The sequence below is a fragment of the Exilispira thermophila genome (assembly GCF_055389015.1).
Genome location: NZ_AP042476.1, coordinates 2364528 through 2422198, shown reverse-complemented (window position 1 = coordinate 2422198; position 57671 = coordinate 2364528). Strand labels below are relative to the sequence as shown.

The following is a 57671-nucleotide window of genomic DNA, read 5'->3' as shown; positions in this document are numbered from 1 at the left end:
ATTAAAAGAGATTTTTGAAATAAAAAATCAATTAAAATCAAAAAAATCAGATTTAAAATTAGAAACTTTTGTTCATGGTGCAATGTGTATCTCTTACTCTGGAAGATGCTTGCTTTCACTGTATATGACATCCCCTGAAACTTCCACTCCAGATAAAAATAAAACTTATAGAGATGCAAATAGAGGGATGTGTACTCATCCATGTAGATGGGAATATAAAATAATAGAGAAAAAGAGAGATGATGAAGTTTTTGAAGCTATTGAGGATAATGGATATACATATATTATGTCTTCAAAAGACCTCAATCTTCTAAAATATATCCCATTATTAATTTTATCAGGAATTGACTCATTTAAAGTTGAAGGTAGAATGAAATCTAACCATTATATTTCTGCAACAACTTTAGCATATAGATATGCAATTGATGAAGCATTTTCTTTATTAAAATATAAATTTAATAAAATTCAAAATCTTAAAAAATATAATATTAAAAACAACAATAAGAATGATATTAATAATGATAAATACAATTATGATAATTTAAATATTCAAGTAAATAGAAATTCTGATACAATTGATAATAAGTTATTTGTTGAAGATGAAATTATAAAAAGATATATCAATGAACCAGAAGAATTTTTCAATGATTTTCCTGAATGGAATAAATTTTACAATAATATCTATGAATTAGTAGATAATTTCTCCCATAGACCTTACACTACTGGTTTTTATTTTATTAAATCAAGAAAAGACAAAGCACTTTCTGCTTCTTCGAATAAATATATTGAAAAAATGAAGTATATTGGATTTTCAGTTAAAAACCTCTATCCTGAAATAATTGCAAAAGATTCTAAAATTAACTCAATTTCTAACAGGTTAAGTGATCTGAAATTAAATTTATCTTCTAAAGAAAGGGAAAAATTAATCAAAATTATTCAAAATTTAAATTTTTATAATATGGAACAAAGTAATGAGGATTATGAAAAAAGATTAAACAACTCTTTTGAAAAAAATGATTTTTTAGAAAACTTAACTTTATTTAAAAAAGAAATTTTTAAATTTTATGAAACTCACAATAAAAAAATTTATATAATCTTATTTTTTGCTAAAAATAAATTTTTAACTACAAACAATTTAATTATTTTAGAACCAGATAATTCTAATAAAAACCCTTACAAAAAACTTCTACCTGAAAATTTTCTTATTTATGATTTAAACCTTGAAAAAGTAGAATTTACTAAACATTCAAATTACTATTTGCTCATTACAGATAAAATAATTAATGAACTATCAGTTCTTTTACATAATAAATAAATTTTAAAAAATAAATCCATATTAATATTTTTTTTTAAAAGCATTAAAAAATCTCAATTATTATTTGTTGAATTCATTATTTTAAACATTCTTTTGAATATTTTTTTCCATTTTATATATTTAAATTTAAACATTATCCATATAATTAAATTACGAGATACATTTTGTTATATATTAAAATCCAATTAATCAAATATAAATTTAGAAAATTTACCATTTTTTATATACCATATTGTTTTAAATCCTAAATTTTTAACCTGTTCAATAGCTTCTTTATTAGAAGCTAGCAACATTTCTTTCCAATGGGAATCTGAATTTATCATGATTTTAATATCCATTTCCTTTAGTAATTTTATTATCCAAAATGAAGGATAAAAACTTCTAACTTTCCCTCTGTAAAAACCACCAGTATTTATCTCAACAATTAAATTTTTTTTCTTTATTTTTTCCAATGTTTCAACAACAATATCTTTATACCATACTTCTTCTTCATTAAATAAAACTTCATTTTTATTATGCAATTTTATTAAGTCAAAGTGACCAACAATATCTGGCTTTAAATATTCTATCATTTCCATTATACTTTTATAATAAGTTGTAACCATCTTTTTTGCATCGCTATTAAATTTATCATTTAACAAAGTATTAAAATTGCTTATGTCTCCATCAATTGTATAAAAGTTATTATTATATACAAAACCATGTATTGAACCTATTATATAATCAAGGTTATATTTTTTCTTTATATCTAAATTACCTTTATATTCTTTTATATAATCAACCTCTAAACCTTTATAAACTTCTATTTTTTCTTTGTAACTTTTTTTTAGATTATCAATAGTTTCAATATAATCTATTAATCTTTGATCTTTCATTGTCCATACTTTATTGAATGGCAAAGGTGCATGGTCCGAAAAACCAACTCTTTTTATACTGTTATTTGATGCATAATCTAAAATTTCTTTTATAGTATTTTTTCCATCACTAAATTTAGAATGTAAATGGAATGTTCCAAGTTCTTTTGAAATTGTTTCAAGATTTTCCATTAAAAACTCCATTAAAATATAGTATTTTTTGCAATCAAGAATTTTTATTTCTTAATATCTTTATTTTATCTCATTATTAAAACAATAAAAATTAAATTAATTTATAAAATTCTTTTGATTATAAGATAAAAAATATAAATTAAAGAAACAACTATTTCTTTATAAATTTTATCTAACTTTTAATATTTGACTTTAAAACTAATTTATATTATATGTATTTATACCATATTGAACAGGAGAATTAAATGAAAACTATTATAGAAATGCTAAATTATAGTGTAGAAAAATTCAAATTTAGACCTTATTTAACTGACAAAACAGATGAAGGTTGGGTATCTAAATCTTTTTTAGATGCTAAAGAAGAAACCTATATCATCGCTGCAGGATTAGATGATTATGGAATAAAAAGAAATGACAAAATTGCAATATTATCAGAAGGTAGAAGTCAATGGGTTATAGCTGAACTTGCTATTATTCATTTAAATTCAATTTCTGTTCCATTATCAATTAAGCTATTACCTGAAGAATTGCTTTTTAGACTTAATCATTCTGAAGCAAAAGGTATTTTTATTTCAAAAAATAATATTGAAAAACTTTTTCAAATCTATAATCAAATTGAAAATAAAAACTTTAAAATATTTTACCTGGATGATAATGATGAAATACTTGATTATTTAATAAATAAATATGAAGTAAATGTAAATCAAAATAATATCATTTTTTACAAAGAACTTTATAAAAAAGGGAAAAAGAGATTAGAAACTGAACCAGATCTAATTGATAATATAGTTAAAACAATTAAAGAAGATGATGTTGTTAGTATTTTATATACTTCAGGTACAACTGGCAATCCTAAAGGAATAATGTTAACTCATAAAAATTATTATGCTAATGTTGAAGATTCTGTTGATATATTCAAAATTCCAGAAAATTACAAAACTCTAATTATTTTACCAATAGACCATTCATTTGCTCATACTGTTGCTTTATATGGTGCTCTTTTTAAAGCTATTAATTTGTTTTTCGTTGATGCAAGAGGTGGAAATCTTTCTATGCTTAAAAATATTCCTTCCAATTTAAAAGAAACCAATCCTGATTTCCTTTTAACTGTGCCTGCAATTACTGGTAATTTTATGAAAAAAATTAAAGAAGGTGTAGCTCAAAAAGGGAAATTAATTAATTTTTTGTTCACTTCTGGATTAAATGCTGGTATAAAATACAATGGAAATGGTTTCAACAAAACTGGCCTTTTTACAAAACTTATAAATTATTTACCTTACAAATTTGCAAAGAAAGTTATTTTTCCAAAAATAACTTCTATTTTTGGAAATAATTTAAAATTTTGTGTTGGTGGTGGTGCTTTATTGGATATAAAGCAACAAGAGTTTTTTTATACTTTAGGAATTCCTGTATTTCAGGGATATGGTTTATCCGAAGCTTCACCTGTTATATCTACAAATACACCAAAAAAACATAAATTAGGTTCTTCAGGTTGTGTATTAAAATCTATTGATTGTAAAATAATTAAAGACAATGGTGAAGAAGCTAAAATTTGGGAAAAGGGTCAAATTGTTATAAAAGGTGATAATGTTATGAAAGGTTATTTTAAAAATCAGGAAGCTACTACCAAAACTATTAACGATGGTTGGCTTTATACTGGAGATTTAGGTTATTTTGATAAAGATGGTTTTTTAGTAGTTACTGGAAGAGAAAAGGCATTATTAATTTCTGAAGATGGAGAAAAATATTCTCCTGAAGAAATTGAAGAAGCAATTGTTAACTCATCTGATTTGATTTACCAGGTTATGTTATATAATGACCATAAAAAATATACTGTCTCTTTAATTACTCTTGATTTAAATAATTTCAAAAATTTTATAAAATATAAAAATTTAGAAGATACTGAAAAAATATTAAGAGAAATAAACAAAGAATTTTATAATTTTAATAGATTACCTGAATATAAAGATAAATTTCAGAAAAAATGGATCCCTTCTACTTTTATAATTATTGAAGAAGCTTTTTCTGAAAAAAATAAAATAATAAATTCAACTATGAAAATGGTAAGATATAAAATAACTGAAAATTACAAAGATCTTATCAATTTTATGTACACATCTAATGGAAAAAATTATCTAAATGAAAAGAATATAAATGCTATTAAAAATATTATAAATAACTTTTAATAATAATTCTTAATTATACAAAATTTTAAAATTTTAACCAGTCAAAATTTTTTAGAACAAAATATTAAAATCAACTTTTCGTTTTTATAATAATATTATATTAACTTTACTTTATATTTTTTTAATAGATTAATATTACTATTTTTTTTATATCTTTTTATTAAAGTTTCTTTTTGATATTACCTTACATTTTTTTACAATATTTTCTTATTGCCATTGTTTTAGATTTTATTTATATTAATTTCAGATATTTTTAATTAAAAATAAAACAGGATTTAGTTATGAATGAAAATAAAAAAATAAATAACTTTAAATATTTAAATATCAAAATTATAATTATTATTTTTCTTCTATTTTTTGCTATTTTATTCAATTCAAAATATTCTACATTTGCAAATAATCCTAAAACAATTGTAACAACTATTTATCCTTATTATTTACTTACAAAAGAAATTGTTAAAGATAAGTTTGATGTTGTATTATTTATCCCACCAAATAGTTCTCCTCACACTTTTTCACCTAAACCAAACGATATTATAAAACTAAATCAATCCAATTTAATAATAGCAAATGGATTATCATTAGAAGAAAATTTAAAATCTAAATTAAAATATTACAAAGATAAAGTTATCTATTGTTCCAATTTCCTTATTGAAGCAAATTTACTTTCTCCTGTAAATGATAAAAATCCACATATATGGTTGGACCCAATTTTTATTACAGAAATTGCAAAAGGAATTACAAGCAAAATAATTGAAATCGACCCTAAAAATAAGCAATATTATTTGAAAAATTTAGAACTTGTTACAAAAAACATTTTAAATACTTTTAATTATATTGAAAATCAGCGTAAAAAAATTAATAAAAAGATTTATATTATTACCCTTCATAATTCTTTTAAATATTTTGCAAAAAGATTTAATATTGTAATTGCAGGAGTTGTTGAATCTTCACCAGGTAAAGAACCAGGAATAAAAGAGTTAATTGCTTTAGGAGATATAATAAAAAAGTATCAAATAAAAACTATATTTTCTGAACCACAACTAAATCCAAAACCTGTCAAGGTTTTATCAAAAGAATACAATTTAAAAATATACAATTTAGACCCTATTGGATATTCATTAAATATTAAGAAAATTGAACAACTTTATTTATATAATTGGGATATAATATTTAAATCATTAAATAATCTTTAATTCTTTTTCCATATTAGAAAGAATTTCTTCAGTTAAATGCAATCTTTCTTCAAGAATTGGTTTAGAACTTTCAAGACAAATATTATCTTTAACTTTTTCAACATAATTTTTAATAGTAATGTATACTGTTTTCATTTTTTGAGCTTTCTGCCAGAAAAAAGAAGATATTGATAATCTTGAAAACCCGATAGCTCCTAAATTATCAATAATAATAGCATCATGCAAAAGTTTAGCTTCATATAATTCAGGTTTATCTTCTAATTCACTTCCCATAATAGCTTCTTTAACTTTAAAAATCTTTTTTATATTAAATCCTGCTTCAGCTAATATTTGCTCAGCTCTTTCAGCAGAATCTTCTTTAGAATTTTTTCCTAAAATTATTTTATATAAAAAGCATGCTGCATGTAAAATTTCATCATCATAACTTTCACCTATTTTTTTTGCATAAAAATAGACTCTACTAAAATGATCATATGCATAAGCTAACCTTCCAAATGTTAAATCTTTTGAATATTGTTCAATAATAGACCTCATTAAAACCTCCTATTTTTGTTTTATAGCATTAACTGGACATACTTCAATACATTTTCCACACTCAGTACATTTAGATTCTATAATAATATATATAGGATCACCATCTTTTATTGCATCCTCTGGACATACAACTGCACAAGCATTGCATCTTAAACACTCTTTATCGATGTATAACATAGTGCACCTCTTAGTTTTTATTTTTAATTCTGAATAATAATTCTCATATATTTCTTTTTTCCTGCTCTTAATAGAATATCTTCTTTATTAATATACTTTTCATTTATAACATCATCAAATTTTGTAATTTTTTCATTTTCAATATATGCACCACCACCTTTAATTAACCTTTTAGCTTCACTTTTAGATTTAGTTAATCCTACTTCAAAAAATAGATCTGCATAAGTCATTTGTTTTAAAATAGAATGCCTCAATTCAATTGAAGGTAAATGATCTTTTGCACTTTCATCAATCTCACCTCTAAAAACCTTTGATGCTGATTCAGCATTTTTTGCAGCTTCTTCACCATGACATAGTTTTGTTGTTTCAAATGCTAAAACTTTCTTTGCTTCATTTAAATATTCACCCTCTTTTTTAGTTAAATCATCAATATAATCTTCATCTAAAAATGTATATAATAATAAAAATCTTTTTACATCTCTGTCATCTGTATTAATCCAGAATTGATAATAGTTATATGGATCCAATTTATCTTTTGAAAGCCATACAGCATTGTTTTCTGTTTTTCCCATTTTTTGGCCACTAGCAGTAACCATTAACGGAACTGTAATAGCATAAGCATCTTTTTGATGAACTCTTCTTATAAGGTCAATACCTGCAACAATATTTCCCCATTGATCATTACCACCCATTTGTAAAACGCAATTTTCCTCTTCATATAATTTTAAAAAATCATATGCCTGTAAAATTTGATAATTAAATTCTATAAATGATAAACCTTTTTCCAATCTCTGTTTATAAGCTTCAGCTGCTAACATTCTATTTACAGAAAAATAAACTCCTATTTCTCTTAAGAATTTTATATAATTAAGATTTCCAAGCCAATCATAATTATTTCTTACTGATGTATATTTTGGAATGTCTAAAAATTGTTTTAAATTTAATTCAATTCCTTTAGCATTTTGATCTATTTTTTCTTTAGAAATCATTTTTCTCATTTCAGTTTTACCAGAAGGATCCCCAATCATAGCAGTACCACCACCAATTAAGGCAATTGGCCTATGACCAGATAATTCAAACCATTTTAATAGCATAATAGGAACTAAACTTCCAACATGTAAAGAATCTGCAGTAGGGTCAAACCCAATATAACAGGTTACTTTTTGCTCTTCCAATAATTTTTCAATATATGGATCGCTAATTTGCTCAATAAATCCTCTTCTTTTCAATTTCTCTAAAAATGTCATATTCCCCTCTTTCAAATAATAGTTTAAAACATTGAATAATCAAGTATTTCTTCTTCTTTATTTAATGCTCTATAAGCACCTTCAGCTAATGCGTTCATCTCATTTTCTCCTGGAATAACTAAATAATCAATCTTACCATTAAACCATGAAGTTATCCATTCAATCATTTTATTAGAATGTGCAATACCGCCAGTAAAGATTACTTTTTCTACATCCATATTCATTGTTGCAAACAATGAAAGAATAGATTTCGCTATTCTTAAACACATAGCTTGTAATACTTCTTTAATTTTAGGATCAGTTTCAGATTTTTCTATTAATTCTTTAACATTATCAGTACCAAAATATAAAGTTAAACCACCTTCTTTGTTAAAAAGATTTGGTATATAATCTAAATCAATATTGTTTTTCTTTACCCATTTAATAAATTGTTTAATTGGAAGGTCTCCACATGAAGTTGGAGCAAATGGGCCTGTTTGTCTTGATTCTAAGACATCTATAATCTTTCCCCCAACAAGTGCATTAACAGATATTCCACCTCCTAGATGAACAATAACAAACCTTGTATCTGCTAATTTCTTCTTTAACATTTCTGCTGCTTTTCTTGCAGAAGCTCTTACATTTAAAGCATGAGTTAAAGCTTGCATTTTAATTTCAGGATGACCTGTTATCTTTGCTATTGGCAACATCTCATCAGTTGAAATTGGATCTACAATAAAAGCTGGTTTTTTAACTTCAATAGAAAAGTCATAAACAATTAATGCTCCTAACAAAGATGCATGCATGGTTTGATATTTACCATTATAAATATCATCAACCATTGTTTTATCAACTTTATATATACCTGCTTTTAAAGGTTTTAAAGGACCACCTCTTCCTGCAAAAGCATCAAAATCTGTTAGAGAAAACTGTTTTTCTTTTAAAACATTTAATATTTCTTCTTTTCTGTAAGGTAATTCTTCAAATATGTTTTTGAATGTTTTTAATTTTTCCTGTTTATGCTTAATATTTAAAGAAAAAACTTCATCTTTATCTTCAAAAACAGCTATCTTAGTTGAAGTTGAACCTGGATTAACTACTAATATTTTCATTTTACCCCCTTAATAAATTAACTTATTACTCATACATCTTTCATTAATCAATACCCAATTTATAACAATGTATCAAAAATCTATTGAAAATTTATTTTTTTTCAATATAAAAATATTAATTATAAATATTTTATCATTGCTTATGTCAATAAAATTGTTTTTAAACAAAGCATAAATTATATAATAAACCATTTAAGAGAGTGATTATGGATAAAATAAAAATGCTAAGTGAAAATATTTTAGAAAATGAAAACATTGTTGAACTTATACCTGAAAGTGAAGCATCACAATATATTTCTTTTCTTGAAAATAAATTATTACCATTTATTATTTTAAAGTATAAAGATTATGATGAAAAGAGTTTATTAAAAAAATCTATTAAAATTTTTAAAATTATTTTGTCTCTTGATTCTAAAAACAAATTAGAAAAATTTGATTCTCTTTTAGATGAATTAAAATAATTTTGTACAAATAAATATTTCCGGTTCTATATGAGAAAAATTAAAATTAATTCTTTAATAAAAATAATATTTACTTTATTCATTTTTATTTCTATGTTTTTTATATTTATCTCATCTTCAAATGATATTGAATATCAACTTAACGTTAAAAATGATATTTTAATTTATTTTACACAACCCTTTAAATATAAATATGGAGAATCCCCTATTGAAAGAAAAATACTTCAACTTTTAGATCAAGCAAATAAAGAGGTTTATATTTTTGCATTTGATATTGATGATGCACCTATAATAAACAAGCTTATTGAAATACAAAAAAATGGAATTAAAATTAATATTATTGTTGATCCTGATAATACTCCAGAAAAAGTTGTATCAATTTTAAAACATTTTAATATGCTTATTCCATATGATCCACCTAAATTAATGCATCATAAAATTATCTTAATTGATGACAATATTTCAACCCTCGGATCAATGAATTTTACTTTTAATGGAATTTATTTTAATAATAATGACTTTATTGTTATTAAAAATCATAAGATAAATAGTTTTCTAAAAAAATACTTTTTATTTCTTGCTGGCAAAATTAGTAATTGCCAATCATCTATAGACCTCGTTATCAATAATATTCCTATCTCAATTCATCTAACAAGATGCAGAGATAAAGATGTAAATTCCATAATCAAAGAATATATAAAACAAGCAAAAAAATCATTATTTTTTGCATATTCAACTTTTACCAATGTTGAAATTGCAAAGCTAATTATTCAACAAATCCAGGATAAAAATCTTTATTTTTATGGAATTTTAGAAAAAAGAAACTCATATTCAAAATATTCTGTTTACAATTTGTTTGAAGCCAATAGATTAAAAATTTATAGAGATGAAAATGATGCTATAATGCACCTAAAACTTCTAATTATCGATGATTTTACAATAACTGGATCCTATGCAATTGCAAATAGATCCAATATGAAAGGATTCTTAAACAAATATAATGATGATTTAATTATTATTTTTAAATCTAAAGAAATTTCAAATTTTTATTCAAATTATATTAAACACATGATCTTCAAATAATTGTATATTTTAACTTAATAAAATTATATTCAAACTCTTATTTAACAATTATTATTTCAGATAATAAATTTTTACTTAATTATTATTCTAAAATTATATTCTAAATAAAATTATAAAAATCTATTTATTTTAAAATTTAATTTTACAATTATTATTATATATTCATTTTACATTTTTGCTGATTTAAAATATTTATTATAATAAATATTAAAAAGAGGTTACCCAAAATTCAGGGCAACCTCTTTTATTATGAAACTGAAACCAAAAATTAATTATTTTTTCTTCCAGTAAAGTCTTCTTAAGTCATAACCAATTACTGTATCATAATAAAAGTTACCAATATCTTTTTTAACAGCTATTAAACCTAAACCTTGAACTGTATAAATTAATGGTAATTCATCTACCAATACTTTTAAAATATTTGACCAGTAAACTTTTCTCTTTTCTTTATCTACTGTATATTTAAAAGGCATGAAATTTTTAACAATTTCTAATTCCCAATCATAATATGGATTGAAATTATCTTCCTGTCTTGGATACCACATATGTAAAGCACCTGATGGTAACCAAACATTTTCACCAGATTCAGGATATCTTGAACCTGTTAAACCTATTTCAATACAATCCCATTCATAAGTAGCAATCAATTTCTGTACTAATAAGTTGAAATCTAAAGGTCTTGCAGCAACTTTTAAACCAATTTTCTTAGCTTCATCAGCTACAAGATTTAAAATTTGTTCTCTAATGTTGTTACCAGCATTAGTGTTCATTTCGAATTCAATAATATTACCTTTTTCATCTTCTAAGAAACCATCGCCATCTCTATCTTTAATTCCAATTTCAGCAAGCAATGCTTTAGCTTTTTCAGGATCATATGTAAATTGATTTTTTACATTAGGATCATACATTGGAGACTGAACAGGTGTTGGTGACAATTGAGGAGCACCAATACCATCCATAACATTTGCAACTATTGTTTGTCTATCAATTAAACATGAAAATGCCTGTCTAAATTTTTTGTTTGAAAACCATGATAATTTTGGTTCAGGAACTTTTTGAGGATTCTGATTAAAAGTAAAGAAAGTAGTTCCTAAAGTTGGACCGCCTGACCATATATCTATACCTAATTCATCCATCTTAGGTTGTAATACTTTAAAATCTTCTCCTCTCATTCCATAAATGTCAGTTTGTCCACTCTGGAATTGTAATAATTCTGTATTTTGATCTTTTACTATTGTATAAACAACCTGATCAAAATAAGGTAATCTGTGGCCTTTAGAATCTTTCATATAATAGTTAGGATTTTTTTTGAAAACTACTAAACTGTTTGGTACATATTTTTCTAACATCCATGGACCATCACCAACTATCTCATTAGGGTTAACATCAACTGACCAGAAAGATTTAAATGATTTACCATTATCTTTTGAAATTATAGGTTCAATTATATGTTTTGGAAGAGGTGAGAATGATAATCTTAACAATGGGTTTGCAATAATTCTTGGGAAGTGAAATACTACTGTATAAGTATCAACTTTTTCAGCATGTATTGGTTCATCTTCACCATTTGGCATAGTTAAATAGTAAGAATTCATACCATTTACACCAATATTTTCATTTAAAATAACATTCTCTAAATAGTAAACAACATCATCAGCTGTAAAAGGTTTTCCATCCCACCATTTAACATCTTTTCTTAATTTACAAACAATGTCCATTTTACCAGCTGGTTTTTGTAAATCAGGATCAACATCACCAGCTTGTTCATCCAATTTAACTTCATAAGATTCAACTAATTGACCTTTGAAATCTTTTGTATTAGGGTCAGTTTCAAATAGGTAATCAAACATCATACCTATAAGTGTAGTTGAAGTATTATCAAAAGAAGCAGCATCGTTAAAAGTTTTAGGATCACCAATTAATGTATCATTAAAAGTACCACCATATACACCAGGTTCCCATTTAATTGGATATTTAATTACTTTTGTTCCTGGTAATTGATATTGAGTCATATCAATAGCTGAAACCATTTCTTCACCTTGTTTTCCACCACCTGCTTTACCAGCAAAAAAAATAGTGAAAACAAGTAGAGCAGCTAAAAGAATTACTAAAATTTTCTTTTTCATAAAAAACTTTCCTCCTACTTGTAGTTTAAATAATATTTAAAACATTTATATAAATTTGTCAACATACTTTTAACATTTTTTTGCAATTTTTGCATAATTTTGTTATTTATGTTAAAAAGTATGCCATATGTTTAATATTTTTTTAATTTTAAACCATTTTTTTATTTTAATCTTTTTTTCTAAATTTAGTCATTATTTTTATATTAGTTAATATTTTTATAAATATTATATTTATTTAACCTTTTTCAAAACAAAAAAAAATATGTCATTCCCCTTTAATAATGCTTTTTTATAATATCTAGTTTCAACAAATGGATAATATTTTTCAAATATTTTTCGGTCATTGGTATAAAAATGTTTATTGAAAAGGCTTTTTAAATCAAGCATATTTTGATTTTTCAATGAAATCAAATCATTTTCTATATTTAATGCATAATCATTATTATCTGTAATTATTATAAGTTGTCCTTTTTCTTTTATCAAATTTTGCAATTTTTTTATATTTTCTAATTTAATGAATCTTCTTTTTTTATGTCTTTTCTTTGGCCAGGGGTCAGGAAATGGGATAATTATTCTATCAAATTTTTTGTATACCTTTTCTTCATCTAATAAATTTAGTGCATCTAATGCTATAAATTTTATATTACTTATACCTTCATTACCAAAATCATATAAATTTTTAATAGCTCTAAATATCACTTGAATATCGTAATCCAATCCAATAAATAATTCATTTTTTTTAATTTTACTCATTTCTTTAATATAATCACCAACACCACATCCTATTTCAAGATTGATTTTTATAAAATTGTTTTCCATCTTAATTTTATTTATTGTTTCTATTAAGTTATTTAAATCTTTAAAATCATAATAATTATTTATTAAAGTATCATCTGCTATATATCTTTCATTTAATAAATATTTTAACTTTAAATCTTTTGAAATATTTATTTTTCTTAATCTTGAAGGCATATTTTTTCCTCTAAAATCAATTTTAAATCAATTTAATTTAAATATTAAATCAATCAAGCTTTAAATTTATTAAAAAATTTTGATAATTTAAATTTTTTTACATTATATTATCATAATAAAAATTGCTTAATCAAATAATATTATTTTTCCCTTATCTATTCAAATCATTGTTAATTTTTTATATACAATTTCAAAATAATATTAATTTTTATATTGTTATTTTTATTTTTTTTAGTAAATTTTGAATTGAATTAATTTTTATAAAAGGAGGATTTTGTGAATTTTAGATTATTAATTATAAACCCGGGATCAACTTCAACTAAAATTTCTGTATTTGATAATGAAAAAGAAATTTTAACCAAAACATTGAGACATTCAAATGATGAATTAAAAAATTTCAAATCAATTATTGAACAATATGATTTTAGAAAAAACATAATTGAAAAATTCCTTGAAGAAAATAATATACCTTTATCATCTTTATCTGCAATTGTTGGAAGAGGTGGATTATTACATCCAATTCCTTCTGGAACTTTTGAAGTTAATGATAAAATGGTTGAAGATCTTAAATCATGTAAATATGGGGAACATGCTTCTAATCTTGGTGGAATTATTGCAAAATCAATAGCTGATCAATTAAACATTAAAGCTTATATAGTGGATCCTGTTGTAGTTGATGAGTTAATGGATATTGCTAGAATTGCTGGACATCCAAAATTTGAAAGATTATCCATTTTTCATGCATTAAATCAAAAAGCTGTTGCAAGAGTTGCTGCAGAAAAAATAGGTAAAAAATATGAAGATTCTAACATAATTGTAGCTCATCTTGGTGGAGGAATCTCAGTTGGTTTACATAGAAAAGGGAAAGTTGTTGATGTTAATAATGCTTTAGATGGAGAAGGGCCATTTACACCCGAGAGATCCGGAACTTTGCCTGCTGGTCAACTTGTAAAACTTTGTTTTTCTGGAGAATATACCTACCAGGAAATTAGAAAAATGTTAAAGGGTAAAGGTGGTCTTGTTGCTTATTTAGGAACAAATGATGCATTAAAAGTTCAACAAATGGTTGAGCAGGGTGATGAAAAAGCAATTCTTATTTATAAAGCTCTAGCTTATCAAATTGCTAAAGAGATAATGAGCTTATTTCCTGGAGCTAACAGCAAAATTGATGCTGTTGCAATTACAGGTGGAATTGCATATGATGAACATAATTTAATGAAATGGATAAAAGAAATGATTGGGGATATTGTTAAAATAATAATAATCCCTGGTGAAAAAGAGATGGACGCTTTAGCATTAGGAGCATTAAGAGTATTAAAGAAAGAAGAAGAAGCTAAAATTTATGATTAAAAAAAGGGGGTTAACTCCCCCTTTTTTTTCTAAATCTCTTCCTCAAAAATCTGAGGGTTTGGTTTGTCTTTATCAAATTTAGTTACTTTTTTAATATTTGAATTAACTTTTTCAATTTTTTCTAAAAGTTTTTCTTTTTCACTATTTAATTCTTTCATTTTCAAATTTGTTTTTCTTTGAATCAAATTAGCAAGTTTTTCATGTTCAGAAAATTTACTTTTTAAAATCTTATTAAAACCCTCTTTTTCAATATGGTTTTTAAAACTATTTTCAATTTTAAAAAATGTTTCATCAACTAATCTTAAATCATTAAATTTTGCATTTAATTCAGAATTTAAATTATTTAATAAATCTGGTGCAATATCAGGATTAATTTTATCAAGAATTATTAAAATCTCATTTAATAAAACTGATTTTTTATCCATTAGAGATAATAAATCTTTTAAAATTTTACTCATTTTTTATCCTGTTTTTTTACTTTTATCTAATAGTTTAATTTTATCTTTATTTACTTTTATATTCATATAGATTTTTGCATGCTATAAATAAAAGTGTGTAAAAGAGAGAATAAGTTTGCTTAAAGCAAATAAATAAAAAATATTGCCTCCCGATGAAAAAAATATGTACAAAAAAACAAACCATCAGGAGGCAAAAAAATGAACAATTTAGGTAAAGAATTAGCTAAATTTTTAGAAAGTCAAGGGGTTTTAGAAGATTTTATTAAAAATCCTGACAAAACAAAAGAATTAATGTTATCAATATTAAAATATAGATATGAAAGTTTAATGACAAATGAAATGGAAACTGTTTTAGGTTTTAAAAAATATGATAGAGAAACAGAAAAAGAAAATTACAGAAATGGTAAAAGGTACAGAGATTTAGACACGAGTCATGGAAAAATTATAAACTTAGAAGTGCCAAGAGCAAGGAATGGGTTTTATCCAGCAATATTGGAAAGATATAAGAGAAGGCTTGAAAATATAGATGATACAATAATAAAATTGTATGCAAAAGGATTATCTACAGCAGATATATCAGAGCATATAGAACATTTATATGGGATGAAGTACAGTAAAGAAACGATATCTAATATAACAGAGAAAGTAAAAAAAGATATAGAAGCATTTAAAAACAGGAAATTAGAAGAAAGTTATTATGTAATATTTATAGATGCAATGCATGTAAACATAAGGAGGGATACGGTATCTAAAGAAGCGATATATTTTTTATTAGGAGTAAATGTAAAAGGGAAAAGAGAGATATTAGGATATTACATAAATCCAACAGAGAGTTCAAGTTTTTACAATGAAATATTTGAAGATATAAAGTCAAGAGGAGTAAAAAGGGTATTATTGTTTGTAACAGATGGATTAAGAGGGATAGAAGAAGTAATAAGCAACAATTTCCCAAAATCAAAAATACAAAGATGTATATATCATTTAAGCAGGAACATATCAACAAGAGTAAGGATAAGAGATAGAGGAGAAATATTATTGGATTTTAAAAAAGTCTATAGTCAAACTAGGAAAGAAGAAGCACTAGTTTATTTTGAACAATTTAAAATAAAATGGGGAAGGAAGTATAAGAAGTTAGTTAATGATTTAGAAGAAGTATTGGATTATATGTTAACATTTTATGAATTTCCGGAAAGTATAAGGAAACAGATCTATACAACAAACTGGATAGAAAGGCTGAATGAAGAGGTAAGGAAAAGAATAAAAGGGAAGAATAGTTTTCCAACAGTTGAATCAGCAGAAAAACTTTTATTTTTAATATTAAAAGATTATGAAAATAGATGGGAAGAAAGAATATTAAGGGGGTTTGGTCAAGCAAAATATGAGCTTGACTTAATGCTAAAAAAAATTTATGGTTAATGTCAATATTTTCATTGGGAGGCGAAATTAGTTATAATTCTAGAATTATAACTAATTTACACATTTTTATTGACATAACCGATTTTTGAATATACATATATATATATATATATATATATTTATTTATTTATACAATTTATTTATACATTTATATTAATTTATATCATTGTTATTCTATTCAACTTTATTTTTAAAATTAAAAAACACTTTAGCTATTTTTTTAAGATTAGTTTCAGAATATTTTTCAATAAACAATTTTCTTTGTTCTAAAACTTTATTAGAAGCACCTTTTTTAAAATCAATCTTATATTTATTTCTTATTTTATTTAATTCCTCAATATAAACAGCTTTTGCTAAAATTGATGCAACTAAAACTGATAAATATTTTTCAGCTTTAGGTTCAACTTTTAAATTTATATTTGAAAAATCATTTTTTAATAGATTAATCTTCTTAACTTTACCAAATTTATCAATTATAACTGTTTTTATTTTATTATCTTTATAAGAACTTATATTTTTTTCAATCAATTTTGTAATTATTTCATAGTAACTTTCATCTAATATATTATTTAAATTTTCCCCTATATTTTTCTTTTCTTTAATTAAATCATTTAAATCCTCTGGAAAAATAATTTTTATTTCATAATTGTTTTTATCTTTTCTAATTTTATTATAAAATTTTAAGAGTAAATTATCATTAGATAATTTGCTTTCTTTCAATCTTAAACTATAAATTTTATCTAAAAACTTATCATCGATATAAACAGCAGAAATTACAAGAGGGCCAAAAAAATCCCCCTTACCAGCTTCATCTGCTCCTATAGTAAAAAGGACATCATCTTTAAAATAAACAAATTCATTAAATATTTTTTGAATTTTTTCAACAAAAGAACTATTTTTATATTTATTTTGAAAAACTATTGAATACCCTTTTTTGCTAGAATAATAAATATTAAAAAATAATGATTCACTTTTATTAATATTTTCAGAAGAAATATAATCTTTACCTTTTTCTACTAAAAATCTTTTCCCATAATTAATATCATCTATTTTTATTATTTTTATATTATTAGTTTCTAATTTTTTTACAAAGTTATTTAAAAAAGAATCAGGAATCATTTTAAATTAACCTTTAACTTAAATTATATTATAGTTCATAAATTCTTATTCAATTATCTTTAAATTATATATTTTAATCATTTCAAAGATTTCTGAATTAATAAAAATTATAGAAAATAATATTAATTATTCTTATTTTTACTCAAAAGAGTAAACTCAATACCATTAGTGTTTTTATTATAATTTACAAAACAACTTTTATTACTGCAACTTGAACAAACAGGTATATTTTTATATTTTTTAAATAAAATGGGTAAAAGCTTTCTTATATTATTCCATATAATATAAAGAACTGTAAATATGACAATTATATATACTATTAATTCTTGTGACATTTAACCTCTTTTCTCTAATTATATTATCTTTTAGTTATATTTCTAAAACATTCATCTATTATTTATAAACTTATTATATAATTTCTAAATCTTTAAATACTTTAATTTTATAAATTTATTTTTATAAAATGATTTCCATTTATAATTTATTTTTTTATTATATATTTTTTAATTTTGCTACTTATTTTTTTTTGCTATTTTTTTCCATTTATCTTTAAGACTAACAGTTTTGTTAAAAACTGGTAATTCCTCATTAGAATCAGGGTCTTTACAAAAATATCCTATTCTTAAAAATTGGAATGGTTTTCCAACTTCAACATCTTTTAACATAGGTTCCAGTTTACAATTTTTTAATACTTTTAAAGAATCTTTATTAATATAATCTACAAAACTTTTTCCTTCTTCAACTTCATCTGGATTCTCTTTTACAAATAATCTATCATAAAGTCTGATTTCTGCATCAATAGCATATTTTGCAGAAACCCAATGGAGTGTCCCTTTTACTTTCCTACCATCTTCAGACCACCCCCCTTTAGTTTCAGGATCATATGTTGCATAAATTTCTATTATTTCCCCATGCTCATCTAATTTATAATCAGTACATTTAATGTAATATGCATGTTTCAATCTAACTTCTTTACCTGGAGATAATCTAAAATACTTTTTAGGTGGATTTACCATAAAATCATCTTTCTCAATAAATAATTCTTTTGTAAATGGGATTTTTCTTTTTCCTGCTGATGGATCCTCTGGATTATTATCTGCTTCAAAATACTCTACTTTATCTTCTGGATAATTTTCAATAATGAGTTTAACTGGATTCAATACTGCCATTGCACGATTTGCTCTTTTATTCAAATCTTCCCTTAAAATGTGTTCAAGTAATGAAATATCTACTACACTTTTTACCTTTGATACCCCAATTCTATGCATAAATTCTTTAATCGCTTCAGGAGTATAACCTCTTCTCCTTAATCCAGATAATGTAGGCATCCTTGGATCATCCCATCCTTTTACATATCCTTCTTCAACAAGTTTTAACAATTTCCTTTTACTCATTACTGTATAATTTAGGTTCAATCTTGCAAATTCAATTTGCTGAGGATGATGTATTTCCAAATTTTCACAAAACCAATCATACAAAGGTCTATGATCTTCAAATTCCAGTGTACATAAAGAATAAGTAACACCTTCTATTGAATCTGATTGACCATGAGCAAAATCATATGTAGGATAAATCACCCATTTATTGCCAGTTCTATGATGTTCTTTTTTTATTATTCTATACATAACTGGATCTCTTAAATTTATATTAGGTGATTTCATATCTATTTTTGCTCTGAGAACACACTCCCCTTCTTCAAATTCTCCATTTTTCATCTTTTCAAAAAGTTCTAAATTTTCTTCAACTGTTCTATCCCTATATGGACTTTCTTTTCCTGGTTGTGTTAAAGTTCCTCTATATTCTCTTATTTCCTCTGCTGATAAATGATCAACATAAGCTTTTCCATCTTTAATTAATTTTATAGCATACTGATATAACTTATCAAAATAATCAGATGCATAATATTCTCTATCTTCCCAATCAAAACCAAGCCATTTAATATCTTTTTTAATTGATTCAATGTATTCTATATCTTCTTTTATTGGATTTGTATCATCAAATCTTAAATTACAATGCCCATTAAATTCTTTAGCTATTTCAAAATCCAGTACAATTGCTTTTGCATGTCCAATATGAAGATATCCATTTGGTTCAGGAGGAAATCTTGTTACAACTTTATCATATCTATTATTTTTTAAATCCTCAATAATTTTTGCTCTTATAAAATCTGTACCCATATTCTCTTTTTCCATACCTAACTCCATAAACATTTACTATTATTTTAATTTCTATCAAAGTAGATTATTTTATAGTTATTATACTATAAAATTAAGATAAACTATTTTAACAAATTAGTATAGTATTTTTAAAAATTATCAACACTTTTAAGTAAAGGATTCATCTAATAAAAAGAAATTTCAATTGTTTGATACTAACAACTTTATGTTATTGCCTTATTTAATTCATATGCTTAACTTTTGCAAATTCGACTTTATAAACACAGGAGTTTATATATGCTTGAAAAGGCTTTGATACTTATGGTTATTGGGTTAAGTCTTGTATTTTTTTTCCTCTTAATACTAATTTTTTCTTTAAAACTTTCTTTTAAAATTATTAATTTCATTAATCAAAAGAAATCTATTAAAAATATTAATAACATAGCTTATTCCAGGGAGGAATTAAAAAAAATTGCTATAAAAATGGCTATAGAAAAATATCTTTTAGAAAATCAATAAAATTAATATTAAAACTTTAATATTAAAATATAAGAAAAAAAAAATAAAAATACTTTTTTATGGAGTTAAAAAATTGGAAAAGAAAAGAAAAATTAATATAACAGATGTAACTTTAAGGGATGGACAACAATCTATTATTGCAACAAGAATGAAAACAGAAGATATTATCCCTGCGTGTGAAATGTTAGATAAAATTAATCTTTATTCAATTGAAGTTTGGGGAGGTGCAACTTACGATTCCTGTATTAGATTTTTAAATGAAGACCCATGGGAAAGGTTAAAAAAAATTAGAAACGCAATGCCTAACACCAAACTGCAAATGTTAGTTCGAGGTCAAAATATTTTAGGATATAAACATTATCCTGATAAATTAGTTAAAGTTTTTATTAAAAAAGCTGTGGATTATGGAATTGATATTTTTAGAGTTTTTGATGCATTGAATGATATAAGAAACCTTGAATCTTCAATTAATGAAATAAAAAAATTAAAAAAACATGTTCAAGGTGCTATTTGCTATACAATATCCCCTGTACATACCATTGATACCTATACTTCATTAGCAAAAACACTATATAATCTTGGAGTTGATTCTATTTGTATTAAAGATATGGCTGGTTTATTGACCCCTTATGAAGCTTTTCATTTAGTTTCATCTTTAAAAAAAGTAATTGATATCCCTATTTCAATACATTCTCATTCTACAACAGGATTTTCTGTTGCGACCTTAATTAAATCAATAGAAGCAGGTGCTGATATTATTGATACATGTTTCTCCCCTTTTTCCCTACAAACATCACATTCACCAATTGAAACAATGGTATATTCATTAAAAGATAATTTCAAAATTGATATAAATTTTTCAAATTTAAAAGAAATTCAGCAATATTTTGAAAAACTTAGAAAAAAATATAGTTCATATGCCACTAAGACCATAATTAATACAAAAATATTATATTCTCAAATTCCTGGAGGTATGCTTTCTAATCTAGAAAATCAATTAAAAAAACAAAATGTTTATGATAAGTTAGATGAAGTTTTAGAAGAAGTTCAAATTGTAAGAAAAGATTTCGGTTATCCCCCTTTAGTTACTCCAACATCCCAGATTATTGGAACTCAGGCTGTTATAAATGTACTTTCTAAAAAAAGATATTCTACCTTAACTTTAGAATCCAAAAATTTATTAGTTGGTAAATACGGGAAACTTCCATATAAAGTTGATCAAAATTTACTAAACAGAGCATTAAAAGAATTAGAGATGGAAAAACCCATTGAAAATAGGCCTGCAGATTATTTAACCTGTGATCTTGATAAATTAAAAAAAGAAACTAAATCTCTAACTCAAACAAAAAAAATTAAAATAGAAGATGTATTAACCTATGCTTTTTTCCCTAATGTTGCTAAAACTTTTTTTAAAAATAGAGAATTGAACAATATTCCAAAAGAAATAAATGAAATCGAATCTAATGGAGAAGAAAAAACATTTCTTGTTAAAATTGATAATGAAACTTTTACAGTAAAGGTAAAACCATCTACAACTATGGAAATTGAAAAGTTAAAAATAAATTCTTCTGAAGATAAAAATTCTAAAGATCAAATTTCTAATAATTTTTATTTAAAAAACAGAGATAACAATCTAATATCTGATAAAGAAGATATTTATCACAACGAGTCAATGAATAACAATTTGGATAGTTTTGAAAATAAACAAAATGCTATGTCTAAAAAACAATTAAACAATTCACTTGTATTATCCCCTGTATCAGGTGTAGTTCATAGAATAATCAAACCTCAAGGAGCTATTATTAGAAGTGAAGAAGTTGTATTAATTATTGAAGCAATGAAAGTTGAATTTGAAATTAAAGCTCCTAAATTTGGTAAACTTAATTTATATGTTAAAGAAGGGGACCAGATTAAAAGTGAAGACCAGCTGTTTTCAATTGAATAACTTGACATTAATTGATCATAATAATTAGTTACAAATATTAAATTATTACTATAAGAAATTAATTTATAAAAAAGGGTTTATTATGTTGAAAAATATTTTTAATATCAAATCTAATATCATAAAGTCTTGTAAAAATAAAATAAATAGAAATTTCTTTATTGGAAATAATTATAAAAATAATAGTTTAGATATATTAAAAAAAACAATTTTTATAATTTTAGTTTTTATCTTTCTTTTTAATATTTTACCCATTTTTTTAGGTGCCAAAGTAAATAATTCCAATAATAAAAACCAGACAACAAATCTCAATAAACTTCAGGATAATACTGATTTAGGATTTTATAAATTAATTAAAAATTTATATGAAAATACAGGTTTTTATTATTTTATATATGGGAAAAAACATCAATCAAAAAGCAATAAAACAGTTTATGGCTGGGAAAACTTTTTAATGATTATAATAAGTTGTATACTACTTTATTTAGGTATAGTTAAAGGATTTGAGCCTCTACTTTTAATACCAATTGGATTTGGTGGTATTCTTACAAACATCCCATTTGCTAATATTGGAGGAAGTACAGGATATTTGGGAATTATTTTTGATGCAGGAATAAAAACAGGCCTTTTCCCAATTTTAATATTTATGGGAATAGGATCAATGACAGATTTTGGCCCTTTAATTGCAAATCCAATAACTGCTCTTCTTGGAGCTGCAGCACAACTTGGAATTTTCGCAACTTTAATTGGTGCATCATTATTGAATGTTTTCCCAAATATTAGTTTTACATTTAAACAAGCTTGTGCAATATCTATTATTGGAGGGGCTGATGGTCCAACCTCAATATATGTGGCATCAAAATTATCCACTGACCTTTTAGGGGCAATAGCCGTTGCAGCCTATTCATATATGGCTTTAGTTCCTTTAATTCAACCACCAATTATGAAATTATTAACTACAAAAAAAGAAAGAATCATTAAAATGGAACAATTGAGAAAAGTATCAAAAACTGAAAAGATATTTTTCCCATTAATTGTACTTTTTATCACTATAATTTTTCTCCCTTCAGCTTCACCTTTAATTGGTGCTTTAACTTTTGGTAATTTAGTTAAAGAGTGTGGTGTTGTCGAAAGGATTTCAAAAACTTTACAAAATGAATTGACAAATATAGTAACAATTTTACTGGGACTTGGTGTTGGGACAAAGCTTGAAGCAACAAAATTTTTAAATTTAAATACTATAGGAATTTTAATTTTAGGACTATTTGCTTTTTCTTTTGGAACAGCTGGAGGTATCCTTTTCGGTAAATTGCTATCTAAATTATCTAAAAAACCTATAAACCCATTAATTGGAGCAGCTGGAGTTTCGGCTGTTCCTATGGCTGCAAGGGTTGTTAATAAAGAAGGGTTAAAAGCCAATCCACAAAATTTCCTTTTAATGCACGCTATGGGACCAAATGTTGCTGGAGTGATTGGCTCAGCTGTTGCTGCGGGAATTATTTTAGCACTTTTTTTATAAAAACAAATTTCCAATTTTTATCACTAAAAATGCTAAAGTATAAGCCAAAGTAATCTGATAACCTAATGAAAATAAAGTTAATGATGCTGATTTTGTTTCTTTATAAATTGTTACAATTGTTGCAAGACATGGTGTATAAACTAAAATAAATAGAAGAAAAGCAAATGCTGAAACTGGAGTCATACCTGAATATTTTTTAACAGCATCAGCAACAGATAAATTATCATCATCATAAAGTATATTAATAGAAGAAGCAACAACCTCTTTAGCTATAAATCCCGAAAGTATAGCAACAGTTTCTCTCCAGCTAAATGATAAAGGTTTAAAAACTGGAGCTATAAATTTACCAATTCTTTCTATTAGTTTTTCATCATTTTTAGTATCAAGCTCATTTATTTTATCATTTGTATTGTTATTTGCATTTTTATTAGCATCTAATAAATTATCATTTTTTTTGTTAATTTGATTATCACTATTTTGATTATTACTTATACTTTGTATATTTGTTTTATCAAGATTACTTAATCCTTTAGTTGATACATTATTACCACTATCAAAGGGGTAAGCAGAAAGAAACCATATTAAAATAGAACCTGCTAAAATAATTGTTCCCATTTTTTTAAGGAATTCAGAACCTTTTTCCCATGTATGTAACATCAAGGATCTTAATGTAGGCAATCTATATGGAGGAAGTTCCATAACAAAAGGTAAAGCAGGTGATTTAAAAATTGTACTTTTAAAAATTTTTGCAAAAGTTGCAGCTAATAAAATTGATATTAAATATATCGAGAAAAGAACTAAAGAAGCATTTTTTTTAAAAAAAATTGAAATTATTAGAATATAAATTGGTAATCTTGCAGAACATGAAATTAATGGATTAACAAGGATCGATACAAATCTGTCCTCTTTACTTTCTAAAGTTCTTGTGGACATTATCGCAGGTACATTACACCCAAAGCCCATAATCATTGGTATAAATGCTTTGCCATGCAAACCAATTTTTGCCATTATTTTATCTGCAACAAAAGCTCCTCTTGCCATATAACCAATATCTTCCAAAAATGAAAGCACAAAAAATAATATAAATATATTAGGGGTAAAAACTAAAACCCCACCAACTCCCCCAATAATTCCATCTGTAATAAGATCAGTCAACACACCTGGTCTCATAAAATTCTTTAACCAATCTGAAAGAAAACCTATCCCTAAATCAATTAAATCTGCAATATAATTACCAATAGAAAATGTTAAAACAAAAGTTATATACAAAATTAAAAGAAAAATTGGAATACCTAAAATTTTTGAAGTTACAATTTTATCTACATTTTCTGATATTGAAATTCTATCAGCTTTTTTCTTTCTAATAGTTGAATGGATAACACCAGAAATAAAACCATATATTCTTTCAGTTAAAATAATCTTTGGATCATCATGCATAATACTTTTTATTAATTCAATACTTTTTTTATATGTTGATTCAATCTCATTAAAATTGCTGGAAAATTTTTTTACTTTATCAATAATATTGTCATCTTCTTCAAGTAATTTCAAAGCAATAAATCTCGTTGAATACCTTTTAACAATCTCTTCCTCTCTTTTCAATAAAGCCTGGATTTTAAACATCTCGTTCATTATTGTATGACCATAATCTAAATGTATGTGTCTGTAATATTTACTTTTACCTTCATAAATGTTTATTGCTTCATCTAAAAGTTCATATAACCCATAATTTTTAACTGCAATGGTTTTAACAATTTTTGCACCTAATAAACCTGAAAGTTTTTCTGTATCAATTTCCAATCCTGACTTTTCTACTTCATCATACATATTAAAAGCAATAACTAATTTTGCTTTTAATTCAATTAACTGTGTTGTTAAATAAAGAGATCTATCTAATACTGTTGCATCTACAACATTTATTACAACATCTGGTTTCTCATCAAGGATAAAATCTCTAGCTACAATCTCTTCTATAGAATAAGTTGAAATCGAATATATCCCTGGAAGGTCTGTTATTATAAATTCATAATCTTTATAAAAAACTTTACCCTCTTTTTTTTCAACAGTTACTCCTGGCCAATTGCCAGTATGTTGTTTTTCTCTACAAAGAAAATTAAAAACCGATGTTTTTCCAGAATTTGGATTTCCAGCTAATGCAATTTTTATTATTTTCTTATCCATGTTTTTACCTTTAAATGTAAATAATTAAAATTTGTAATATAAAATAACTAAAGTTTAGTCACTCAATACAAAAATTTATAAAAATTATTGTTTACTTTTCTACTCAATAATTTTTTTTGCCTATTTATAATTTGTTTACCTATTAATGTAATGATAACATTCTCTTTATCTTTTCTTTAAATTGTTGAAATAAAGTTTTATTGTTTTCTCTTTTTTTTAAAATTTCAACATATATCTTACTTGCATCATTTTTCCTGATTGTTAAATTATACCCTTTTAGTTTTAATTCTATAGGATCTCCTAAAGGAGCAGGTTTAATAGTTTCTAAAATAGCATCTTTAACAAATCCCATTTCCATTAATCTAGCTTTAAATTTCCCATGACCCATTATTTTAACAATTTTTGCATCACTTCCCATTGGGACATTATCCAAAGTTACAATTGTTTTTTCACCCATAAGACCACCATTAAAAATGTTTTTATTTCACTATTAGTTATTTTTTCCAAATATTTAGAAACTGTAATATATACTTGACACACTCTTATTGATAACTATTATCAATAAAATATATTTTTCCTATTTTGTCAAATATAAAAGAATTTAAAATTTTATATTGTAAATATTTTTAAAGATTTTAAATATAAAGAAAACATTTATAATTGTAATTATAAACAAGGAATATTTTAGTGAAACTCCAATCTAATAAGAAACTTAAAATAATACGCTCTTATTTCCCAATTACTAAAAAAAAATTATACTTTGCTAATGCAAATTATTTCCCAGTTCCAAAACCTGTTTTAAAAGAAGTAATTAAAGAGTTGAAAAAGAAAAAATATGGGAAACTATATGAAAACCACTTTAATGAATATTTAGAAAAAACTAAAGGACAAATTGCTTCATTATATTATGGAGATAAAAATAAATTTATTTTTTATAGAAATTCCACTGAATTACTCTTATTCATTTTAATACTTTTAAAAAAAGAAAATATTCTAAGGGATAATAATGAAATTTTAACTTATAAAGAAAATTTTCCCTCTCATTTTAATTTAATAAATTCTTTATCAAAAGCATTAAATATTAAAATAAGAAAATTTGAACAAAACAATAATCCTATAGGAGAAAAAATTCTTTCTAAAAATATAAGCAAAAATACTAAAATATTTGTTTTTTCATCTGTAGATTTTATTTCCGGGACTAGAAATTATCTTGAAGAAATTGGTAAATTTCTAAAAAGAAAAAACATTATCTCTATAGCTGATATTACGCAACAAATTGGGCTTTACCCATTTTCTCTGGATAAATTTGATATTGATTTTTATATTGCATCATTTCATAAAGGGTTTATGGGATTAGATGGAGGTGCTTTTGGTTATTTTAAAACTTACCCCATACCACCTTTTATTGGTTGGCGAAATTTTTATAACTCAGATGAAAATCCTACTTTTACTGAAGAAGCATCTTTTGATATTTTACCTGTATCTTCAATTTCTGGTAGTATAAATTTTATAAAAAAACTCACTTTTAATAAAATTGTAAAATACAATGCCAGGAACTGGCATTATTTTTTATCATTTTTCAAAGAGTTAAAAAATTATGAAAACAAGAATTTTAAAATAATAACACCTATAGAGAATCAAATTTATATTAATCAATTTAATTTTGAAAATAAAGACTATTATTACAAATATCCTTCTTCTATCTTTTCACTTAAAATTCTAAATGAAAAAACAAAAAATTTATTAAAAGACTTTTTTTCTTTAAATAATATTGAGATAAATTTTTTTGGCAATATTTTAAGAATCTCTTTTTCATTCTATAATAGTAAAGAAGAAATAGAAATTTTAACAAGAGGATTAAAAAATATTTTACTAAAGTAAAAATGTTTAAAAAATTTAAATTTAATAAATTTAATAAAGTTAATAAAGTATTGATATAATTATAAAAATTATTAACTATAAATAATTTTAATTTAACAAAGTATTGAGAACATTATTAAAATTATAATCTTTAAATAATCTAAATTTAACTTTGTTTAGCAAAAATTATAAAAACTAAATAATCTAAAAAAAAATCTAAAATAAAAAAATATTGATAAAATTAGTAAAAAATAATTTGCTTTTATTTTGCTATTAAATTAATTAAAATTGTTTAACAGGGATACAAGAATTTTATTTAGTTTAATATTTTATATAAGGAGATTTCTTTTTGTATTTTATCTATTAAACATATACTACATTTATTATCCCTAATATTATTAGGTAGCAATAACAATTTTGTTTTTAATATGTTATACAAGGAGACACAATGAATTACAAAGTTAAAGAATTAATATCTGAAAAAAAAATTAAAGAAAAACTTATCGAATTAGGGGAAAAAATAACAAATGATTTTAAAAGTGAAGAAGAAATTGTTTTAATTGGTCTTCTAAGGGGTTCCGCTATATTCTTAGCTGATTTAGCAAGACAAATTCCACTTAATGTTAAGATTGATTTTATGACTGTTTCAAGTTATGGAAATTCAATGGAATCATCTCATGATATAAGAATCATAAAAGATATTGAAGATGATATCTATAATAAATCTGTTTTAATTGTTGAAGATATTATTGATACTGGTTATACATTAGAAAAGGTTTACGAAATTCTTTCCTTAAGAAATCCCAAAATATTAAAAATATGCACTTTACTTGATAAACCATCTAGAAGAGAGGTTGAAATCAATGTAGATTATGTTGGTTTTACAATAGAAGATGTTTTTGTGGTTGGATATGGCATTGATTATGCACAAAAACATAGAAATTTACCGTATATTGCTCAGGTAATTAAAAGAGATTAACCCTTGTGCAATAAATTTTTTTTTATCCCTTCTGTAAGAAGAAAATCTTTTATCAGTATAAGTATCAATATCTAAATTTACAATATTTTTAATTTTTTCTAATTGCAACATCCACAACAATAACTTTTTGTAATCAAAAAACATTTTCCCATTATTTGAAAATTTAAAAAATCTATTTAAAATAAATAATAATATTAAATATTCATTTTTTGAATAGATTCCCTTATCTTTTATTTTATTATAAACATTAATTAACTCAGAGTTTGAATTACTATAATATGGGAATGTTCTAATTTGCTCATTAAAGTCCGGTTTTTCGTTTTTATTATAGATTTCAGTAAGGAATTTAATTAAATATAAAAATTCATTTTGATAAAATATATTTTCTTTCACTTCATAGTTTTCACCTTTAATTGCTGGACCAATAACAATAACAAAATCATTCTTTTTAACATTAAATTTATTGGAAATCCATTTTATAATTTCTCCAGTTATGTTAATACAGGTACTTCTCCAACCACTATGAATTGAAAAAGTTATTGTTTTATCTTTACTTTCAACAAATAATGATAAAGGTGTGCAATCTGCATAAGTTATCATAGGGATAATTTTTTTACTATCTGTACCAGCTGCATCTGCTAATGGGTGAAAATTTAAAAAATTACCATTTTTATTTTCAAATGAATCTGTATTAACTTGTCTTTCTATAAAAAAAGAATTCTTATCATTATTAAAAAATTTATCAAAATCTTTTATTTTATAATAATTTTCAAATAAATTTTTCATTAATTTATTAAATGGAATTATCTCAATAACTTTATAACTTTCATCCTCCAATTCAGATGCAAAATAGAATCTATTAAAATGTTCCAATTCTGGATTAAAGATACATTTTTTATCGAATCCAAATGATTTAAAAAATTTATCCCTGTTAACCAATGTTTTTTTTAAATCATAACCTGGTAAAAACAGGGATAAATTAGATGCTTCATTTTTTGAAAAAACTGAACTATATTTTTTATTTATATCTATTTTGATATAATATTTATTTTCACTAAAAGTAATTTCCATTATCTTCTCAATAAATATTTAAAATAATTTTTTTAAAACCTAAAGATATTAAATTTAAATATCAACTTTAATTTTAATCAATAAAATTCTTTTAATATTTTATAATCCAAGTTCATCTGAAATTTCACTCATCGAGTTCAAAGCAATCTCAATAAATTTATCTAATTCTAGTCCTGTTTCTTCTATCAGCATAATACTTTCTCTATTTACATTTCTTGCAAAATCTTTCTTTTTCATCCTTTTTTTAATTGAGCTTACCTTAACAGAAGATACTTTTTTATCAGGATAAACTAATGCTGTAGCAACAATAAGACCAGTAATTGTTTCACCAGCAGTTAAACAAATATCAAGTCCATTTTTTCTCTGTGTTCCGTTCATTTCATTATGAGATTTTATAGTTTCAATTACATCTTCTGGAAATCCTTCTTCTTTTAAAATATCAGCTGTAACTAATCCATGTTTCTCTGGAGTATCTTTTGTAGTTTCAAAATCAAGGTCATGCAAAAGACCTATAATAAACCATTTTTCCTCATCCTGATTAAAATATTTTGCTAAACCTTTCATAACTGCTGCTGATGCAAGACTATGTTTATACAATGTTTCTGTTTTAACATGTTTTCTTAAAAGATCAAAAGCTTTTTCTTTTTCATAATTAAAATGTGATAAATCTGGAAATTTTTTAAAATCAACCACTATCTGCCCCCTATCTTTATTTATTGGTTTCATCAATGGGAATAAAACAACATCTTTTAAATTATCTACATCTGAAAGCAATGCAAAAAATCTATCAATTCCCATACCCCAGCCTGCAATTGGTGGCATACCATGTTCCATACAAAGCAAATAATCTTCATCCATTTCCAGTGCATCTTCATCGCCCTGAGAATGAGCTTTTGCCTGTTGTTCAAATCTAAACCTTTGATCCAATGGATCAACTAACTCTGAATAAGCATTTATAATTTCCCAACCATTTATTACCAGTTGAAATCTATCAGTAATCTGTGGATTATTATCATTTTTTCTTGCTAATGGAGAAAGATCAATAGGATGATGAATTAAGAATTGAGGTTGTATCATTTTAGGTCTCGCTACTTTTTTATATAAAGCATCAATTAAATTACCTCTACCTAATTTTTCAACATCATCTAATTTAATACCTTTATCAATAATTGCTTTTCTTAAAGAATCAGCATCAGGATATTTATCAATATCAATTCCACAATTATTTAAAATTAGTTCTTTAAATGAATAAACTGGCCACTCCCCTTCTAAATCAATCTCCTGTCCCTGATATGTAAATTTGTATGAACCAAGTAATTTATATACTACATCCTTTATCATTTTCTCAGTAAATTTCATTAAATCTTTGTAATTCCAATAAGAAACATAAAATTCTAACATTGTAAATTCCTGCAAATGAGAAGGATCAATCCCTTCATTTCTGAATGATTTTGCAAATTCATAAACTCTTTCAAGCCCACCTGCAATACATCTTTTTAGATATGTTTCAGGAGCTATTCTTAAAAACACATCCATATCAAGTGCATTATGATGTGTAACAAAAGGTTTTGCTAAAGCACCAGATTTTTTTGTCTGTAAAATTGGTGTTTCAACTTCAACAAATCCATTATCATCTAAATATTCTCTTATTAATTTAATTAATTTACTTCTTTTTAAGAATCTTTCCATTGTATCTTTATTCATTATTAGATCTAAATATCTTTGTCTATATTTAGTCTCTGTATCTGTAATACCATGCCACTTTTCAGGTAAAGGTCTTAAAGCTTTTGTTAAAAGCACAAAATCTTTTATAAGAATGGTTTTTTCATTTGTTTTAGTAATAAAAATTTCCCCTTCTATTCCCAAAAAATCAGCTATATCAACAAATTTCTTAAAAAATTGAAATTTTTCTTTACCAATGGATTTAAGTTCAATAGCAAATTGAATTTTACCACTCATATCCTGAATATGACCAAAAATTAGTTTACCAAACTCTCTGATAGCAATAACTCTTCCAGCAGCTTTAATTTTTTCCTTTTCCCCTTTTTCTAATATTTTTTCAATCAACCCATCTTTTTCAAAACGTTCTTTATAAACAATTTTATCAATTTTTGCCAATTCTTCTATCTTTTGAAGCCTTGTTTTAACCTGTTCATTCATATCTGGAATATTTACCACTTATAACTCCTTGCATTTATTTTCTCATATTATAACTATTTCTGATAAACTTGCATAAAAATTATTATTTTTTTTTATATTGTAAAGTTTTATTTGAAATCTTATTGTTAATAATAAAATTAAAATTATTGAGATATTTATAAAACAAAAAATAATTCTATCATTATTAAAATTTTTTCTCACTAGGTTAGTTATGTAATTCTATAATTAAAACTATAAAACATTTAAAAAAGATTTTATAATAAATTCTTTTTAGCCTTTGGCAACTAACAATCGTTCGAAAAATTTTAATAATGATAGACATATAAATTTAACTTATTTAATCAAATACAACAATTTCTAATTTTATTATTAACTTCACAAACCACGGAAATATTATTTATTTTTATTTCTTTGACAACAAAAAATTGCTCAAAAAATTTTAAGTAGGATAGATAAATATATATAACTATAATTTTTTTTTATTTAATATTTATAATTATATCAATTTCAATTTTATTATTAACTGCACTTGCCACGAATAAAAATTTTTCTCTTTAGTGTAGTTATGTAATTTAAAAATTAAAACATTTTTAAACATTAAATATAAATCAATATTTAATCTTTTAAGTCTTTGACAACTACGATCCAGTCAAAATATTTCAATTATGATATATATTATGTTTTTATTTATTTAATCAAATATATCAACTTCTAATTTTATAATTAACTACAACAGCCGCAGGAATTATTTTTAAACAAGATATTTTTATTAATTAATCTATTAATTTTATTTATACTTTTTAATATACAAATTAATAGTTACTTATTAAAAAATACTCACTTTAATTTTAAACAAAAATAGATATCAAAATAAGGATTTAACACTCCTTCTGTTAAATTATTACTTATACTTAAAGATAGGCTATTATCTTCACTTAGCTTTATGCTAAATCCTGCTTTTAATAATATCTTAAATATATAAACTTCCTTATCTTTTACTTGAAATAATTCTTTGTATTCTGGTAATATGAAGTTAAACTTTAAATGAATAAAATAACTTAAGATATAATTTAAAACTTCTGTATAACCTATATTACCATTAAATATTAAACTATAATAAAAATCATTTCCCTCTTTATACAATGAACAGGGTTTAAAGCTTAAATTTAATCCTGCTCCATAATTTAAAATTATTGGATCTGCTATTTTGCTAGAATTTATACATGATGATATATTAAAATAACCATTACTTATTGAAGTATCTAAATTATTTCTATAATAAAACATTGGAAAATATCCTGATGGTATAGATAAATTAAAAAAAATATCATTTATTGTGTTTGTGTAAAAGGTATATTGAATCCCAATTGATGGACTTGATAATCCACCATAATAATTGAAAACAAAATATTGTTTTGTCTGTTCATTAAAATCTTCATCATAATAAGTTTCAACCTTATATATTTTTTCAAAATTAACATCAAATGGTAGATATAAATTAATCTCAAAATCTTTTTCAGGTTGAAACATAAGATAAACATATGGAGTAAAATAATAATATGTAGAATAAGAATATTGATAAACATTAAAGTTAGTTCCTGTTAATAAAGATAAACTAAACTCCTTTCTTTTAACTCTGTTAAATTCATCTGCTTTTGTAATCTTATTAAAACTTAAAAATAGTAATAGAAATATTATAAACATTAATAAATTACTTTTTTTATGTTTAATGCTCATAAGTAAACCTCTTTAAAATACTTTACTTATATTTAAAATAATGATCAGAATTAATATCTTCTAATTTATTTAAAATTTCTGGTAGTTGTTCTATATTTCTAAAATAAATAAATACCATTGAATCAAGATATGATAAAATTGCATAATCAAGCTTATCTATTTCTTTTGTTTCATACATGTTTTTTAATTTAACAAAATATTCTCTTGATTTATATTTTGATAAAAAGTTAAAGGACATTGTACCTATAAATTTTGGCCATTTTAAACTGCTTAAAAAAATAAATTTAGGAGTTATAGAATAAAAATTATTAATTGTTTTTTTAATATTTATGGAAACTAAAATATTATCTTTATAAGATAATACTTTATTAGTTATTAAACTACTTTTGTTTATAAAAGATTTTAATTTTTCAGAAGAATAAATAAATGGGTCTTCTAAATTATTAAAATTAAAACAACAATTTACAAAATATAAATTATATTTGCTTAAAATGATTTTATTAATTTTCGAGTTAACATTTTTATATGCTTCTTTTATATCCTCTAACCTTATGTTATAAAAATATTTTATAAAATCTTTAACAACATTTTTCCCTTTGTAATTATTAAAAAAATTAAGGGCATAAATACCAAAACTTCTAAATATAGACAAATTCAAATAAGCAAATGTTATAGGATCAAGTTTATCATAATAAAAAATTATTTTTTGTTTATATAGAAAATATAATAAAAACATATTTGCAAAAACTTCATCATAAAATGTTTTTGAATTAAAAATAATTTCAAAATCTATTTTATCATTTGCATAATTTTTAAATTCTAATTCATTATTAATAAATAATTTTTTGTTAAAAACCCTTTTATTAATTTTATCAATCGAATATATATCCATGTATTTATCCATTTCATTTTTATTTTTAAATGAATCTTTAAAATAAAAATGCATTGTTTCCACTATGAAATTATCAAAATTATTAATATTCCCCAACCATATTTTATTATGGTCAACATATGAAAAAGCAGAAGAAGGATAATTTATTATTAAATTTTTTAAAGGAACATAATAAATATCAACCTTGTTTAAAATTAAATGTCTATTATATTTTTGTACTAAAAATTTATCTAACTTTTTATAATATTTTTTAAATTTTAATATTGCATCTTGCTCAATAATACTTTTTAAATTCATATATTTTTTATCTTTTTTTATTATATCAAATATTTTAATTATTTTTTTTAGATCTAAAGCTATGCCACCATAATTATAATTTACAATAAAATAAGTATTATTAAATACATCTGAAAAATAGTAATTATTATAGTAATATGAAATTATATCTTTTTTTTCATCTTTATTTGAACTTATAAGTTTTTGAAAATCTTTTTTATAAAATATTTCATTAATATTCTTTATTTCATTTTTATATTTTATTTCAAAATAATCAAAAAAATCATTCAATTTATTATAATAACTATTTTGTATTGTATTATTATAAAATTCTTCTGGAAAATAATTATAATATGTTGATAAAAGAAGTAAAAATACATTTTCATTAAAGTATAATTTATTTTTATCTAAATAACAACCATCTTTTCCAGAAATTAAAATAATTTGAATTAATATAATTATAATTAAAATTAATATCTTTTTAAATTTCATTTCTAATCCTTTCTTTTTATTAATTATAAATAAGAAGGGGAAATATTCCCCCTTCTTAAATCGCACTACCATCCTTTATCAGTTTTACCAGTTGCATTAGCTTTTAATAGGCTAGCCTGCCATGCAATTGCAGCAGTATCTTTATCTGTTACTAATGAAGATACTAGAATTCCATTTTTGTAAGCAGTGCAAATATAAAATTCGTGATTACCATATTTTTTTCTTTTTATATTAGGTGGATTAAAATCATAAACATGATTTCTCCATCCTTTGTATCCATAATTATAATAAGGATTTTTAGAATTTTGAGCTGAATCATAAGATGTTTTAAAAGCCTCCCCTACAACCTTTGCTAACTCTTCATCAGAAATTTCACAATTTCCAATTATTGCATCAATATCTGAAAAATCATCATCTTCATTATTGTTAACTGTAATCTCATTATTTCCTATAGTTTGAGCAAATATCTTTTGTCCAACTTTTGCTTTGTCAATATTATCAGCAAATACATTTATTCCTGCAAAAGATATAAATAGTATAAATGCAATTAAAATAGTTAGTAATTTTTTCATTGTATCCTCCATTTTATCATTTTATAAATTGATATTTTTAACAACTATATTATCTTTATATTGCCCTGCAGGTATGTGTCTGAACTTCTTTTTTAAAGTTTTTTAAAAAACTTTTAATTGGTTATGGTTTAGGAAGCACAAACATTGACAGAACTTAAAAATTCTGCCTTTTGCATACCTGCAGGGTTTTTAGCTTAATTTGTTATCCCTTATAAAATCAAATTTAAAAAACAACATAATTTCATCCTTTTTCTTTCTTTTTAAATCTTAAAAAAACAATCTTTTTATAACTTTTTTTTAAAACAAATTTTAATTATATATTAATAATAAATTTTAATAATTTATTAGATTTTATCACTAATTTATATTCCTATTTAACTTTTAAATTCACCATACTATCAATTTTATTTTTTAACTTATTTTTAATAGTTGTTATTAAAACAATATTCTTTGTTCTTTTTTTACTTTTAGCTATTAGTATATATGATGAGAATCTTTTTTTAAACTCTTGTTCATCAATAAAATATACCCCTATTGATGGATCAACTATAAAGTAATATTGATAATAATTGCCAATATACAATGTAAAATGTTTTTCTGGTTTTTTAAAATGAACTATTATTGGTAAATATTCATCTTCTTTTGAAATCTGTTTTAATTTATCAATCCCTATTTTATAACCTTTTACTTTTAAAACATAAATACCAAGTATATGTTTTATATCATCTAAACTTATAGTTAAATCTTTTTTTTCTTTTAACTTTCTAAAAAATCTATCAACAAGAGTTTTTTCATTAAGGTTAAAAAAATAAAAATATTTTAAAAATGTTGCAACAGTTGCTATACCACACGAGGTATCAAAACCCTGTTTATATCCATAACAAAATCTTTTTTCTTCTTTTGATATTATTTTGAGCAATTGATTATTATAATTGACTAGATTAAAGTAAAAACCAGATAATTCTTTATTTAAATTTTGGTTATTTTGAGAAAAAAGGAAAGATGTATAAAAAAAGAATAAAAAAACAATTAACAAAATAAATAAAATTTTTTGAATAATACTTTTCTTTATCCTAAAATACATATATGAATCCAATACTGTATTATTTTAATTTTAATTAATTGTTTAATTTACTTAAAAATGATTTTGAAAATTTTTAATAAATGTTAAAAATATGTCAAGTTTTTTTTCTTTTTCCATTTTTTTAGTTTTTATTTTTATGTTTATATAATTTTTGTTTATTAATTAGTTTAATTTATTTTTATCTGTTTAATCATTAATATTTAATAAATTGCTTTTTACCTTTATCAGTATAATAGCTACCAATGCAAATTATTTTTTTATCTATTTATTTTGAAATTGAATCAAAATATGCAAAGTTAATTCACTTTAATTTTAAACTAAAATAGATATCAAAATATGGATTTAATACACCTTCTGTTAAACTGTTACTAATACTTAAAGTTAGACTGTTATCTTCACTTATCTTTATGCTAAACCCTGCTTTTAACATTACCTTCAATACATAAATCTCTTTATCTTTTATTTTAAACAATTCTTTGTATTCTGGTAATATGAAATTAAACTTTATATTGATAAAATAACTTAAAATATAGTTTAATACTTCTGTATAACCTATATTACCATTAAATATTAAACTATAATAAAAATCATTTCCCTCTTTATACAAAGAACAGGGTTTAAAACTTAAATTTAATCCTGCTCCATAATTTAAAATTATTGGGTCTTCAATTTTGCTTGAATTTATACCTGATGATATATTAAAATAACCATTACTTATTGAATTAGCCAAATTATTTCTATAATAAAAAACTGGAAAATATCCTGATGGTATAGATAAATTGAAATAAATATCATTTATTGTGTTTGTGTAAAATGTATATTGAATCCCAATTGATGGACTTGATAATCCACCATAATAATTGAAAACAAAATATTGTCTTGTAAATTCATTAAAATTTTCATCATAATAAGTTTCAACTTTATATATTTTTTCAAAATTAACATCAAATGGTAGATATAAATTAAACTCAAAATCTTTTATGGGTTGAAACATAAGATAAATATATGGGGTAAAATAGTAATATGTAGAATAAGAATATTGATAAACATTAAAGTTAGTTCCTGTTAATAAAGATAAACTAAACTCCTGTCTTTTAACTCTGTTAAATTCATCTGCTTTAGCAATCTTATTAAAACTTAAAAATAGTAACATAAATATTATAAACAGTAGTAAACTACTTTTTTTACGTTTAATACTCATAAGTAAACCTTTAAAAATTATTTTTTTTAAATTTTATTTTGTTTATTAATTTTATATTCTTATCATTTTCTTGTTTTATAAATTCATTTTTAATATTATTTTTTAATTCTTTTTTTTAAGAAATAGAGGAAAATTCTTATAAAAGTTTAATTTTTCTATATCTTTTATTTTTTTTATTCAATATATAAGATTTTAAAAAGTATTTTATTAAATAAAAATAAATAAATTATCAACAATGTTTTTTTATTATTAATATTTTAAAATTAACCTAATTATCCAGTATCCGTATAAATTTATAAATATATGAATAAGAATAACAATTGATAAATTTTCTGTTTTTTTGTATATTTTTAATGTTAAATATTGATAAATAAAATAAAAAGAAATTAATAAAATTCCATAAAAATAACAAAAAAATGAGGGAATATCTTTAAAAATTGAGGGAGTGGTAAAATATACCAAATAATAATTGCAATGTAGTAAAGTAAATATAAAAGAAAGTATAATAAAGAATAAAATTTGCTTTTTGTATTTTTTTGGTAATAATAAATGATATAATAGTCCTTTAAAAATGATTTCTTCCAAAATTGGGGCAAGCAAACATTTTTTCCATAAAGCAACATCAATGTAATAAATATTATGTCCGGTATAATCCTCAAAATTTTTCAATATATTTGCAAGGGTAATAACTATAATACTTATTCCAATAACAATAATTAATTCTAATTTTATATTTTTAATATTATAAAAAGGATTTTTAAAATATTCCTTTATCTTTCTTTTAATAAAGATAATTATCAAAAATAAAGCTCCAATAAGGCATTCATAATAAAATATTACATCAATTTCAAAAGAAAATTGAGGATTAATTATTTCTAAAATTTTTAAATAGATATTTACTAAAAAAGGAAATGGAGGAAAATCTTCTTTTGCTATAATCATCCATAAAGTACTCAATAAAATCTCTATTCCAAGGAATAATAAAATTAATTTAGAAACTTGTTTTTTATTAATCATTGTCCTTATTCCTTTTTAAATTAAAAGAAGGGGTTGTCTCAAAACTTGGGGACAACCTCTTTTTTTTTATAATTTATTTGCTATAATTGAATTATGAAAAAGAGAAGAACAAAAGTACATAATAAGGTAGTATTTAAAAGATATATACAGGATGAACCACTATTATTTCCAGAAAGATTAGAAGAATATATACCAGAAAATGATATAGTAAGAATAGTAAATGATTTAATAGAAAATATGGATTTAAATTTTCTTTACAGAAGCTATAAAGGAGGTGGTAGAAGTAGTTATCATCCGAAGATGCTTTTAAAGGTAATAGTTTATGCTTATACCCAGAAAATATATTCATCAAGGAAGATAGCCAAGGCATTAAGAGAGAATATATATTTCATGTGGTTAAGTGGGAAGAATTATCCAGATTTCAGGACAATAAACAAATTCAGGAAAGAGAAGTTAGGAAGACATTTGGAAGAAATATTCAGTATATTATTATCCTATTTATATGAAACAGGTTATGTAGATTTAAACAATTATTTTTTAGATGGGACAAAAATAGAAGCTAATGCGAATAAATATAGTTTTGTATGGTCAAAGAGCATAAAAAATTACAAAAAGAAGCTTAAAGAGAATGTAAAGAAATTATTAAAAGAGATAGATTATTTAAATGAAGAAGAAGATAGATATTATGAAGAAAAAGAGTCTGAAGAATCTAAAGGTAAAAAGGAAGTATTAGATTCAAAGAAACTAAAAAAGATAGCAAAAGAATTAGAAGAGGTATTGAAAGAAGGAGGAGAAGATAAAAAAGATAAAAAGAGCAAACAATTAAAAAAAAGTATTAAGAAGTTAAAACAGGATTACATACCAAGATTAGAAAGATATGAAGAGCAGGAAAAGAAATTTAAAGGACGTAATAGTTATTCTAAGACAGATGAAGAAGCTACATTTATGAGGATGAAAGAAGATGCAATGTTAAATGGTCAATTAAAAGCAGGCTATAATGTACAGATAGGCACACAAAATCAATTTATATTATGGTATAGTATCCATCAAGACAGATCAGATACAAACACATTAATTCCTCATTTAGAAAGTTTAATATTAAAGACAGGGAGAAAACCAACAAATTTAATAGCTGATGCAGGATATGGTTCTACTTATAATTATTTATATTTAAAAAGGAGAGGAATAAATAATTATGTTAAATATTCAGGATATTTTAAAGAAAGTAAAAGAAGTTTTAAAAAGGATAAATTAAACAGACAGAATTGGAAATATGATGAGTCAAAAGATTGTTTTATATGTGCAAATGGGAAAGAATTAAAATATGTTTATACTGCAAGATCTACAAAAAGGAAGAAATTAGAATTATACAAAGTATATTCAACAAATGGATGTAAAGGTTGTATTTATCAGGATAGGTGTAGTAAAGGAAAACCTTACAAGAATATATGGGTAAATCCAGTATTTTTAAAATTAAAATCAGAAGTTAAATCGAATTTATCAACATTAATGGGACAGGAGTTATCATTTAGAAGGAAGATAGAAGTTGAGACCGTATTTGGAGATATTAAACACAATATGGGATTCAGGAGATTTATGTTAAGAGGAATAAATAATGTAAAAATAGAATGGGGATTAATAAGTATAGCACATAATATTAGAAAGTTGTTTAAACTAAATAAAGGAAAAATTTTACCTTATTTTTTATATTTATTAAATAATTCATTTGAAAATTCTTTTATTTTTTCCTTTAATTTATAAATTTTTATATTTTTATTTTTTTTAAAAAAAAGGACTGCCTTAAGATCTAAGACAGCCCCTTCTATTTATTTTAACTATATTTTTTTACTCTTCTTACCTTTACAGTAGTTGTTATAGTTCCTCGATATGTTGTAATTATATAGGTGTAATAATAAACAAAATATTTATCTTGCTTTGTTTCATGTAATACTTTTCTACTATAAATATTTATAGGATTTACATAAATTCCTTTAGAACCTAATCCAGTTTCTACACCCCACCTTACATGCTTTTTTCCATTATGATATTTAGCTTCATTACCAACACTACCAACACCTGCACTTTGAGCATTAACATTCCCTACAATCTCTGCTAATTCTGCATCACTTACTACATTATCCCCAATTATTGCATCAATATCTGCAAAATCATCATCTTCGTTGTTGCTAATTGTAACTTCAATATTTTCTATAGCTTGAGCAAATATCTTTTGTCCAATTAATGCTTTATTAACTTCTTCCGCAAATATGTTTATTGTAGTTAAAGAAATTAACAAAATTAATGCTACAAGTATATATGTAATTTTTCTCATCATTATCCTCCATTTTATCTCTTTAGAAATTGATATTTTTCACAAATAATATTATCTTTATATTACCCTGCAGATATGTGTTTTAACTTCTTTTTTGTTAATAATAAAATTAAAATTATTGAGATATATAAAAAATAAGAAGTAATTATATCATAATTGAAATTTTCCTCCTTAGTGTAGTTATGTAATTTAAAAATTAAAACATTTTTAAACATTAACTATAAATCAATATTTAATCTTTTAAGTCTTTGACAACTACAATCCAGTCGAAAAATTTCAATTATGATATATATAATGTTTTTATTTATTTAATCAAATCCAACAATTTATAATTTTATTATTAACTTCAACAGCCACGAAAAAATGTTGCAATTATTGCAATTCCACATGAAGTATCAAATCCTTGTTTATATCCATAACTAAATCTTTTTTCTTCTTTTGAAATTATTTTAAGTAATTGATTATTATAGTTTACAAGATTAAAGTTAAAATCATTTAATCCATTGCTTAAGTTTTGATTATTTTGTGAAAAAAGAAATGATGATGAAAAAATTAATAAAAAAACAATTAACAAAATAAATACAATTTTTTTCATAATACTTTTTTTTACTTTCAAATACATATTTGTATCAAATACTGAATTATTTTAATTTTAATTAATCATTTGATTTACTTAAAATTGATTTTGGAAATTTTTAATAAATGTTAAAAATATGTCAAGTTATTTTTTATTTTTCCATTTATTACTTTTTATTTTTTTGTTTTAATAAAAATACTTTTTACATGTTTAGTATTGAGGTTTTTACTATATAAAGTACTATAGATATTAATTTTAAGAAAAATATTTAAAAATCAAGAATTATAATCTAGTAATTTTAGGGGGGGGTATGCGGTCATCTTATATATTTGGCAATTTATTAAATTATGTTAATAAGAAAACATATTTTATTTAATAACAAAATAATTAATATAATCTTAATATTAATCTTTTAATATACTAATTTATTAATTTATTTAGATTTATATCAATTTTCAACTTTTTTTAAATTTTGTTTTTAATTTTTTATTAAAATATATTTGTTTTACATCTACTTTATTTTATAAAAATTTATCTAAAAAAGTATATAAACTATGTAAATCTTAAAATACTATCTTATTTATAAATATAAATTGACTAATTATATTAATTCAATTATAAGTTTTGTGAAATGAAAAAGATAAATGTACTATTTATATCTCAATTAGAAAATTTATTAAACAATTATAAAGCAACTTTTGGGTCTGAATATAATGTATATATTAATTCCAATTTAGATAGATTAAATGATACAGATTTTGAAAATCCTATTGATGTTGTTATATTGGATTTTAAAGATAATTACAAACCTTTTATAAATAAATTATTAAATTTAAAACCTTTTTTCACAAATAAAGCTTTAATCATAATTGTTGGATATAATTGTTATGAAAATGTTTTTAAATCCCTTCATAGTTTAAATATTTTTAGATTTATTCTAAGACCGCTTGATTATAAAGATTTAAAACTCACAATTGAAAAAGCTTATGAAAATATTAATTTAACAAGAGAAAAAGAAAAACTTATAAAAGCGTTAAAGAAAAGCAATTATATACTTGAAGAACAAAAAAAATTAGTTGTAAATGATTTTATAAAACTAAAAAATTTACAAAATGAAATAATTGAAAAAGAAAAACTTTCAACTATTGGTTTACTAACTTCATCAATAATACATGATATTAAAAATTCTCTTAACATTATTTCAGGGTATACTGAATTGATACAAATTCAGAACCCTAATTTTTCAAAATATACAAGTAAAATTTTACAGGAAGTTAATAATTTAATTATTTCTTTACAGGATATTCTGGATTTTTCTAAAGAAAATAAAAATATTAATTATAAAATGGATATTTTTGAAAAACAAAATCTTTATTCAGAAATTAGCAATTTAATAGAAAGTTTTAAAATTAGGTATAAATTTATTAATTTTAATTTAATTGATAAAACAAATACCAATTTTAAAATAAAATTAGATTTTAACCGAATAAGAAGGGTTTTAATAAATATTATAAAAAATGCTACTGAAGCTGTTATTAATTCAAAACAACCTGAAATTGAAATAGTTTTGAATATTGCAAATAATAAACAAAAACAATATTTAGTAATTTCAGTTATTGATAATGGTATTGGAATATCTAAAAATGAGTTAAAAAATATTTTTCAACCGTTTTATACAAGAAATAAAAAAAATGGAACTGGATTGGGATTAACAATTTCAAAAAATATAATTGAAAATCATAATGGGTTTATTCAATTAAGTTCAGAAAAAGAAAAAGGAACTGAATTTAAAATATTTTTACCCTTAATATAATTTCAAGATTAATGTAGGTAGATTAACATTAATTTAATTATATTAATATTAATATTAATTTTATTATATTAACAAAAATGTAATCAACTTAAAAAAATTTTTGATCTCTAATCAGGAATTAATTTTTAATTATTAAAGCCACAAATTTTAAATAATCTTCTAACCCTTTTTCAAAATTATTATATTTTTTCATTGAAAAACTTGTATTAGGAACCTCATCATCAAAAAGAAGCTTGTTTTTTTTATTATTATTTTTTTCAAGTTCCTTAATCTTTGCTTTATCTTTTATATTGAATAAAATATAATAATTGAATTTACCAATTATATAATAAACAAAATTTATATTAGAAACTACATCATAATACCAGGAATCCATTATTTTTAAAAAATTATATTTTGAAAAAATCCCGTAATTTTCATTATTTTCAATTTCTGTTAATTCATCAAAAAGCTTAAAGAATATTAATGTTTTACCATTTATATCAATGACTGAAGTTATATTAAAATAAAAATTAATGTAACTTAATAGTTTTTTGTTTAAAAAAACCATTAAATCTTTTTTAGTTATATTTTTTTCAGTATTTGACAATACAATATATGATTCTTCTTTTCCTACAAAATAACTAACCTTAACAAAAGGATAAATATCATTAAAAACACTTTTAAACTTTTTTACAAATAAAATTAAATTGTTTAATTTAATTCTATTTTTTATATCTATTTTTATTTTTATTTTCTTCGAAGTAATATTAAGTTCATTAAATTCATAATAATTTAGATCAGTGATATGAAATTTTGAATTATAAATATATTGAACATCTACTATTTTATATTTTCCAATAAATCCAATATCACTAAAACATTTTTCATCACTAACTTTAAAAGGTGAATTATTAACTATAAAAGCTAATTTCCCTTGATAATTAACAATCTCATCAATTGTAATATATTGTTCTATATACCTTTTCATATAATAAGATTAAATTTAAATATAAATTTTACAATAAATTTTATTTATATTTACTTTATCATATCTGAAGTTACAGCAAACTCTCTTTCACAATAATGACATCTATATAACATCTTTTTCTTATCAACTAAAATAAGTTTTGAGTCTATATTTTCAATATTTGAAATACAATTTGGATTTTGACATTTTACAATACCTGAAAGTTTTTCTGGAATTGTAATTTTTCTTTTTTCTATAACTTTTCCATTTTTAATTATATTTATGGTTGCTTCAGGTGCAATTAATGCTAATTTATCAGTTTCTTCTTTTTTTAATTCTTTGTTTTCATATTTTATAAGATCTTTTTTCCCCATCTTTTTTGATGATAAATTTATTCCAATAGCAATCAATCCTTCCTCTGTATAACCCAATATATCAATAACCTTTAAAGCTTTAGAATGAGGGATATGATCAATAACAGTTCCATTTTCTATTTTATATACTTTATAAGTTTTATCCATTTTTATCTCCTATAAAAATCAATATTAAATATCAAAAAATCTGCCAATTTATCTAAACGAGGTAAAACCTCAAATTATTGCTTTCAGGCAACGGAATAATCTTTATTTAACAATATATCATTTGATTTTACTGGATCATATTCACAACCATTTTTTAATAATGTCCATACCAATTTACTTAATTTTCTTGAAGTTGCTATTATTGCTTTTCCGCTTCCTTTTATTTTTTTCATATTTCTATAAGATTTCATATATCTGTTTTCTCTTTCTCTTTTTACCCTTATCATACCCATTGTCATCTGTACAAATGCTGTTCTTAATTCTTGTGAACCTCTTTTAGTTATATTCCCATATCTTTCCTTGTCTGCTGAATTTTGTACCCATGGTACCAATCCACAATAAGAAGAAAGCTTTTTATATGAACTAAATTTATTTATGTCATCTATGTAAGCCCTTAAAGTAATTGAAGTTATCAATCCACATCCTGGTATTGTCCTTAGTATTCTTACTGCTTCATCTTTTTCTGTCATCTTTGAAAGCTCTTTCTCTATTTCTGATATTAAACTTTCTATACTATTTATTGTTTTTATTATCCCTGATACTATACTTTTTTTTATTGGGTCCGATATTTGTTCTATAATTTTTACCCTTCCTGTTTTTGTGTTAAGCTGTCCATTCTTTGTTTCTATACCCATTTCTAACATTATTCCATGTATTTGATTCTTTAAACTTACATTGGTCTTTTTTAATACTGACCTATGCTTTAATAAATCTCTTAAATTTTTACTATCTTCTTTACATAAATTTACTTCTGGTATCATATCTTTTGATAAAAATTCTGCTAATGTCCTTGCATCATGTTTATCTGTTTTGTTTATTGATTCATTTATTACTTTAAACTTTAAGGTATTTACTACATGTACTTTAAATCCATAATTTTCCATTTCTCTTTTAAAATATCTTGTATTTCCTGTAGATTCTACTGCTATTTCAATTTCTTCTGGTTGGGATAATTTCTTTAACAATCTTACAAATTCCATATATCCTTCTTTTTTTGTAGAAAATTTCCAATTAATATCTGCAATCCTTTGTTCTAAATTTTTTATACATACTGTCATTTGATGCTTGTGTAAATCAACTCCAACTGATAGTTTCATCTGCCTCCTCCAATTATTTTTTTTAATTGAAAGCAGATTCTTTACGATATTTATTACAGAGAATAATCCATTCTCCTATTCAATCTGGATTGTTAAAATCCGATTATTATGTTGATTCGGCTGTAGGCTCTTCATTCTCCTAAACGGTCTTTTTGACCAAATTAAATGTCGAACCTAAGCCTATCTGCTTTCAGGTTTATTTTCGTTGCCTGAAAGCAGTTTCTTTATCCCCTGCTATTGATTTTTATCACATCTCCTTTAAAATTTTTAAAAATATTTAAACTTTTCAAATAGTTTTACTGAATAAAATCAACTAAGAAATTGTACCTGCTACTAACCCCAATAATGCTTCTCTTGTGTAAACACCATTTTCTGCTTGTTCAAAATAAATTGCTCGTTTATCATTATCAACATCTACAGAAATCTCATCAACCCTTGGTAAAGGATGCATAATAAAGGTTTCTTCATTTAAATATTTTAAACTTTCTCTATTGATTCTATAAGAACCTGCTACTTTCTCATATTCCAGTGGATCAATAAACCTTTCTTTTTGAATTCTTGTACAATAAAGGATATCAAGTTCTTTTCCAAATTTCATAAAATCTTTTCCTTCATAAAATTTTATTTTCTTAGTATTTAGAATATTTTTAAATTCTTCTGGTATTTTTAACTCTTGTGGTGAAATAAAATATATTTCAACATCAAAATTTGATAAAGCTGTTACTAAAGAGTGAATTGTTCTTCCATATTTCAAATCACCCATTAACCCTATTTTTAATCCATCTATTTTTCCTTTAGATTCAACAATTGTAAACAGATCCAGAAATGTTTGAGTTGGATGTTGATTAGCTCCATCACCTGCATTTATTATTGGAATATCAACTATTTCAGATGCTTTTCTAGCTGCTCCTTCTATCTTATGCCTGATTATTATTATATCAGAGTATTTAGAAACTGTTTTTATAGAATCAGAAAATGATTCCCCCTTTTTTGTAGAAGAAGTTCCTGCTGAAGAAAATCCTATAATTTTTCCTCCTTGTTTTTGAATAGCTGTTTCAAAAGACAATCTTGTTCGTGTTGAAGGTTCAAAAAAAAGGGAAGCAATAATTTTCCCTTCTAATGTCTTTTTCCACTTTCCAGATTTCACTTCTTTTGTTTTTTCAATTATGAAGTTAATCTCATCCTTATTAAAATCCCTTATTGAAATAATTGATCTACCTTTAAAGTTCATCATACCCTCCTTACTACTTTTAATAATTTTAGTTTAAAAAAGCTAAAAAAAAAGCCAGACTAAAAAGTCTGGCTTTTAATATTTATTTAACCATATCTTTGAGAGCTTTTCCAGGAATAAATTTTGGATATTTAGTAGCAGGAATATCTATAACTGCTCCAGTTTGTGGGTTTCTACCCTTTCTAGCCTGTCTTTCAGCTACTTTAAAACTTCCAAAACCTACTAATTGAATTGATCCACCTTTTTTTAATTCTTCTTTAACTACATCCATAAAAGCATTTAAAAAAGCTTCAGAATTTTTTTTGGTTAATCCAGTTTTTTTAGCTAATTCCATTACTAATTGTGATTTGTTCATAGGAACTCCTTAAAAATTATTTTTCCCTTTATATACTTTTGATAAGGTATTGACAAAAATTGTCAAGGATTTTTTTAAATTTTTATATATTTATTCAAAGTTTTTTTATATTTTTCATAACTTTTTATAATAATCTTTTTATATTTAGGATCTAAATTATGAAAATTGTTTGATTTTATCAGTCTTTCAAATACTTTTGTTTTATATGACAATAACTTATTTTTATAAATTTTTGTTAATTGATCAGAATTACCACTAATTTTAATATTTAAATTGTTAAAAATTATTAATGGATTAACAAAAAAAATTAATTTTATAAAAAAGTCAAAATCTTCTTCAACAATTAATTCATTAATAAACACATTTTTGTATTTTTTCTTAATATATTTTATAATTGATCTATTTAAAGATAAAGAAGAGATTGCAAAAACAGTTCTATCAAATATTTTGTATGATAAATTTTCATCAAAAATAAATTTATCAGGTTTATTAATAAATTTTCCATTTCTATACCATTCTTCGTCATTTAAAATTGCAACAAAATTATTTCTTTTTTGAAATAATTTAAATATTGATTTAAATTTACCATTTATATTTTCTTTAAAAAGGAAACAAGCTTTTATTTTTATTTTATTGTCAAAAATAAAAATAAAATTTTTGTTAATTTTTTTCTGCAAAAATTGAATATCTTTTAAGGTTTTAAATATTTTTTTACCCAGGAATAGTTGAAAAAATATATGAATTTTTAATTTATTAAAATTCCATAAATCATCACTATCCAGAAAAAAAATATAATTGCCTTTACTTTTTTTTATACCCATATTTCTTGCATAAGCAACACCATTATTTTTATCAAGTTTAACTATTTTAATATGGTCTAAAAAATTTAAAACATGAGATTTAATGTCTATTTTTTTAACTTTTTTTATATCTATTTTTAAACTTTTATAAAAATCATTCAAATACTTAATTCTATCCAGTAAAAACTCTTCACGCTGATTAAAGTATCTTTTAAAATAATCTTCAACATTACAATTGGAACCATCATCAACTATAATTACCTCATAATCAAAATTAAAAATATTATTGTTAAAAAGGTTAGATGTTTTAGAAAATCGATAATTTATTTTATATTTTGTTTCATATGATTTTAAATCTTTATTAATATCACTATTATTTTTAATGGTATTAATATTTTTTATAATTTTTATAATATTATTACTTTTAATATTTTTAATAATTTTATTGCTTTTAATACTTTTTATAATTTTATTGTTTTTATAATTTTTATCATTGTATTCATTTAAATTAACTATTTCAAAAATAATACTATTATCTAAAAAAAAACTTTGAAAACATATTGATAATAAAGTATCTGTTATAATTTTACATCTATTATAAAAAGGTATTATAATCGAAATATCCATTTAAATTAAATTTCCTTTCAAAAGTCAAATTTTTCCATAATATTTTTAATTATAAAAAGTTTTATTAACTTTTATCAAATAAAAAAATAGTATTTTATTTTATGAAAAATGATTTAACCTTAATATATAAAACTATGGAAAAAAATTTTATAATTGATAGTTTATTAATAATCAAATTAAATTTATACAACCTTAAAAATTTAACAATCAAATTTTAAAGGAAATAATTAATAATATCTAAAAAAAACAAACAATTATTCAGGAGGTGTTATGAAATCTTATAGAAAAGAACTATGGTTTAACACAGCAAATAAAGTTGAATTTATAAATATTACTGATGAAGTTCAAAAAGCAATTAATGAAAGTGGCATAAAAGAAGGTTTAGTACTTGTAAATGCTATGCATATTACTGCATCAGTATTTATCAATGATGATGAATCTGGATTACACAGTGATTATAAAATCTGGTTAGAAAAATTAGCTCCTCATCAACCAATTAATCAATACATGCATAATAGAACTGGAGAAGACAATGCTGATGCTCATATGAAAAGACAAATAATGGGTAGAGAGGTTGTTATTGCAATAACAAATGGTAGACTTGATTTTGGGCCATGGGAACAAATTTTTTATGGGGAATTTGATGGTCAGAGAAGAAAAAGAGTTTTAATTAAAATTATTGGTGAATAATTAATATAATTTTGGGATTTAATTAACTTTATGCTTGTTCAATTTGAAAAGAGATTTAAAATTATTGGTATTTTGCTTTTATTTTTCTTTTTCCTTCTTATCATTAGATATCTTTTTCTTTTAATTAATTATAAAGATAAATTGAATTTTAATATTAATATTTCTCAGTATAATGAAAGAGGATATATTTATGATTCAAATAACCAGATACTTGCTGCTAATTATATTTTATATTCCATTTTTGTTGACCCCTCAATGATCACAAAAGTTAATTACTATTCAAAAACTCTTGGAAAAATTCTTAATATACCGTCAAATAAAATAGAAACTCTAATTAACCAAAATAAAAATAAAAAATTTTTATGGATTAAACGTTTTATTAACAAAAATACTTTAGAACAAATTTTAAAGTTAAAGTTAAAGGGAATATATTATATTAAAGAATATAAAAGAGAATACCCTTATAAAGAAATTACTGCACCATTTCTAGGATATGTCAATTCTTTTCAAAAAGGTCTTGATGGTTTAGAATATGAACTTAATGATATTTTATTAACAAAGAAATCTTTTGATGCTGATTCAATTCAAAGAAATGATATTTATTTAACCATCAATTCATACTTTCAATATATTTTATATGAAGAATTAAATAAAGTATACTCAGAAGAATCTCCTGAATGGGTTACTGGAATTATTCAAGATGCAAAGACTTCTGAGATTCTTGCAATGGTTAAACTCCCTACTTTTGATCCTTTGAAGTATTCAAAATACCCATACAAAATCAAAAAAAATACACCTGTTACTGACATTTATGAACCAGGGTCAACTTTCAAATTATTCATCACAGCATCTTTATTGGATTCAAAATCTATTGATATAAATTTCCACACCTATTGTAGTGGAGAATATAATGTTACACCTAATATTGTTATACATGATATTGAAAAACATGGTTATATTGACCTACCAGGAATAATCAAACATTCATGTAATGTTGGTATGATTAAAGCTGCAGAAAATATTGATAAGTATACTTTATATAAATATCTTCAATATTTTGGATTTGGGACAAAAACTGGTATAATGCTTCCAGGTGAAGCAGAAGGAATCTTAAAAAAACCTAAATATTGGACAAAGATGACAAAAGCAATAATTAATATAGGGCAGGAAATTGGTGTTACATCAATTCAAATGATAAATGCTTTTTCTTCCCTTATTAATGGTGGAATTTATTATGAACCTATGATAATTAAAAAAATAAGTTATGGAAGTAAAAAAGAAAAAACATTCAAACCATTAAAAATCAGGACTACAATCTCCCAGGAAACTTCAAACATGCTAATAAAACTTTTAGAAAATGCTGTAACCCATGGATCAACAGGAAAATTAGCAAAAATTGATGGTGTAACAATGGGGGGTAAAACTGGGACTGCTCAAATCCCTTCCCCTGATGGTGGATATTATAAAAACAAATCTTTAGCTTCATTTATTGGATTTATTAAAATAGGAGAAAAACTATTAAGTATATATATTGTTGTTAAAGATCCTAAAGTCCATAAATTTGGTGGAACTGTAGCTGCACCTGCATTTAAAAATGTTGGTGAAAAAATTGTAAATTATTACAAAATTAATAATATAAAAGCTTTTACCACACAAATTAAAATACCTGATAATTTATTTGTAAACGCAAATAAAAGAATAATAAATAAAGATCAATTGCCAGACTTTAAAGGATTAACTTTAAAAGAGGTTTTATATATTGCAGGGAAATTGGGTATTAAAGTTAAACTTTCAGGTTCAGGTTTTGTATATTATCAATCTTTTCCACCTGGAACAAAAATATCTAATATAAAAGTTTTAGAAATAAAATTAAATCCAAAAATAAAATCTACAATTGATAATAATAATCTAAATGAAAGTAAAAATAAAAACATAGATGATAATAATTAAATAACAAAAGTGATAATAAAAATATTGAGACTAATAAATAAAATAATAAAAGCAATTAGGTTAACTACCTTTTAATTATAATTAAAGTAGTTTTATTTTTGAAACATAAATAATTAAAAATAAAATTATTATAAATAATATTATAAATACTATAATACTATTAATAAAAAAATTTTTTTTATAATAGATAATATTTGAAAAAAAATATTATTTTCTAATTCCTAATTATCCTTAAATATATGTGGTAAGATTATTTTGACAAAAAACAAATAAAAAAAATGATAAAAATCTTGTTTTAAGAAATTTAAATAAAACCTGAAAAAAATAGGCATGAATATGAATAATAAAAATATAAATAATAAAATATATATTTTTTATCAAGAATTTGAAAAATCTAACATTGATAATTCTCTTTCAATCTTTTTAAAAGAAGAAAAATTTGTAAATCTTGAAAACCATTTTCTTCCACTCAAATCTTTTAAAAATAAATTTTTGTCATCTAAATATGATCCTGAAAAAGAAGCAAACAGATTAAAACAACAAATTTCGAACCTGAATAACAATTTGATTGTTTTTTTTCAAATAAATAATCTTTTTTATATTAAAAAACTATTAGAAATTGAAAATTATAAAGATTTTTTAATAATAGAATTTTCTGATAAAATTTTAAAAATTTTGCAAAAATACTTTCCTGAAAATATAGATATTACATACAACAATAAATCTGAATTCATTACAAAAATAAAGGATAACTATAATAATAAAAACATAATATTTTTAATTAATCCAGATAAAGAGATATTAAAACAAACACTATTTGCTATTGAACGAGATGAAGTGTATAAAATCCAGTCTAATAGAAACATTTTACAATATTTTGATAAAGTTAACACTATTTTTGATTCTATGCTGAATCAAAAAAAAATAAATTCTCAAACCATTTCAAAATTTGGATATCAATGGATAAAAAATAGTTTGATAAATTTAGAAAAATATATTTTTAATAAAGGAGTAAAACTATTTTTCAATTTTGCAAAAGGATTAAATATACTGGTAATAGGTGGTGGACCATCACTATATTACAACATAGAAAATATAAAAAAGATATATCCATATACATTAATAATTGCAGTAGATACAGCATTACGCCCTTTATTAAAAAACAAAATAGTTCCAGATTTTATTGTTTCATTTGATTCACAGAGCATTAATTCAGCTTACATTTTAACTACCAATCATTCTTCTTCAATATTATTAACTGTTCCAACTGTAAATCCTATATTACTTGAAAAATATTCAGGGAAAATAGTATTTTCTTCAATATTTTTTGACTTTATACAAAAAATTGATGAATTAACATACCCAAAATTTGAAATTTTATCTGGTGGAACAGTAACATCTTCTGCTTATGACTTTGCTAAAATGATGAATCCTGACAATATTTTTTTTCTGGGTCTTGATCTTTGCTATTCCTATAACCAAAATCATTCAAAAAATGCTTTATATGAAGATCTTTTTTATTATTTCCAAAATTATTTATTACCTTATGAGAAATTATTTCTTACACCAATTTTAAATGGGACTACTTACCTTACATATGATCTTGCCAATAGAGTTGTTAGATCAGATCTCAAATTTAAAATGTTCGCTGACTGGTTTTCGTCTGAAATAGACTCTAATACTTTTTTTCTTACCGATAGAATTTTAAAAGTTGATAATTTTAAATTTAAAAATTTTAATAATATATTAACTCAAATTAATAATAAGGATAAAATAAAAAAACAAATTGAAAAGAAAAGAAAATTTATTAAAGACCTTGATGTTAATGTTGAAATTAAAAAGGACAAACTTAATTCTTTAAAAAAATATTTTTTAAATTTAAATCGAGAATTAGAGGAACTTTCCAATATTTTTATGTCTGCTAGAAATCTTTCTTTACAGCTTGAAGAATTTAATAAAAAAAATTTAAATATTGATAATTTTCTATATAATCTTGAACTTTTTGAAAAAAAGATAAAAGAATATAATTTAGGTTTACATATTATTAATCTTGCTTCTCAAAAACTTTTTAAACAAATACAGCATGATTTTAAAAATAACAAAACTAAAGAAGAGATCATTATAGAAAATATTATGTTTTACACTACAATGCTTAATCTTTCTAAAAAAATCCTTAAAGTTTTAAAAAAAACAATAAAATCATTTGATAAATTTATCTAATTCCATTATATTTTAATGTATTTTTTCAAAAATATATTAAATTTTTACTAAAGCAACCATGAATATTTTAATATTAATTATTTAATTGAACAAAAATTTTAAATGTAAAAAAAGGAGTAATTATGTCAGATTCAAAAGGAATTCTATTAAATGGGTATAACAATGAGGAAAAAGATGCTATTTGTGATACAATAAAAAATAAATTAAGTATTAATAATCTTTTAATTTATTCTGGTTATAATAATCAAAAATTAAAAATAAAAGAGATAATCAGTAATGAAAATCTTAAACAGGAATTTGATTCTGATAGAAAAAAAATTTTAATGTTTTTAAACTTTAATGATATTGAAATAAAGCAAACTCTTACCTATTTTCCTAAAAATATTGAAAGACCTTTATTTTGTGTTTTAACTCAAAATAATAGTGAATGGGATATCGAAAAACTTTATAATGATCTAAAATTAGAAAATGAAGAGATGAAAAAAAAGATTTCTGAACTTAAACAAAATAAAAAATAGATATATTTTTTAGTATTAATTTAAATAAATGATTTATAACAATTAAACCAAAAATATTTAATTTTATATAATTTTATTAAATATTTTTTTTATAAAAGTAAGCTAATAATTAAAACAAGAAATAAGAGGAACGAAATGGATTTTGATATTATAGTAGTAGGAGCTGGACATGCTGGAATAGAAGCAGCTTATAGTAGCGCAAAAATGGGAAAAAAAGTGCTTCTTATTACAATGAATTATGACACAATTGCTCAAATGTCCTGTAATCCTTCAATTGGTGGAATATCAAAAGGTAATATAGTCAAAGAAATTGACGCTTTTGAAGGGTTGATGCCTAAAATAGCTGATAAAACTGCTATTCAATTCAGAATGTTAAACACTAAGAAAGGTCCTGCTGTGCAGGCTTTACGAGTTCAATCTGATAAATTTAAATATTCAGAAATGATGAAATTTGAATTAACTAATACTGAAAATATTTTCGTTTATCAAGATACTGTTCAAAATCTTATTGTTAAAAACAATAAAGTTATTGGTGTTAAAACTGAAAGACAATTAGATATCTATGCTCAAGCTGTAATTTTAACAACTGGAACATTTTTAAGAGGAAAAATTTATATTGGAGATTATATTGGTTCTGGTGGACGTATAGGGGAAAAACCTTCAACAATTTTATCTGAATCTTTAAAAAACAATGGATTTGAATTATTCAGATTTAAAACTGGAACACCAGCAAGAGTTAATAAAAGATCAATTGATTTTTCAAAACTTGAAATTCAAAATGGAGACCCTATAGGTAAATTTTTTTCTTTAAATTCAATAATTAAAAATATAAAAACACTTCCTCAATTACCCTGTTACATTGCAAGAACCAATAAAAATACTCATAAAATGATTTTAACCAACATAAACAATCTTCCATTGTATTCTGGAAAAATATCTGGAATTGGCCCAAGATACTGTCCTTCATTTGAAGATAAAGTTATAAAATTCAAAGATAAAAATTATCATTTAATTTTTGTTGAACCTGAAGGGTTAGATACTAATCTTTATTATTTAAATGGGTTTTCAACTTCTCTAACAGAAACTTTACAACCTGACCTTTATAGATCTGTAGAAGGACTGGAAAGTATTGAAATAATTAAACCTGCTTATGCAATAGAATACGATGCAATAAATCCAACACAATTAAATAAAAACCTTGAAGCTAAACATATTGAAAATCTATTTTTTGCAGGGCAAATAAATGGAACTTCTGGTTATGAAGAAGCTGCAGGTCAAGGATTAATTGCAGGAATTAATGCAGCATTAAAAGTTGATAGAAAAGAACCATTTATTATTAAAAGAGAAGAATCTTATATCGGAGTTATGATAGATGATTTAACAACAAAAGGTGTTGATGAACCTTATAGAATGTTTACTTCAAGAGCAGAATATAGATTAAACTTAAGATTTGACAATACATATTTTCGATTATCCCACTATGCAAAAAACTTTGGATTATTATCTGAAGATTATATTAAATACATTGAAGATATGAAACAAAAATTTAATATTTATATTGAAAAGATAAACGAAATCAAAGTTAAAGATAAAAACAATAAAAACACTTCCATCGATTTATTAATTAAACGAAATGAATATACAATAGATGATCTAAAAGAAAAATTTCCAGAATTACACCAGGATCTTATTGAATCAATATTTATAGAAACTAAATACAAAGGATATATTGATAAAGAAAAATCTATGATAAAAAATTCTTTAAAATATAAAAAATATTTAATCCCTGATAATATTAACTATAAAGACATTGGAAATCTTTCTATTGAAACTATTGAGAGGTTAAATAAAATAAGACCGAAATCAATTTATGAACTTGAAAAAATAATCGGAATAAAACCAACAGATGTTTTAAGCATCATTAATTTCATTGCAAAAAAATATAAAAAACAATAAAAAAAATAAATGTTACACGTGTAACATTTATTTAAATCTTAGAGGTGTTATTTTGAATATAGTAGAAAATTTTATTAACAAAAAAGATATAGAATCACTTATAAATCATGAAAAACTTATCCTGTTAAACAAATATACTGAATTATTAATTGAATACAACTCTCGATTCAATTTAACTTCTATATTAAATCACGAAGATATTTACATAAAACATTACTTAGATTCTTTATCAGGATTGGTTCTATTAAAAAAAAAGTTTGGTGATGATATTTTGAAATTTAAGATCGCAGATATTGGCACAGGTCCTGGATTTCCAGGAATGATATTAAAACTATTTTCTCCTGATTTAAATTTAACCTTGATTGAATCAAATAGTAAAAAGTCCAATTTTTTAAATGTCATCTCATCTTCCCTTAATATTAAACCTGCAATAATAAACAAAAATGTTAAAGAAGTTAAAGGGAAATTTGATATTCTTATTTCAAGAGGTTTTTCTGATATTTTCTCTTTTATTAAAAAAACGAAGCATTTATATAATGA

Annotated in this window: 49 protein-coding genes (2 of these 49 cut by a window edge); 20 read left to right on the top strand and 29 right to left on the bottom strand. The window is 23.0% G+C overall.

From position 1 onward, the window contains the following. Positions 1-1315 carry the 3' portion of a peptidase U32 family protein gene (locus ACZ5EC_RS10265; protein WP_464302393.1) on the top strand. Its footprint begins 458 nt before the window's first position, so 1315 of the gene's 1773 nt are visible here — the last part of the coding sequence; its start codon lies beyond the left edge, outside the window; it ends in the stop codon at positions 1313-1315. A gap of 185 nt (positions 1316-1500) precedes the next feature. Here the strand turns inward: ACZ5EC_RS10265 and ACZ5EC_RS10260 are convergent, their stop codons facing one another. Further along, positions 1501-2361 carry a histidinol-phosphatase gene (locus tag ACZ5EC_RS10260; RefSeq protein WP_464302392.1) on the bottom strand — a complete coding sequence of 287 codons (861 nt, stop codon included), beginning with the start codon at positions 2359-2361 and terminating at the stop codon, positions 1501-1503. 245 nt (positions 2362-2606) lie between these two features. On the opposite strand from ACZ5EC_RS10260, the gene ACZ5EC_RS10255 reads away from it, so the two are divergent. Together ACZ5EC_RS10255 and ACZ5EC_RS10250 are read left to right on the top strand one after the other, a co-directional pair. Next, entirely contained in the window at positions 2607-4547 is a 1941-nt protein-coding gene (locus ACZ5EC_RS10255; RefSeq protein WP_464302391.1) for an AMP-dependent synthetase/ligase, read from the top strand. A gap of 281 nt (positions 4548-4828) precedes the next feature. Then, positions 4829-5743, top strand: coding sequence for a metal ABC transporter substrate-binding protein (locus ACZ5EC_RS10250; protein ID WP_464302390.1), 915 nt, complete (start codon positions 4829-4831; stop codon positions 5741-5743). Here the strand turns inward: ACZ5EC_RS10250 and ACZ5EC_RS10245 are convergent. Genes ACZ5EC_RS10245 through buk (ACZ5EC_RS10230) form a run of 4 tightly spaced genes read right to left on the bottom strand, consistent with a single transcriptional unit; the run spans position 5729 to position 8792 of the window. Beyond that, the gene (locus tag ACZ5EC_RS10245; RefSeq protein WP_464302389.1) at positions 5729-6277 is read right to left on the bottom strand and encodes an HD domain-containing protein; all 549 of its coding nucleotides are present in this window, start codon (positions 6275-6277) and stop codon (positions 5729-5731) included. The two genes, ACZ5EC_RS10250 and ACZ5EC_RS10245, sit on opposite strands and share 15 nt — an antisense overlap. A gap of 9 nt (positions 6278-6286) precedes the next feature. Further along, complete coding sequence (locus ACZ5EC_RS10240; RefSeq protein WP_464302388.1) at positions 6287-6454, bottom strand: 4Fe-4S binding protein; 168 nt, start codon at positions 6452-6454, stop codon at positions 6287-6289. A gap of 23 nt (positions 6455-6477) precedes the next feature. Further along, positions 6478-7701, bottom strand: coding sequence for a tyrosine--tRNA ligase (gene tyrS, locus ACZ5EC_RS10235; protein ID WP_464302387.1), 1224 nt, complete (start codon positions 7699-7701; stop codon positions 6478-6480). Between the two features lie 23 nt (positions 7702-7724). Then, positions 7725-8792: a butyrate kinase gene (buk, locus tag ACZ5EC_RS10230; protein WP_464302386.1), complete on the bottom strand. Its 1068-nt coding sequence runs from the start codon at positions 8790-8792 to the stop codon at positions 7725-7727. Positions 8793-8998: 206 nt separating this feature from the next. Between buk (ACZ5EC_RS10230) and ACZ5EC_RS10225 the strand changes: the two genes are divergently transcribed. Further along, positions 8999-9253, top strand: a complete 255-nt coding sequence (locus ACZ5EC_RS10225; RefSeq protein WP_464302385.1) for a hypothetical protein — start codon at positions 8999-9001, stop codon at positions 9251-9253. Positions 9254-9283: 30 nt separating this feature from the next. Continuing rightward, complete coding sequence (locus ACZ5EC_RS10220; protein ID WP_464302384.1) at positions 9284-10336, top strand: phospholipase D-like domain-containing protein; 1053 nt, start codon at positions 9284-9286, stop codon at positions 10334-10336. A 272-nt stretch (positions 10337-10608) separates the two neighbouring features. Here the strand turns inward: ACZ5EC_RS10220 and ACZ5EC_RS10215 are convergent, their stop codons facing one another. Beyond that, positions 10609-12462, bottom strand: coding sequence for an ABC transporter substrate-binding protein (locus ACZ5EC_RS10215; protein ID WP_464302383.1), 1854 nt, complete (start codon positions 12460-12462; stop codon positions 10609-10611). A gap of 231 nt (positions 12463-12693) precedes the next feature. Beyond that, positions 12694-13434, bottom strand: a complete 741-nt coding sequence (trmB, locus tag ACZ5EC_RS10210; RefSeq protein WP_464302382.1) for a tRNA (guanine(46)-N(7))-methyltransferase TrmB — start codon at positions 13432-13434, stop codon at positions 12694-12696. A gap of 276 nt (positions 13435-13710) precedes the next feature. Here trmB and buk (ACZ5EC_RS10205) point away from each other — a divergent pair, with 276 nt between their 5' ends. Continuing rightward, positions 13711-14784 carry a butyrate kinase gene (buk, locus tag ACZ5EC_RS10205; protein WP_464302381.1) on the top strand — a complete coding sequence of 358 codons (1074 nt, stop codon included), beginning with the start codon at positions 13711-13713 and terminating at the stop codon, positions 14782-14784. A gap of 29 nt (positions 14785-14813) precedes the next feature. On the opposite strand, the gene ACZ5EC_RS10200 is transcribed toward buk (ACZ5EC_RS10205), so the two are convergent. Then, the gene (locus tag ACZ5EC_RS10200) at positions 14814-15242 is read right to left on the bottom strand and encodes a hypothetical protein (RefSeq protein WP_464302380.1); all 429 of its coding nucleotides are present in this window, start codon (positions 15240-15242) and stop codon (positions 14814-14816) included. Positions 15243-15440: 198 nt separating this feature from the next. On the opposite strand from ACZ5EC_RS10200, the gene ACZ5EC_RS10195 reads away from it, so the two are divergent. Next, entirely contained in the window at positions 15441-16658 is a 1218-nt protein-coding gene (locus tag ACZ5EC_RS10195) for an IS256 family transposase (protein ID WP_464302379.1), read from the top strand. Positions 16659-16832: 174 nt separating this feature from the next. Here ACZ5EC_RS10195 and ACZ5EC_RS10190 read toward each other — a convergent pair whose 3' ends face one another. The 3 genes from ACZ5EC_RS10190 to ACZ5EC_RS10180 all read right to left on the bottom strand — a co-directional run bounded on the left by ACZ5EC_RS10190 (position 16833) and on the right by ACZ5EC_RS10180 (position 19969). Continuing rightward, positions 16833-17777, bottom strand: a complete 945-nt coding sequence (locus ACZ5EC_RS10190) for a ribonuclease HIII (RefSeq protein ID WP_464302378.1) — start codon at positions 17775-17777, stop codon at positions 16833-16835. A 122-nt stretch (positions 17778-17899) separates the two neighbouring features. Beyond that, positions 17900-18112, bottom strand: coding sequence for a hypothetical protein (locus ACZ5EC_RS10185; protein WP_464302377.1), 213 nt, complete (start codon positions 18110-18112; stop codon positions 17900-17902). A gap of 177 nt (positions 18113-18289) precedes the next feature. Continuing rightward, complete coding sequence (locus ACZ5EC_RS10180) at positions 18290-19969, bottom strand: glutamine--tRNA ligase/YqeY domain fusion protein (protein ID WP_464302376.1); 1680 nt, start codon at positions 19967-19969, stop codon at positions 18290-18292. 261 nt (positions 19970-20230) lie between these two features. Between ACZ5EC_RS10180 and ACZ5EC_RS10175 the strand changes: the two genes are divergently transcribed. The 3 genes from ACZ5EC_RS10175 to ACZ5EC_RS10165 all read left to right on the top strand — a co-directional run bounded on the left by ACZ5EC_RS10175 (position 20231) and on the right by ACZ5EC_RS10165 (position 23913). After that, a complete protein-coding gene (locus ACZ5EC_RS10175; RefSeq protein WP_464302375.1) occupies positions 20231-20452 on the top strand; it encodes an OadG family transporter subunit in 222 nt (73 codons plus the stop codon). A gap of 73 nt (positions 20453-20525) precedes the next feature. Beyond that, the gene (locus ACZ5EC_RS10170) at positions 20526-22397 is read left to right on the top strand and encodes a pyruvate carboxylase subunit B (protein ID WP_464302374.1); all 1872 of its coding nucleotides are present in this window, start codon (positions 20526-20528) and stop codon (positions 22395-22397) included. Between the two features lie 82 nt (positions 22398-22479). Further along, positions 22480-23913: a sodium ion-translocating decarboxylase subunit beta gene (locus tag ACZ5EC_RS10165; RefSeq protein WP_464302373.1), complete on the top strand. Its 1434-nt coding sequence runs from the start codon at positions 22480-22482 to the stop codon at positions 23911-23913. Here the strand turns inward: ACZ5EC_RS10165 and feoB are convergent. Both feoB and ACZ5EC_RS10155 read right to left on the bottom strand, forming a co-directional pair. Further along, positions 23908-26094 carry a ferrous iron transport protein B gene (feoB, locus tag ACZ5EC_RS10160; RefSeq protein WP_464302372.1) on the bottom strand — a complete coding sequence of 729 codons (2187 nt, stop codon included), beginning with the start codon at positions 26092-26094 and terminating at the stop codon, positions 23908-23910. The two genes, ACZ5EC_RS10165 and feoB, sit on opposite strands and share 6 nt — an antisense overlap. A gap of 142 nt (positions 26095-26236) precedes the next feature. After that, a complete protein-coding gene (locus ACZ5EC_RS10155) occupies positions 26237-26551 on the bottom strand; it encodes a FeoA family protein (protein WP_464302371.1) in 315 nt (104 codons plus the stop codon). A 230-nt stretch (positions 26552-26781) separates the two neighbouring features. Here ACZ5EC_RS10155 and ACZ5EC_RS10150 point away from each other — a divergent pair, with 230 nt between their 5' ends. Both ACZ5EC_RS10150 and hpt read left to right on the top strand, forming a co-directional pair. Then, positions 26782-27975: an aminotransferase class V-fold PLP-dependent enzyme gene (locus ACZ5EC_RS10150; protein ID WP_464302370.1), complete on the top strand. Its 1194-nt coding sequence runs from the start codon at positions 26782-26784 to the stop codon at positions 27973-27975. Between the two features lie 427 nt (positions 27976-28402). After that, positions 28403-28933, top strand: a complete 531-nt coding sequence (gene hpt, locus ACZ5EC_RS10145) for a hypoxanthine phosphoribosyltransferase (protein ID WP_464302369.1) — start codon at positions 28403-28405, stop codon at positions 28931-28933. On the opposite strand, the gene ACZ5EC_RS10140 is transcribed toward hpt, so the two are convergent. The 8 genes from ACZ5EC_RS10140 to ACZ5EC_RS10105 form a co-directional block, all read right to left on the bottom strand. Beyond that, positions 28898-30004 carry a laccase domain-containing protein gene (locus ACZ5EC_RS10140; RefSeq protein WP_464302368.1) on the bottom strand — a complete coding sequence of 369 codons (1107 nt, stop codon included), beginning with the start codon at positions 30002-30004 and terminating at the stop codon, positions 28898-28900. The two genes, hpt and ACZ5EC_RS10140, sit on opposite strands and share 36 nt — an antisense overlap. Before the next feature lie 99 nt (positions 30005-30103). Continuing rightward, positions 30104-32182 (bottom strand): lysine--tRNA ligase, encoded by a 2079-nt coding sequence (gene lysS / locus ACZ5EC_RS10135; RefSeq protein WP_464302367.1) that lies wholly within the window; start codon positions 32180-32182, stop codon positions 30104-30106. Positions 32183-33001: 819 nt separating this feature from the next. Continuing rightward, positions 33002-33901, bottom strand: coding sequence for a hypothetical protein (locus ACZ5EC_RS10130; RefSeq protein ID WP_464302366.1), 900 nt, complete (start codon positions 33899-33901; stop codon positions 33002-33004). 22 nt (positions 33902-33923) lie between these two features. Continuing rightward, positions 33924-35561, bottom strand: a complete 1638-nt coding sequence (locus ACZ5EC_RS10125; protein WP_464302365.1) for a hypothetical protein — start codon at positions 35559-35561, stop codon at positions 33924-33926. 65 nt (positions 35562-35626) lie between these two features. Then, a complete protein-coding gene (locus tag ACZ5EC_RS10120; protein WP_464302364.1) occupies positions 35627-36133 on the bottom strand; it encodes a hypothetical protein in 507 nt (168 codons plus the stop codon). A gap of 370 nt (positions 36134-36503) precedes the next feature. Then, positions 36504-37217 (bottom strand): cysteine peptidase family C39 domain-containing protein, encoded by a 714-nt coding sequence (locus tag ACZ5EC_RS10115; RefSeq protein WP_464302363.1) that lies wholly within the window; start codon positions 37215-37217, stop codon positions 36504-36506. A 301-nt stretch (positions 37218-37518) separates the two neighbouring features. Beyond that, complete coding sequence (locus tag ACZ5EC_RS10110; RefSeq protein ID WP_464302362.1) at positions 37519-38418, bottom strand: hypothetical protein; 900 nt, start codon at positions 38416-38418, stop codon at positions 37519-37521. A 249-nt stretch (positions 38419-38667) separates the two neighbouring features. Continuing rightward, positions 38668-39435, bottom strand: a complete 768-nt coding sequence (locus ACZ5EC_RS10105; RefSeq protein ID WP_464302361.1) for a CPBP family intramembrane glutamic endopeptidase — start codon at positions 39433-39435, stop codon at positions 38668-38670. Positions 39436-39528: 93 nt separating this feature from the next. Here ACZ5EC_RS10105 and ACZ5EC_RS10100 point away from each other — a divergent pair, with 93 nt between their 5' ends. After that, complete coding sequence (locus tag ACZ5EC_RS10100; protein WP_464302360.1) at positions 39529-41196, top strand: IS1182 family transposase; 1668 nt, start codon at positions 39529-39531, stop codon at positions 41194-41196. Between the two features lie 70 nt (positions 41197-41266). Here the strand turns inward: ACZ5EC_RS10100 and ACZ5EC_RS10095 are convergent, their stop codons facing one another. Then, positions 41267-41767 carry a hypothetical protein gene (locus ACZ5EC_RS10095; RefSeq protein WP_464302359.1) on the bottom strand — a complete coding sequence of 167 codons (501 nt, stop codon included), beginning with the start codon at positions 41765-41767 and terminating at the stop codon, positions 41267-41269. 346 nt (positions 41768-42113) lie between these two features. Beyond that, positions 42114-42362 (bottom strand): hypothetical protein, encoded by a 249-nt coding sequence (locus ACZ5EC_RS10090; protein ID WP_464302358.1) that lies wholly within the window; start codon positions 42360-42362, stop codon positions 42114-42116. 613 nt (positions 42363-42975) lie between these two features. Here ACZ5EC_RS10090 and ACZ5EC_RS10085 point away from each other — a divergent pair. Beyond that, the gene (locus ACZ5EC_RS10085) at positions 42976-44157 is read left to right on the top strand and encodes an ATP-binding response regulator (protein WP_464302357.1); all 1182 of its coding nucleotides are present in this window, start codon (positions 42976-42978) and stop codon (positions 44155-44157) included. A gap of 118 nt (positions 44158-44275) precedes the next feature. Here ACZ5EC_RS10085 and ACZ5EC_RS10080 read toward each other — a convergent pair whose 3' ends face one another. The 6 genes from ACZ5EC_RS10080 to ACZ5EC_RS10055 all read right to left on the bottom strand — a co-directional run bounded on the left by ACZ5EC_RS10080 (position 44276) and on the right by ACZ5EC_RS10055 (position 49797). Next, a complete protein-coding gene (locus ACZ5EC_RS10080) occupies positions 44276-45127 on the bottom strand; it encodes a hypothetical protein (RefSeq protein ID WP_464302356.1) in 852 nt (283 codons plus the stop codon). Between the two features lie 50 nt (positions 45128-45177). Next, the gene (gene pyrI, locus ACZ5EC_RS10075; protein ID WP_464302355.1) at positions 45178-45627 is read right to left on the bottom strand and encodes an aspartate carbamoyltransferase regulatory subunit; all 450 of its coding nucleotides are present in this window, start codon (positions 45625-45627) and stop codon (positions 45178-45180) included. 83 nt (positions 45628-45710) lie between these two features. Then, positions 45711-46784, bottom strand: coding sequence for an IS110 family RNA-guided transposase (locus tag ACZ5EC_RS10070; RefSeq protein ID WP_464301847.1), 1074 nt, complete (start codon positions 46782-46784; stop codon positions 45711-45713). 313 nt (positions 46785-47097) lie between these two features. Beyond that, positions 47098-48015 carry an aspartate carbamoyltransferase gene (gene pyrB, locus ACZ5EC_RS10065; protein WP_464302354.1) on the bottom strand — a complete coding sequence of 306 codons (918 nt, stop codon included), beginning with the start codon at positions 48013-48015 and terminating at the stop codon, positions 47098-47100. Positions 48016-48097: 82 nt separating this feature from the next. Next, a complete protein-coding gene (locus ACZ5EC_RS10060; RefSeq protein ID WP_464302353.1) occupies positions 48098-48370 on the bottom strand; it encodes an HU family DNA-binding protein in 273 nt (90 codons plus the stop codon). Between the two features lie 74 nt (positions 48371-48444). Further along, the gene (locus ACZ5EC_RS10055; protein ID WP_464302352.1) at positions 48445-49797 is read right to left on the bottom strand and encodes a glycosyltransferase; all 1353 of its coding nucleotides are present in this window, start codon (positions 49795-49797) and stop codon (positions 48445-48447) included. Between the two features lie 270 nt (positions 49798-50067). Between ACZ5EC_RS10055 and ACZ5EC_RS10050 the strand changes: the two genes are divergently transcribed. From ACZ5EC_RS10050 to rsmG, 6 genes are all read left to right on the top strand, one after another. Continuing rightward, entirely contained in the window at positions 50068-50487 is a 420-nt protein-coding gene (locus tag ACZ5EC_RS10050; RefSeq protein WP_464302351.1) for a secondary thiamine-phosphate synthase enzyme YjbQ, read from the top strand. 30 nt (positions 50488-50517) lie between these two features. Next, the gene (locus tag ACZ5EC_RS10045) at positions 50518-52437 is read left to right on the top strand and encodes a penicillin-binding protein (RefSeq protein ID WP_464302350.1); all 1920 of its coding nucleotides are present in this window, start codon (positions 50518-50520) and stop codon (positions 52435-52437) included. A 336-nt stretch (positions 52438-52773) separates the two neighbouring features. Next, a complete protein-coding gene (locus ACZ5EC_RS10040) occupies positions 52774-54657 on the top strand; it encodes a motility associated factor glycosyltransferase family protein (RefSeq protein WP_464302349.1) in 1884 nt (627 codons plus the stop codon). Between the two features lie 122 nt (positions 54658-54779). Next, positions 54780-55175 (top strand): DUF3783 domain-containing protein, encoded by a 396-nt coding sequence (locus ACZ5EC_RS10035; protein WP_464302348.1) that lies wholly within the window; start codon positions 54780-54782, stop codon positions 55173-55175. A 135-nt stretch (positions 55176-55310) separates the two neighbouring features. Then, on the top strand, positions 55311-57131 hold the full coding sequence (gene mnmG, locus ACZ5EC_RS10030) for a tRNA uridine-5-carboxymethylaminomethyl(34) synthesis enzyme MnmG (protein ID WP_464302347.1): 1821 nt from the start codon (positions 55311-55313) through the stop codon (positions 57129-57131). 52 nt (positions 57132-57183) lie between these two features. Further along, on the top strand, positions 57184-57671 hold the 5' portion of the coding sequence (rsmG, locus tag ACZ5EC_RS10025; protein WP_464302346.1) for a 16S rRNA (guanine(527)-N(7))-methyltransferase RsmG. 169 nt of this gene lie beyond the right edge of the window; 488 of the gene's 657 nt are visible here — the first part of the coding sequence; its start codon is at positions 57184-57186; the stop codon falls past the right edge of the window.

Excerpts from the sequence above, each read along its gene's own strand:
- ACZ5EC_RS10260 (WP_464302392.1), bottom strand. The coding sequence starts at position 2,361 with ATGGAAAATCTTGAAACAATTTCAAAAGAACTTGGAACATTCCATTTA.
- ACZ5EC_RS10255 (WP_464302391.1), top strand. The coding sequence starts at position 2,607 with ATGAAAACTATTATAGAAATGCTAAATTATAGTGTAGAAAAATTCAAA.
- ACZ5EC_RS10250 (WP_464302390.1), top strand. The coding sequence starts at position 4,829 with ATGAATGAAAATAAAAAAATAAATAACTTTAAATATTTAAATATCAAA.
- ACZ5EC_RS10245 (WP_464302389.1), bottom strand. The coding sequence starts at position 6,277 with ATGAGGTCTATTATTGAACAATATTCAAAAGATTTAACATTTGGAAGG.
- ACZ5EC_RS10240 (WP_464302388.1), bottom strand. The coding sequence starts at position 6,454 with ATGTTATACATCGATAAAGAGTGTTTAAGATGCAATGCTTGTGCAGTT.
- tyrS (WP_464302387.1), bottom strand. The coding sequence starts at position 7,701 with ATGACATTTTTAGAGAAATTGAAAAGAAGAGGATTTATTGAGCAAATT.
- buk (WP_464302386.1), bottom strand. The coding sequence starts at position 8,792 with ATGAAAATATTAGTAGTTAATCCAGGTTCAACTTCAACTAAGATAGCT.
- ACZ5EC_RS10225 (WP_464302385.1), top strand. The coding sequence starts at position 8,999 with ATGGATAAAATAAAAATGCTAAGTGAAAATATTTTAGAAAATGAAAAC.
- ACZ5EC_RS10220 (WP_464302384.1), top strand. The coding sequence starts at position 9,284 with ATGAGAAAAATTAAAATTAATTCTTTAATAAAAATAATATTTACTTTA.
- ACZ5EC_RS10215 (WP_464302383.1), bottom strand. The coding sequence starts at position 12,462 with ATGAAAAAGAAAATTTTAGTAATTCTTTTAGCTGCTCTACTTGTTTTC.
- trmB (WP_464302382.1), bottom strand. The coding sequence starts at position 13,434 with ATGCCTTCAAGATTAAGAAAAATAAATATTTCAAAAGATTTAAAGTTA.
- ACZ5EC_RS10200 (WP_464302380.1), bottom strand. The coding sequence starts at position 15,242 with ATGAGTAAAATTTTAAAAGATTTATTATCTCTAATGGATAAAAAATCA.
- ACZ5EC_RS10195 (WP_464302379.1), top strand. The coding sequence starts at position 15,441 with ATGAACAATTTAGGTAAAGAATTAGCTAAATTTTTAGAAAGTCAAGGG.
- ACZ5EC_RS10190 (WP_464302378.1), bottom strand. The coding sequence starts at position 17,777 with ATGATTCCTGATTCTTTTTTAAATAACTTTGTAAAAAAATTAGAAACT.
- ACZ5EC_RS10185 (WP_464302377.1), bottom strand. The coding sequence starts at position 18,112 with ATGTCACAAGAATTAATAGTATATATAATTGTCATATTTACAGTTCTT.
- ACZ5EC_RS10180 (WP_464302376.1), bottom strand. The coding sequence starts at position 19,969 with ATGGAAAAAGAGAATATGGGTACAGATTTTATAAGAGCAAAAATTATT.
- ACZ5EC_RS10175 (WP_464302375.1), top strand. The coding sequence starts at position 20,231 with ATGCTTGAAAAGGCTTTGATACTTATGGTTATTGGGTTAAGTCTTGTA.
- ACZ5EC_RS10165 (WP_464302373.1), top strand. The coding sequence starts at position 22,480 with ATGTTGAAAAATATTTTTAATATCAAATCTAATATCATAAAGTCTTGT.
- feoB (WP_464302372.1), bottom strand. The coding sequence starts at position 26,094 with ATGGATAAGAAAATAATAAAAATTGCATTAGCTGGAAATCCAAATTCT.
- ACZ5EC_RS10155 (WP_464302371.1), bottom strand. The coding sequence starts at position 26,551 with ATGGGTGAAAAAACAATTGTAACTTTGGATAATGTCCCAATGGGAAGT.
- hpt (WP_464302369.1), top strand. The coding sequence starts at position 28,403 with ATGAATTACAAAGTTAAAGAATTAATATCTGAAAAAAAAATTAAAGAA.
- ACZ5EC_RS10140 (WP_464302368.1), bottom strand. The coding sequence starts at position 30,004 with ATGGAAATTACTTTTAGTGAAAATAAATATTATATCAAAATAGATATA.
- ACZ5EC_RS10130 (WP_464302366.1), bottom strand. The coding sequence starts at position 33,901 with ATGAGCATTAAACATAAAAAAAGTAATTTATTAATGTTTATAATATTT.
- ACZ5EC_RS10125 (WP_464302365.1), bottom strand. The coding sequence starts at position 35,561 with ATGAAATTTAAAAAGATATTAATTTTAATTATAATTATATTAATTCAA.
- ACZ5EC_RS10120 (WP_464302364.1), bottom strand. The coding sequence starts at position 36,133 with ATGAAAAAATTACTAACTATTTTAATTGCATTTATACTATTTATATCT.
- ACZ5EC_RS10115 (WP_464302363.1), bottom strand. The coding sequence starts at position 37,217 with ATGTATTTTAGGATAAAGAAAAGTATTATTCAAAAAATTTTATTTATT.
- ACZ5EC_RS10110 (WP_464302362.1), bottom strand. The coding sequence starts at position 38,418 with ATGAGTATTAAACGTAAAAAAAGTAGTTTACTACTGTTTATAATATTT.
- ACZ5EC_RS10105 (WP_464302361.1), bottom strand. The coding sequence starts at position 39,435 with ATGATTAATAAAAAACAAGTTTCTAAATTAATTTTATTATTCCTTGGA.
- ACZ5EC_RS10100 (WP_464302360.1), top strand. The coding sequence starts at position 39,529 with ATGAAAAAGAGAAGAACAAAAGTACATAATAAGGTAGTATTTAAAAGA.
- ACZ5EC_RS10095 (WP_464302359.1), bottom strand. The coding sequence starts at position 41,767 with ATGAGAAAAATTACATATATACTTGTAGCATTAATTTTGTTAATTTCT.
- ACZ5EC_RS10090 (WP_464302358.1), bottom strand. The coding sequence starts at position 42,362 with ATGAAAAAAATTGTATTTATTTTGTTAATTGTTTTTTTATTAATTTTT.
- ACZ5EC_RS10085 (WP_464302357.1), top strand. The coding sequence starts at position 42,976 with ATGAAAAAGATAAATGTACTATTTATATCTCAATTAGAAAATTTATTA.
- ACZ5EC_RS10080 (WP_464302356.1), bottom strand. The coding sequence starts at position 45,127 with ATGAAAAGGTATATAGAACAATATATTACAATTGATGAGATTGTTAAT.
- pyrI (WP_464302355.1), bottom strand. The coding sequence starts at position 45,627 with ATGGATAAAACTTATAAAGTATATAAAATAGAAAATGGAACTGTTATT.
- ACZ5EC_RS10070 (WP_464301847.1), bottom strand. The coding sequence starts at position 46,784 with ATGAAACTATCAGTTGGAGTTGATTTACACAAGCATCAAATGACAGTA.
- pyrB (WP_464302354.1), bottom strand. The coding sequence starts at position 48,015 with ATGAACTTTAAAGGTAGATCAATTATTTCAATAAGGGATTTTAATAAG.
- ACZ5EC_RS10060 (WP_464302353.1), bottom strand. The coding sequence starts at position 48,370 with ATGAACAAATCACAATTAGTAATGGAATTAGCTAAAAAAACTGGATTA.
- ACZ5EC_RS10055 (WP_464302352.1), bottom strand. The coding sequence starts at position 49,797 with ATGGATATTTCGATTATAATACCTTTTTATAATAGATGTAAAATTATA.
- ACZ5EC_RS10050 (WP_464302351.1), top strand. The coding sequence starts at position 50,068 with ATGAAATCTTATAGAAAAGAACTATGGTTTAACACAGCAAATAAAGTT.
- ACZ5EC_RS10045 (WP_464302350.1), top strand. The coding sequence starts at position 50,518 with ATGCTTGTTCAATTTGAAAAGAGATTTAAAATTATTGGTATTTTGCTT.
- ACZ5EC_RS10040 (WP_464302349.1), top strand. The coding sequence starts at position 52,774 with ATGAATAATAAAAATATAAATAATAAAATATATATTTTTTATCAAGAA.
- ACZ5EC_RS10035 (WP_464302348.1), top strand. The coding sequence starts at position 54,780 with ATGTCAGATTCAAAAGGAATTCTATTAAATGGGTATAACAATGAGGAA.
- mnmG (WP_464302347.1), top strand. The coding sequence starts at position 55,311 with ATGGATTTTGATATTATAGTAGTAGGAGCTGGACATGCTGGAATAGAA.